General features: G+C 32.0%; 47 protein-coding genes and 7 tRNA genes. 36 read left to right on the top strand and 18 right to left on the bottom strand.

What is annotated here, in order from left to right:
• Nucleotides 1–107: 107 nt before the first annotated feature.
• Nucleotides 108–659 (bottom strand): hypothetical protein, encoded by a 552-nt coding sequence (locus tag ACI313_RS03355; RefSeq protein WP_320608994.1) that lies wholly within the window; start codon nucleotides 657–659, stop codon nucleotides 108–110.
• Between the two features lie 161 nt (nucleotides 660–820).
• On the opposite strand from ACI313_RS03355, the gene ACI313_RS03350 reads away from it, so the two are divergent.
• Genes ACI313_RS03350 through nagB form a run of 3 tightly spaced genes read left to right on the top strand, consistent with a single transcriptional unit; the run spans nucleotide 821 to nucleotide 3,177 of the window.
• Complete coding sequence (locus ACI313_RS03350; RefSeq protein WP_320608993.1) at nucleotides 821–1,996, top strand: SIS domain-containing protein; 1,176 nt, start codon at nucleotides 821–823, stop codon at nucleotides 1,994–1,996.
• 8 nt (nucleotides 1,997–2,004) lie between these two features.
• Nucleotides 2,005–2,436: a PTS galactosamine/N-acetylgalactosamine transporter subunit IIA gene (agaF, locus tag ACI313_RS03345; protein ID WP_320608992.1), complete on the top strand. Its 432-nt coding sequence runs from the start codon at nucleotides 2,005–2,007 to the stop codon at nucleotides 2,434–2,436.
• Nucleotides 2,437–2,445: 9 nt separating this feature from the next.
• Nucleotides 2,446–3,177, top strand: a complete 732-nt coding sequence (nagB, locus tag ACI313_RS03340) for a glucosamine-6-phosphate deaminase (protein WP_320608991.1) — start codon at nucleotides 2,446–2,448, stop codon at nucleotides 3,175–3,177.
• Between the two features lie 24 nt (nucleotides 3,178–3,201).
• On the opposite strand, the gene ACI313_RS03335 is transcribed toward nagB, so the two are convergent.
• Nucleotides 3,202–4,362 carry a helix-turn-helix domain-containing protein gene (locus tag ACI313_RS03335; protein ID WP_320608990.1) on the bottom strand — a complete coding sequence of 387 codons (1,161 nt, stop codon included), beginning with the start codon at nucleotides 4,360–4,362 and terminating at the stop codon, nucleotides 3,202–3,204.
• A gap of 361 nt (nucleotides 4,363–4,723) precedes the next feature.
• Here ACI313_RS03335 and agaB point away from each other — a divergent pair, with 361 nt between their 5' ends.
• From agaB to ACI313_RS03315, 4 genes are all read left to right on the top strand, one after another.
• Nucleotides 4,724–5,200: a PTS galactosamine transporter subunit IIB gene (gene agaB, locus ACI313_RS03330; protein WP_320608989.1), complete on the top strand. Its 477-nt coding sequence runs from the start codon at nucleotides 4,724–4,726 to the stop codon at nucleotides 5,198–5,200.
• 51 nt (nucleotides 5,201–5,251) lie between these two features.
• A complete protein-coding gene (locus tag ACI313_RS03325) occupies nucleotides 5,252–6,043 on the top strand; it encodes a PTS mannose/fructose/sorbose/N-acetylgalactosamine transporter subunit IIC (protein ID WP_320608988.1) in 792 nt (263 codons plus the stop codon).
• On the top strand, nucleotides 6,033–6,905 hold the full coding sequence (locus tag ACI313_RS03320) for a PTS system mannose/fructose/sorbose family transporter subunit IID (protein WP_320608987.1): 873 nt from the start codon (nucleotides 6,033–6,035) through the stop codon (nucleotides 6,903–6,905). Before ACI313_RS03325 ends, ACI313_RS03320 begins: the two co-directional genes overlap by 11 nt.
• 82 nt (nucleotides 6,906–6,987) lie before the next feature.
• Nucleotides 6,988–8,154, top strand: a complete 1,167-nt coding sequence (locus tag ACI313_RS03315; protein ID WP_320104472.1) for a helix-turn-helix domain-containing protein — start codon at nucleotides 6,988–6,990, stop codon at nucleotides 8,152–8,154.
• Between the two features lie 14 nt (nucleotides 8,155–8,168).
• On the opposite strand, the gene ACI313_RS03310 is transcribed toward ACI313_RS03315, so the two are convergent.
• From ACI313_RS03310 to ACI313_RS03300, 3 genes are read right to left on the bottom strand one after another with little or no spacing between them, the layout of a single operon-like run.
• On the bottom strand, nucleotides 8,169–8,588 hold the full coding sequence (locus ACI313_RS03310; RefSeq protein WP_320608986.1) for a PPC domain-containing DNA-binding protein: 420 nt from the start codon (nucleotides 8,586–8,588) through the stop codon (nucleotides 8,169–8,171).
• A 2-nt stretch (nucleotides 8,589–8,590) separates the two neighbouring features.
• On the bottom strand, nucleotides 8,591–9,550 hold the full coding sequence (locus ACI313_RS03305) for a Gfo/Idh/MocA family protein (protein WP_320608985.1): 960 nt from the start codon (nucleotides 9,548–9,550) through the stop codon (nucleotides 8,591–8,593).
• Complete coding sequence (locus ACI313_RS03300) at nucleotides 9,547–10,290, bottom strand: FadR/GntR family transcriptional regulator (protein ID WP_320608984.1); 744 nt, start codon at nucleotides 10,288–10,290, stop codon at nucleotides 9,547–9,549. Before ACI313_RS03300 ends, ACI313_RS03305 begins: the two co-directional genes overlap by 4 nt.
• A 73-nt stretch (nucleotides 10,291–10,363) precedes the next feature.
• Here ACI313_RS03300 and ACI313_RS03295 point away from each other — a divergent pair, with 73 nt between their 5' ends.
• From ACI313_RS03295 to ACI313_RS03250, 10 genes are all read left to right on the top strand, one after another.
• Nucleotides 10,364–11,092 carry a nitroreductase family protein gene (locus ACI313_RS03295; protein WP_439755263.1) on the top strand — a complete coding sequence of 243 codons (729 nt, stop codon included), beginning with the start codon at nucleotides 10,364–10,366 and terminating at the stop codon, nucleotides 11,090–11,092.
• Nucleotides 11,093–11,095: 3 nt separating this feature from the next.
• The gene (locus ACI313_RS03290; protein WP_439755262.1) at nucleotides 11,096–11,527 is read left to right on the top strand and encodes a DUF3284 domain-containing protein; all 432 of its coding nucleotides are present in this window, start codon (nucleotides 11,096–11,098) and stop codon (nucleotides 11,525–11,527) included.
• A 33-nt stretch (nucleotides 11,528–11,560) separates the two neighbouring features.
• Nucleotides 11,561–11,926 carry a Fur family transcriptional regulator gene (locus ACI313_RS03285; RefSeq protein ID WP_320104471.1) on the top strand — a complete coding sequence of 122 codons (366 nt, stop codon included), beginning with the start codon at nucleotides 11,561–11,563 and terminating at the stop codon, nucleotides 11,924–11,926.
• A 16-nt stretch (nucleotides 11,927–11,942) separates the two neighbouring features.
• Nucleotides 11,943–12,602, top strand: coding sequence for a rubrerythrin (gene rbr, locus ACI313_RS03280; protein WP_320608981.1), 660 nt, complete (start codon nucleotides 11,943–11,945; stop codon nucleotides 12,600–12,602).
• A gap of 134 nt (nucleotides 12,603–12,736) precedes the next feature.
• Nucleotides 12,737–12,901 (top strand): hypothetical protein, encoded by a 165-nt coding sequence (locus ACI313_RS03275; protein WP_320608980.1) that lies wholly within the window; start codon nucleotides 12,737–12,739, stop codon nucleotides 12,899–12,901.
• A 145-nt stretch (nucleotides 12,902–13,046) separates the two neighbouring features.
• Nucleotides 13,047–13,886 (top strand): BglG family transcription antiterminator LicT, encoded by an 840-nt coding sequence (licT, locus tag ACI313_RS03270; RefSeq protein WP_439755261.1) that lies wholly within the window; start codon nucleotides 13,047–13,049, stop codon nucleotides 13,884–13,886.
• Nucleotides 13,887–13,927: 41 nt separating this feature from the next.
• Nucleotides 13,928–15,778, top strand: coding sequence for a beta-glucoside-specific PTS transporter subunit IIABC (locus ACI313_RS03265; RefSeq protein ID WP_439755260.1), 1,851 nt, complete (start codon nucleotides 13,928–13,930; stop codon nucleotides 15,776–15,778).
• A 14-nt stretch (nucleotides 15,779–15,792) separates the two neighbouring features.
• The gene (locus tag ACI313_RS03260; RefSeq protein WP_320608978.1) at nucleotides 15,793–16,629 is read left to right on the top strand and encodes a PHP domain-containing protein; all 837 of its coding nucleotides are present in this window, start codon (nucleotides 15,793–15,795) and stop codon (nucleotides 16,627–16,629) included.
• A complete protein-coding gene (locus ACI313_RS03255) occupies nucleotides 16,613–17,368 on the top strand; it encodes a tyrosine-protein phosphatase (protein WP_439755259.1) in 756 nt (251 codons plus the stop codon). Before ACI313_RS03260 ends, ACI313_RS03255 begins: the two co-directional genes overlap by 17 nt.
• 9 nt (nucleotides 17,369–17,377) lie before the next feature.
• On the top strand, nucleotides 17,378–18,043 hold the full coding sequence (locus ACI313_RS03250; protein ID WP_320608976.1) for an MgtC/SapB family protein: 666 nt from the start codon (nucleotides 17,378–17,380) through the stop codon (nucleotides 18,041–18,043).
• Between the two features lie 918 nt (nucleotides 18,044–18,961).
• On the opposite strand, the gene ACI313_RS03245 is transcribed toward ACI313_RS03250, so the two are convergent.
• The 10 genes from ACI313_RS03245 to ACI313_RS03200 all read right to left on the bottom strand — a co-directional run bounded on the left by ACI313_RS03245 (nucleotide 18,962) and on the right by ACI313_RS03200 (nucleotide 21,525).
• Nucleotides 18,962–19,037, bottom strand: a tRNA-Phe gene (locus ACI313_RS03245).
• A gap of 8 nt (nucleotides 19,038–19,045) precedes the next feature.
• Nucleotides 19,046–19,122 (bottom strand) — tRNA-Met (locus ACI313_RS03240).
• A 10-nt stretch (nucleotides 19,123–19,132) separates the two neighbouring features.
• Nucleotides 19,133–19,223 (bottom strand) — tRNA-Ser (locus ACI313_RS03235).
• A gap of 16 nt (nucleotides 19,224–19,239) precedes the next feature.
• Nucleotides 19,240–19,316: transfer RNA gene (locus tag ACI313_RS03230), tRNA-Ile, on the bottom strand.
• Between the two features lie 9 nt (nucleotides 19,317–19,325).
• Nucleotides 19,326–19,402, bottom strand: a tRNA-Met gene (locus ACI313_RS03225).
• A 3-nt stretch (nucleotides 19,403–19,405) separates the two neighbouring features.
• Nucleotides 19,406–19,482, bottom strand: a tRNA-Pro gene (locus ACI313_RS03220).
• Between the two features lie 4 nt (nucleotides 19,483–19,486).
• Nucleotides 19,487–19,563 (bottom strand) — tRNA-Arg (locus ACI313_RS03215).
• A 149-nt stretch (nucleotides 19,564–19,712) separates the two neighbouring features.
• Complete coding sequence (locus tag ACI313_RS03210) at nucleotides 19,713–20,303, bottom strand: ABC-2 transporter permease (RefSeq protein ID WP_320608884.1); 591 nt, start codon at nucleotides 20,301–20,303, stop codon at nucleotides 19,713–19,715.
• Nucleotides 20,300–21,151 (bottom strand): ABC transporter ATP-binding protein, encoded by an 852-nt coding sequence (locus tag ACI313_RS03205; RefSeq protein ID WP_439755258.1) that lies wholly within the window; start codon nucleotides 21,149–21,151, stop codon nucleotides 20,300–20,302. Before ACI313_RS03205 ends, ACI313_RS03210 begins: the two co-directional genes overlap by 4 nt.
• Nucleotides 21,148–21,525, bottom strand: coding sequence for a GntR family transcriptional regulator (locus ACI313_RS03200; RefSeq protein ID WP_320608882.1), 378 nt, complete (start codon nucleotides 21,523–21,525; stop codon nucleotides 21,148–21,150). The genes ACI313_RS03205 and ACI313_RS03200 overlap by 4 nt, the downstream gene beginning before the upstream one ends.
• A 105-nt stretch (nucleotides 21,526–21,630) precedes the next feature.
• Here ACI313_RS03200 and ACI313_RS03195 point away from each other — a divergent pair, with 105 nt between their 5' ends.
• The 12 genes from ACI313_RS03195 to ACI313_RS03140 all read left to right on the top strand — a co-directional run bounded on the left by ACI313_RS03195 (nucleotide 21,631) and on the right by ACI313_RS03140 (nucleotide 31,906).
• A complete protein-coding gene (locus ACI313_RS03195) occupies nucleotides 21,631–22,317 on the top strand; it encodes an N-acetylmannosamine-6-phosphate 2-epimerase (RefSeq protein ID WP_439755257.1) in 687 nt (228 codons plus the stop codon).
• 91 nt (nucleotides 22,318–22,408) lie between these two features.
• Entirely contained in the window at nucleotides 22,409–23,794 is a 1,386-nt protein-coding gene (locus tag ACI313_RS03190) for a TldD/PmbA family protein (protein ID WP_439755256.1), read from the top strand.
• Nucleotides 23,787–25,106, top strand: coding sequence for a TldD/PmbA family protein (locus tag ACI313_RS03185; protein WP_320608879.1), 1,320 nt, complete (start codon nucleotides 23,787–23,789; stop codon nucleotides 25,104–25,106). Before ACI313_RS03190 ends, ACI313_RS03185 begins: the two co-directional genes overlap by 8 nt.
• Nucleotides 25,107–25,110: 4 nt before the next feature.
• A complete protein-coding gene (locus ACI313_RS03180; RefSeq protein ID WP_320608878.1) occupies nucleotides 25,111–25,890 on the top strand; it encodes an enhanced serine sensitivity protein SseB C-terminal domain-containing protein in 780 nt (259 codons plus the stop codon).
• Nucleotides 25,877–27,190 carry a CCA tRNA nucleotidyltransferase gene (locus tag ACI313_RS03175; protein ID WP_320608877.1) on the top strand — a complete coding sequence of 438 codons (1,314 nt, stop codon included), beginning with the start codon at nucleotides 25,877–25,879 and terminating at the stop codon, nucleotides 27,188–27,190. Before ACI313_RS03180 ends, ACI313_RS03175 begins: the two co-directional genes overlap by 14 nt.
• Nucleotides 27,181–27,996, top strand: coding sequence for a DNA recombination protein RmuC (rmuC, locus tag ACI313_RS03170; RefSeq protein ID WP_320608876.1), 816 nt, complete (start codon nucleotides 27,181–27,183; stop codon nucleotides 27,994–27,996). Before ACI313_RS03175 ends, rmuC begins: the two co-directional genes overlap by 10 nt.
• Nucleotides 27,996–28,526 (top strand): macro domain-containing protein, encoded by a 531-nt coding sequence (locus ACI313_RS03165; RefSeq protein WP_320608875.1) that lies wholly within the window; start codon nucleotides 27,996–27,998, stop codon nucleotides 28,524–28,526. Before rmuC ends, ACI313_RS03165 begins: the two co-directional genes overlap by 1 nt.
• Nucleotides 28,510–29,034 carry a tRNA (mnm(5)s(2)U34)-methyltransferase gene (locus ACI313_RS03160; protein WP_439755255.1) on the top strand — a complete coding sequence of 175 codons (525 nt, stop codon included), beginning with the start codon at nucleotides 28,510–28,512 and terminating at the stop codon, nucleotides 29,032–29,034. Before ACI313_RS03165 ends, ACI313_RS03160 begins: the two co-directional genes overlap by 17 nt.
• Before the next feature lie 67 nt (nucleotides 29,035–29,101).
• Nucleotides 29,102–30,085 carry a Fic family protein gene (locus ACI313_RS03155; protein ID WP_439755254.1) on the top strand — a complete coding sequence of 328 codons (984 nt, stop codon included), beginning with the start codon at nucleotides 29,102–29,104 and terminating at the stop codon, nucleotides 30,083–30,085.
• Nucleotides 30,086–30,157: 72 nt separating this feature from the next.
• A complete protein-coding gene (locus ACI313_RS03150; protein ID WP_320608873.1) occupies nucleotides 30,158–30,703 on the top strand; it encodes a glucose-6-phosphate isomerase family protein in 546 nt (181 codons plus the stop codon).
• Nucleotides 30,704–30,843: 140 nt separating this feature from the next.
• Nucleotides 30,844–31,128, top strand: a complete 285-nt coding sequence (locus tag ACI313_RS03145; protein WP_439755253.1) for a hypothetical protein — start codon at nucleotides 30,844–30,846, stop codon at nucleotides 31,126–31,128.
• A complete protein-coding gene (locus ACI313_RS03140; RefSeq protein WP_439755252.1) occupies nucleotides 31,112–31,906 on the top strand; it encodes an HAD family hydrolase in 795 nt (264 codons plus the stop codon). Before ACI313_RS03145 ends, ACI313_RS03140 begins: the two co-directional genes overlap by 17 nt.
• A gap of 19 nt (nucleotides 31,907–31,925) precedes the next feature.
• On the opposite strand, the gene ACI313_RS03135 is transcribed toward ACI313_RS03140, so the two are convergent.
• The 3 genes from ACI313_RS03135 to ACI313_RS03125 all read right to left on the bottom strand — a co-directional run bounded on the left by ACI313_RS03135 (nucleotide 31,926) and on the right by ACI313_RS03125 (nucleotide 35,230).
• A complete protein-coding gene (locus ACI313_RS03135; protein WP_439755251.1) occupies nucleotides 31,926–33,548 on the bottom strand; it encodes a DUF885 family protein in 1,623 nt (540 codons plus the stop codon).
• A gap of 35 nt (nucleotides 33,549–33,583) precedes the next feature.
• The gene (locus ACI313_RS03130; RefSeq protein ID WP_320608869.1) at nucleotides 33,584–34,744 is read right to left on the bottom strand and encodes a hemolysin family protein; all 1,161 of its coding nucleotides are present in this window, start codon (nucleotides 34,742–34,744) and stop codon (nucleotides 33,584–33,586) included.
• A gap of 99 nt (nucleotides 34,745–34,843) precedes the next feature.
• Entirely contained in the window at nucleotides 34,844–35,230 is a 387-nt protein-coding gene (locus ACI313_RS03125) for a CBS domain-containing protein (protein ID WP_320608868.1), read from the bottom strand.
• Nucleotides 35,231–35,394: 164 nt separating this feature from the next.
• Between ACI313_RS03125 and ACI313_RS03120 the strand changes: the two genes are divergently transcribed.
• Genes ACI313_RS03120 through pyrF form a run of 7 tightly spaced genes read left to right on the top strand, consistent with a single transcriptional unit; the run spans nucleotide 35,395 to nucleotide 44,170 of the window.
• Nucleotides 35,395–36,297: an aspartate carbamoyltransferase catalytic subunit gene (locus ACI313_RS03120; protein ID WP_439755250.1), complete on the top strand. Its 903-nt coding sequence runs from the start codon at nucleotides 35,395–35,397 to the stop codon at nucleotides 36,295–36,297.
• Entirely contained in the window at nucleotides 36,288–37,553 is a 1,266-nt protein-coding gene (locus tag ACI313_RS03115; RefSeq protein ID WP_439755249.1) for a dihydroorotase, read from the top strand. The genes ACI313_RS03120 and ACI313_RS03115 overlap by 10 nt, the downstream gene beginning before the upstream one ends.
• A 4-nt stretch (nucleotides 37,554–37,557) precedes the next feature.
• Nucleotides 37,558–38,649 carry a glutamine-hydrolyzing carbamoyl-phosphate synthase small subunit gene (carA, locus tag ACI313_RS03110; RefSeq protein ID WP_439755248.1) on the top strand — a complete coding sequence of 364 codons (1,092 nt, stop codon included), beginning with the start codon at nucleotides 37,558–37,560 and terminating at the stop codon, nucleotides 38,647–38,649.
• On the top strand, nucleotides 38,633–41,839 hold the full coding sequence (carB, locus tag ACI313_RS03105; RefSeq protein ID WP_439755247.1) for a carbamoyl-phosphate synthase large subunit: 3,207 nt from the start codon (nucleotides 38,633–38,635) through the stop codon (nucleotides 41,837–41,839). Before carA ends, carB begins: the two co-directional genes overlap by 17 nt.
• Nucleotides 41,840–41,841: 2 nt before the next feature.
• Entirely contained in the window at nucleotides 41,842–42,567 is a 726-nt protein-coding gene (locus ACI313_RS03100; protein ID WP_439755246.1) for a dihydroorotate dehydrogenase electron transfer subunit, read from the top strand.
• The gene (locus ACI313_RS03095) at nucleotides 42,567–43,475 is read left to right on the top strand and encodes a dihydroorotate dehydrogenase (RefSeq protein ID WP_320608512.1); all 909 of its coding nucleotides are present in this window, start codon (nucleotides 42,567–42,569) and stop codon (nucleotides 43,473–43,475) included. The genes ACI313_RS03100 and ACI313_RS03095 overlap by 1 nt, the downstream gene beginning before the upstream one ends.
• Nucleotides 43,475–44,170: an orotidine-5'-phosphate decarboxylase gene (pyrF, locus tag ACI313_RS03090; protein ID WP_320608513.1), complete on the top strand. Its 696-nt coding sequence runs from the start codon at nucleotides 43,475–43,477 to the stop codon at nucleotides 44,168–44,170. The genes ACI313_RS03095 and pyrF overlap by 1 nt, the downstream gene beginning before the upstream one ends.
• The last annotated feature ends 82 nt before the right edge of the window (nucleotides 44,171–44,252 follow it).

Raw genomic sequence — 44,252 nt, 5'->3', positions numbered from 1 at the left:
ACAATAATATCAGAATTTAAAAAGACTGTCGACCACTTTGTCAACAGTCTGAAAGAATGGAGTTAATTCCATTCTTTTTTTGTGCAAAAAAATAAGCTCAATTGAGCTTATTTTTGTTTTTTCTTACGAATAATTAAGGAAATGTACTTATATGCCATAAAGATTGCGAAGGCAGCAGCTAAATAACTAAATACGATAATAGCTGTTTTTCCTTTTACGTTATCAGAAATAAATGTATTCACAATCAATAGAATTCCTAGTGCAGCATATAAACCAAAGCGAATCAATAAATCTTGGTTAGAAGCTTCAATCATTTGATCCACTGGTTTAACACGATCTTTTTTATCGAAGTTTGTGGATTTAGGTAATTGTTTTAGGAAAGAACGGAATTTATATTCTAAAAAGATTCCGATTACAACGGTGATTCCTAATGATAAAAAGATATTTAATTCGAATAAAATGTACAACAATACAAAGGCGATAATACATAGAACAAATCGTGATTGATATGTTTTAAATGTATTTAATTGATCTTGACGGATTTTATAGGCTAATTTATTTCTTTTGTCATAATAAATGGTATTTCCAAATTTATCCGTATACATATTCGGACCAGATAAAATTGTATTTGAAAAACTGGCTTTATTATTTTGTTTCATATAATCTCTCACTTTCTTATAAATGATAACACAAGTAACTTTATTATAGCGAATTTTTTGTTCATTAATTAATCATCGTTTTGCACAATTTAGTATGGTTATTGTTTTTCGCTTTTTAAAAAATATAATACAAATTGAAAAGACCTGTAGAGGAGGATATTATGTTATTTAATAAAACAGAAGAAACTTGGAAAGAGTTAAACGGGTACTGGACAGCAAAAGAAATTTTACAACAACCAGCTACTTGGACAAAAACAATTGCACAAGTAAAAAATGAAAAAGATGCGATCAAAGCATTTATCGAAAGAACTACTAAAAATGAAGACTACGACATCATTTTAACTGGAGCAGGTACAAGTGAATTCGTAGGAAATTCAATCTATGCTTATTTATCAAAGAAAAATAACTATAAAGTTAAATCATATGCTACAACAGACATCGTTGCCGATCCTGAAAGCTATTTATCATCAACAAAACCAACTTTATTGATTAGCTACGGACGTTCTGGTAACTCTCCTGAATCTGTTGCTGCTGTTGAAGTTGCGAATACTGTATGTGGAGAAAACATCAACCACTTATTTGTAACTTGTAATGCAAATGGTGCTTTATCTAAATATGCTGTAGGTAAAGATAACTGCTATGCAATTAATTTAACACCAGAAACACATGACCAAAGTTTTGCCATGACTTCATCTTATTCAAATATGTATTTAGCTACTTTATTAGCTTTCAATATTGATAACTTAGATGAATTCAGCAAACAAGTAGAAGTTATTATTGAAAAAACACAAGCTTTCTTAGATTCAACTTGGACTAAAGCAAGTGATATCGTTGATGAATTTGATTTCAAACGTATCGTTTATTTAGGAAGCAACAACAATAAAGGGGTTGCTCAAGAATCTGCATTAAAAATGTGTGAATTAAATGGTGGTACAATCGATACTGTATTTGATACTCCAATGGGATTCAGACATGGACCTAAATCAGTAATCAACCCAGAAACTTTATGTGTTGTTTATATGTCAGATGATCCATATACTCGTCAATATGAATATGACATCATCAAAGAAATGAGCCCAGAACGTAAAGGAAACAAAATCTTAGTTGTTTCATCTAAAGATGATGACATCAAAGAATATGCGGATTACTTTATTTCATTTGACAATGGTGAAGATTTAGAAAATGTATTATTAGGTCTTGAATACATCACTGTTGCTCAAACAATTTCATTATTTAAATCATTAAAATCTGGATACACTCCTGATAATCCTTGTCCATCTGGAGAAGTAAACCGTGTTGTTAAGGGTGTAATTATTTACCCATATACTAAAAAATAGGAGGAACTATGGTAGGAATTATCGTTACAGGACATGGTCGTTTTGCCACTGGTTTAACGAGCTCAATTAACTTAATTGCTGGTCCACAAGAAAACTATGTTGCTGTGGATTTTGAACAAGAAGTAGATCAATTACAAGCTGATTTAACAGCTGCTATTGAATCATTAAAAGATTGCGAAGGAATTATTGTTTTCTCTGATTTAGCTGGTGGTTCACCATTTAAAACAGCTGTATTAATTGCACAATCATATCAAAATGTAGAAGTAATTGCAGGTACAAATCTTCCAATGTTAGCAGAAGTTGTAATGGCTAGACAATTTGGTATGGATACTGAAACATTAGTAAACACTGCTTTAAATACAGGAAAAGATCAAATCACTCGTTTTGAAATGTCTCAAATCGAAGTTGAAGAAAACGATGATTTTTCAGATGGAATCTAGGTGGAATATATGTTAAAAGTAGTACGTGCACGCGACTATAAAGATATGTCAAGAAAGGCTGCCAATATTATTTCAGCTCAAATCATTTTAAAAAATGATTGTGTATTAGGATTGGCAACAGGATCAACTCCTATTGGAATTTATGATACTTTAGCTCATTGGTGTGACAAAGGAGACTTAGATTTTTCACAAGTTAAAACAGTAAACTTGGATGAATATGTTGGTCTTGATGGAACACATGATCAAAGTTATCGTTATTTCATGAATAAAAATTTATTCAATCGTGTAAATATTGATATCAACAACACAAATGTACCAAATGGTAAAGCTGAAAATGCTGAAGAAGAATGTGAAAGATATCATAATGTGATTGAATCAATGGGTGGAATTGATCTTCAATTATTAGGAATCGGAAACAATGGACACATTGGATTCAATGAACCAAGTGATGTATTTGAAGAAAAAGTACATAAAGTAGAATTAACAGAAAGTACAATTCAAGCAAACTCACGTTTATTTGATTCAATTGATGATGTTCCTAGATACGCTTATACAATGGGAATTGGTGAAATCATGAGTGCTAAGAGAATTTTAATCGTAGCTTCAGGTAAAGCTAAGGCTCCAATTGTAAAAGAATTAATTGAAGGATCTGTGACTCCACAAGTTCCTGCATCTATTTTAAAATTCCATGATGATGTAATTTTAATTGCAGATGAAGAAGCTTTAAGTTTAGTTAAATAAGAAAAGACAGCGCAAGCTGTCTTTTTATAATATTTTATTGGCATATTCACTTGGATTAATGCCAAATTTTTGTTTAAATCGACGTGAAAAATAATGAATGCTTGAAAAACCTAAAATAGATGCAATCTCAGAAATCGTGTATTTACTTTCTTTGATTAATAATTTACTTTTTTCAAGTTTTAAATTGCTTATATATTCCTTAGGTGCAACATTTAAGTTATTACGAAATAAAGTTTGTAGTGTACTACGACTTAGGGCAAAGTAATCACATATTTCTTCAACGTTTAAAGAAGTATAAATATTTTGATTGATATGAAGTAATATTTCATTCATTAATTCGTTTTCAAATCTTTGTTGCATTGGTGTGCTGGCAACTTTATTTTCTTTTTGAGTTGCAGAAATTAAAATGGAATTAATAACTTTTTCTAATGAAAAAATCATATCATTTTCATCATATGGTGATTTTGAATCATCAGCCTGTACAAACTTTTCTAGAGCACTACGTGCTTCTCTTGAAATCTTAAATACTCTTTCTGTAATCTTTGCTTTGTCGTCTTCTGAAATATCCATCGAAACAATAAAAGTTAAATACGAACAAACGCCTTCTTTAGTGCTTTGTGTGTGAAATTGTTCAGGAGCGTATACAATTAATTCATTGGAATGAACTTCAAAGTCATTTCCTTCAATATTTGTATATAATGTACCCGAATCAACATAAGTGATTTCCCAGTGCTGATCTTTTTCACCAATAAAAGTATAGTTTGAACTACGTATGTTGTAGTAATAGGCTACGAGTTCATTAATACGAAGAGTTGGTTTTATTTTTTTATGGCAATAAATATTTTTAAAGAATTTATTAATAATTGAAGTGGATTGAGAAAATGCCATTTCAATTTTTGCTTGGTTTCCTAATGGTATAAAATTAAAAAAGGTACCTTTATTAATTTTAATCGTACGATGAATGACAAATTCTTCAAATTGATCTGGATCCAGTACATTTGATACAACTAACATACAAATTCCTTCACATGTTTTAACGTATACATCATCATCTGCGACAAACATATAGGTAAAAGAATCATTTTGAATCGTTAAAATGTGATTTTCATCGTATGATTGATCAGAAGAATCTCCGTAAACATCTCCATATTTTAAAAATTCAACGCTTGAAGTCTTATTAAACATAGTATTTTCCCTTTCTTTGTTGTATTTTTTGTTAATTATAATCCAATTTTTGCATTTTTAATATAAAAACGATGTAAAAAATCAAATTTTTTTTAGATTATTTAAAATGCAAGGGTAAATAATTGTTCATTTTTCTTTATTTTTGTGATAAAATCTTCAAATGTGTTTGTTTATAGTGTATTTGTTAGCTTTTGAAACCGTAATTTTTTAATTTTTTTGCTGAATTAAAGCGTTTACATTTCGATTTTTTATTAAAAAAAACAAAACGGAGCTCAAAAACTGTAAATATTTTTTAAGTAAAAAAAACTATAATACAAGCATAGAGGACAAAAGAGTGCGTCCTAAGAAGGGAGAGTTTTTTATGCCAAACATCGTTTTAACAAGAATTGACAATCGTTTAATTCATGGACAAGTTGCTACTCAATGGTGTGGATCTGTTGGAGCTAACTTATTATTAGTTGCCAATGATGCAGTATCTACTGATAAATTGCGTCAAGGGTTAATGAATATGGCTGCTCCAGGTTATGCTCAAACGAGATATTTCTCAATTGACAAAACAATCCAAATTATTGGTAAAGCAAGTCCTAAACAAATGATCGCCATTATTTGTGAAACACCACAAGACGTATTAAGACTTGTGGAAGGTGGAGTTCCTATTAAAAAAGTAAACATCGGGAACATGCACATGTCAGAAGGTAAACGTCAAGTTGCTACAAGTGTTGCTGTAGATGACGATGATGTTGCTACTTTCAAAAAATTGCAAGAATTGGGTGTTGAACTTGAAATTCGTCGAGTTCCTCAATATGCTGCAGAAGATTTAGATAAATTATTTAAATAATCTAAATCAAAAAAATCAAACTAGAGAACAAGAATTGGAGAAGAAAAAAATATGAATGTTATTGAAATTGTTTTATTAGCAATCGTCACTTTTATTTTCGCTATCGACCAATTCTCATTAACTGAAATTATGTATCGTCCAATCGTTGCTTGTCCTATTATTGGATTAATCCTTGGAGATGTTCAAACAGGATTAGTAATTGGTGGTACTTATGAATTAATGATGATTGGTAACATGCCAGTTGGTGGGGCTCAGCCTCCTAACGCTGTATTAGGATCTATCGTAGCTATGATTTTCGCTGTTAAAGCTGATATGGATATCAACGCTGCTTTAGGTGCTTGTATGATTTTCGCTACTTTCGGTCAATATGTTGTAACATTAACATTTACTGTAATGTCAGGATTAATGGCTAAAGCTGATAAAGCTGCTGCTGAAGCTAACCCTAAAGGAATCACTGCTGTATTAAATACTTCAATGTTAATTTTAGGTTCATTATTCGCAGTAATCGCTATCATCGCTTATGTTGGTGGTGTTGCAATGTCAGGTGCTTTACAATCATTATCTGAAAATGCTTCTTGGTTCATGGGTGGTTTAAGTGCTGCCGGTGGTATGATGCGTTTCGTCGGATTCGCTATCTTATTAAAGATCATGTTAGCAAACGATATGTGGGGTTACTTATTAGCTGGTTTCGTAGTTGCATTAGTAATTGGAAACATCGATGCATTAGCATCAGCTACATTATTATTAGTTGCATTCCTAGGAGTATTCTTAGCATTGAATGACTTCAGAATGAGTGGAATGAACAAGAAAATTGAAGAAGGAGGAATGAGCGATGGAATCTAATCAAAACTTAAGATACGTAGATACTACCCCAGCTCCTCGTGTTAGCAAAAAAACTATTAACAAAATGGTTTGGCGTTCTTGCCAATTACAAGCTGCGTTCAACTACGAACGTATGCAATCAGCTGGATGGTTATGGGCAATGTTACCTGGACTTCAAGAAATCCACACTAACAAAGAAGACTTAGCTACTTCTATGACTCATAACATGGACTTCATTAATACTCACCCATTCGCTGTAACATTCGTTATGGGTATCGTATTATCAATGGAACAATTAAAAACTGATCCACAAACTATTCGTTCAGTACGTATTTCTGTTGCTGCTCCATTAGGAGGAATCGGAGATGCATTATTCTGGTATACATTAGTTCCTATTACTGCTGGTTTAACAGCTAATATGGCTATTGATGGTTCTATGATGGGACCAATCCTATACTTCATCGTATTATTCGGATGCGAAATGGCATTACGTTATGGATTATTATATTGGTCTTACAACTTGGGTATGAAAGCTGTCAGCATGATGACTGAATATGCTCAAGAATTTACTCACGCTGCTTCTATCTTAGGAGTATTCGTTGTTGGTGCATTAATTGCTAACTATGGTGGTGGTACTCAATTAGGTATCGTTATCGAAAACGGTGAAAGCCCAATCGTTATTCAAAACTACTTGAATATGATCTTACCTTGCTTATTACCATTATTATTAACTTTATTAATGTATTTCTTAATTAAGAAAAAAGGTTGGACACCTGTTAAATGTATCGGTCTAATCTTAGTAATTGGTATTGTTGGAGCAATCTTCGGTATCTGGGCTGGTGGATATACACCATTAGTACCAGTTCCTTGGACTGTAGCCTAAGATCAATTGCATAAAATACTCTCTTATTTGAGGCTCGATTATTCGAGCCTCTTTTGTTATTATAAGAATGAAAGAGGACAACGTGTTTAAGAAGACATCAAGTGTGGATTTCTTGAAATATGGAGAAGTGTATACGGATCACACGCATAGTAAAGAATCCCATAAAAACAATTACATATTAAACGCAACAAGTGATTCTATTACTTATTTTTTAAGGGCAACAGATGATGTGTATTTAAAATCAATTGAGGGCATTTCGTTATTGATTATTACCGATGATATCAATAATGAATCTTATGATGAATTTGTGGTGCATCGTATTATTAAAATCAATAAGGGAAATTATTTTAATGTAATTCCATTAGGAGAATGTTCTAAAGTCGAATTGGCATTTCTAAAGGGATGTCGAATTGAAAATATATTCTTAGAAAAAGAATATTCTTATCATCGTATTTTGCCAGAAATTAATATTAAAGAATTAATTGCGTATTATTACAACGTGAGAAATAGTCACTATCAATTTGCAGGGGAATCTTTGCGCTATTGGGAAATTACTTATGTAGATTCAGGTGTTCTTCATACGTTTGTAGATGGAATTGAATACGTATTACATGCCAATGAGTTAATGATTTATGGACCAAATCAATTCCATGATCAAAATACCCATGATAATTCATGTTCTTATTTATCAATTATTGTTGATATGGACTTAAAAAAAGAAGAAGACCACTTAAAATTAATTAATAAAGTTTTCCCAGTTAGTCGTTCTATGAAAGCATCTCTTGATCATTTTGTAGAAGGAAGTTCAACTAAAAGTAATGTATTATTATTTTCTTCATTAAATCGCATCATTTCTTCGCTTTTATTATCAGAAACCGATAAAAAAGTCGCAAGTACACCAATGCAACAGAACTTTGAAAATGAACTAATAAATGAAATACTACTTTATATTAATGAAAATATTTTTAGTGATTTTAATAACGTAGAAGAATTGTGTCAACACTTTGGATTGTCTAGAAGCTCTCTTCAAAATCTTTTTAATAATAACTTACATATAGCTCCTAAACGCTATATCTTAAATATGAAATTGAATAAGAGTAAAGAATTAATAAGAGAAAGTAAGTATACAATATCAGAAATATCTAACTTATTAGGATTTTCAAGCATTCATTACTTTTCTCGTCGTTTTAAACAAGAATACGGCATTAGTCCTACTGAATATGCCAATAAAATATATAAGCCAGAATAAAATCTGGCTTATTTTTAAAATTTAAATAAATTTAATCCCACTTCTTCATTAAATACACGATCGACGGTTCCATCAATCACTGTAATAATCATTTCACAAGTAGCAGATACAATGGCTTTATTTAGATGTCCACCAAATACTTCTCCTTTATCGTTTCCAGCACTTAGATGAAGATGACAATAAAATTCATTATTCATTGTATTAATTGTTCCTGTTAGAGATACAATTTCATAGCTTCCTTCAAAATGATTCGCATAGTATTGTTTTTCATCACATTTAAATACACCAACAGTAAAATCATTGATAGCTCCTAAAGCTTGAATAGAAGCAAGTTTTATATTTTCTTTTAATGCGATTTCCTTTACTTGTTCTAGTATTTCTTCGTTTTTGTCTATACGAACAACAATAGTATTTTCAAATCTTTTATATTCCATAATTATTTCTCCTCTGGATAATAGAAATCCCAAGACTTTCTGATTTCTGTCATTAATTTCATAACATCACGAGTATAATCCAAGCACATTGAAGAACCATTTAAAATAGCTTGTTCCATGTCGTTCACTTCATATACTAATGCATCACTAGTATCTCCACATTGAATAACTTCCTTATGACCATCACTAGTATAAGTAATCGTAGCTTCTTGTCCACGTGGATATTCATAGATTTCAATATAACCTTGATCATAAGCTAATGTAGCACGTTTTGGTTGTTTGGCATGAAGTGTTAAGGCAATGGTAGCCATTTGTCCATCTGGATTCATTAATAAAATACCAGCTTGTTCATCGACACCACTAGGAGCCATTTTAACTTGAGAAAGTACTTGATCTGGACAACTTGACATAAAGTAACGACATAAAGATAGGGCATATACACCAATGTCCAATAAAGCTCCACCTGCTAAGTTAGGATTAAAGAAACGATTATTCATATCATATTCTTTATAGCTACCAAAGTTCATTTGAATCATTTTTAATTCACCTAACTGAACCTCTTTTAGTTTTTTATAAATTGGCATGTGGAAAATGGTCATAGCCTCCGCAAGAATCACATTATGTTCATTCGCTAAGCGAATAGCTTCTTCTAATTCATCTGAATTTAAAGTAATAGCTTTTTCACATAGAACATGCTTACCATTAGCTAAAGCTTTTCTTAAATATTGAATATGCGTATTGTGGGGAGTAGAAATATAAATGATATCAACATTTTCATCTTCAAACACATCATCAATACAATCATATACTTTTTCTATATTATACTTATTCGCAAATGCGATTGCTTTATCATGCGTACGATTCGCAACACTATATAAATTTCTTCCTTGTTTTTGTAGAGCCTGTGCTAATTGATTCGCAATTACACCACAACCTAAAGTTGCCCAATTTAATGTTTTCATTTTTTCCTCCTTATTGACTCAATGTCTAATGCGTTTTCAACTTGATAAATATGAGCTTGCATCATTTCATAAGCTTTTTGTTCGTCTTGTTGCTCGATAGCTAAGACAATGTTTTTATGAAATTCACAAGACTTTAAAAAATGTTGAGAATCACGGGTATTCTCTTTAGAAAAATAATGTTGTTCCATAGTGACACTACGAATGGCTTCAATGATTTGTACCAAAAAGTTATTGTGACTACTTGCGGCAATGCTTAAATGAACTTTTCCATCGTAATCCATCATTTCTTCTTCACTAATTTGATGCGCATAGTATTGTTTTGTTGCTTGTTCATGTTGATTTAAAACATCATGTAAGTTTTCTAAATCACTTTTAGTTCGATTACGAGCGGCTAATTTAGCTCCATCGGCTTCTAATAAAGAACGCGCTTCAAAAACTTCATCTACCATAAATCGATCACAGAAACCATATTTAGTAATGATAGTCGATAAAATATGCGAATCTTTATTGCTTACGTAGGTTCCAGATCCTTGACGAACTTCTAAAATACCCAGAGTTGATAAAATCGTAATGGCCTCACGTAAAGGAACCCGTGAAATTCCAAGGTTTTCAGATAACTGTCGTTCATTAAGAATTTTATCTCCTGGTTTTAAATTATTTTCTTTTATTTCTTCTAGAAAATAATTTAAGGCAATATCTCTAGCACTTTGTTCCATACTTCCTCCAATTGGTATAACCATTTTGATTATACCAATTATATCATAATTGATTCTGTATTCAATAAGAATTAAAATAAATCTAGGAGGAATTAATATGAATCAAACAATTGAACAACTATATAATCGTAAAAGCGTACGAGTTTTTACAGATCAAAAAATAAGTAAAGAAATTGAAGAAGAAATTTTAGAAGCTGCTTTTCAAGCACCTACAGCAGGTAACCAACAATTGTATACCATTCTAAAAATCAGTGATGAAAACATTAAAAAAGAACTATGTGAAACTTGTGATCATCAATCATTTATTGCCCAAGGACAATTGGTTTTAGTATTTTTAGCGGATTGTAAAAAATGGTACGATGCGTACAATTACGGAAACTGTAATCCTAGAAAACCAGGAGTAGGAGATTTACTTTTAGCTGTTGATGATGCTCTAATTGCAGCTCAAAACGCAGTAGTGGCAGCAGAAAGCTATGGCATTGGTTCTTGTTACATTGGAGACGTAATGGAAAACTATGAACGACAAAGAGAATTATTGAATTTACCGGAATATGTTTTCCCAGCCGCTTTATTAGTATTTGGATATCCAACCCAACAACAAAAAGATAGAGTAAAACCACTTCGCCAAAATAAAAAATACATTGTACAAGAAAACACATACCAGGAATTAAAGGAAGAAGAATTAAAGGATATGTTATCGAATAAATGTGATCCAACTTTATATGATTCTTGGATTCAAGCTTTCTGTACAAGAAAATATAACTCAGAGTTTTCAAAAGAAATGACAAGATCTGTACAAAAGTACTTAGATCAATTTGAGGGATAAACTATGGAATACAGTAAAATAATGAAAGTAACACCAAAAGAATTATTTGATGCCTTTGAATTATCAATTATTGAAGATATTCATCAAGCTACAAATAAAAAGGTTCATAAAATTCAAACGGGTACGCAATATAGTAAAAAAGGGAAACACGATACTATTCATGTAAAAGTTGAATCATTTGTTCCAGGTAAAGAATATAAAGCGAATATTTCAAATTCTAAAGAAATTGTGAAAATGGCATATGTTGTAGAAGACCTTAATGATGGTACGTGTAATGTAACATATACAGAAGATTATTTTGATATTAAGAATGAAGAAAATAAGAAGGGAAGAATTTCGTCTTTTCGTTTTAAACAAGCGGCTTCGAAACAATTTAAAACAATTGAAAAATATATTTTAAGTCATAGGGTTGACAAAGAGGAACAAAATAAATAAAATAGAATTGGAATAATTCTAAAGGAGGCTAATATGACTAAATACGCTAAAATGATACTCGATTTAATCAATTTATCTAATTGTCATTTAACCGCTGAAGAGATTTATTTCAAGATGAAAGAACAGAACAGTAAGATTGTCTTAGCTACTGTTTACAACAATCTTTCGAGTTTATATGATCAAGGACTCATTCATAAAGTGAAGGTCGATGGACAACCAGATCGTTATGACAAAATCATTCGCCACGATCATTTGATTTGTAAGAAATGTGGAAAAATTACGGATTTGTTTTTAACGGATTTAACGTCATCACTTCAAAATCAATTGGATGTACCAGTTGAGTCATATGATTTAAATATAAGCTATGTATGTGAAGATTGTCGCCATGAAAGAAATTAAAACGGAGGAAATAAATATGTCAAAATGGGTATGTAAAGTATGTGGATATGTATATGAAGGAGATGTTTTACCAGAAGATTATGTATGTCCTTTATGTAAGAAACCAGCTTCAGTTTTTGAAAAAGTAGAAGAAGCTAAATCTAATCCTTATGCAGGAACACAAACAGAAAAGAACTTAGAAACTGCTTTTGCAGGTGAATCACAAGCACGCAATAAATATACTTTCTTTGCTTCAGTTGCGAAAAAAGAAGGTTTCGAACAAATTAGTGCTTTATTCCAAAAAACAGCTGATAATGAAAAAGAACACGCTAAAATGTGGTTCAAAGAATTAAATGGAATTGGATCAACTGCCGATAACTTATTGTCAGCTGCTGAAGGTGAAAACTACGAATGGACTGATATGTATGATGGATTTGCCAAAACAGCTGAAGAAGAAGGATTCCCTGAATTGGCTAAAAAATTCAGAATGGTAGCTGCTATTGAAAAACACCATGAAGAACGTTATAGAGCGTTATTAAAGAATGTGGAAATGGCAGAAGTATTTGCGAAAAGTGAAGTAAAAGTTTGGGAATGCCGTAACTGTGGTCACATTGTAGTGGGAACACAAGCTCCAGAAGTTTGTCCGGTATGTGATCATCCACAAGCTTATTTTGAAATTCATGCTGAAAATTATTAATTTAATTGACAAAGTGTATTGTTCAAAAGCAACAATACACTTTTTTTTTATGTGTTCAAAACAACTAAAACAACGATATTTCAAGTCTTGTTTTTAATTAAATTTGGCATAATATTAGAAATCGAGGTGGCACTATGAATTATTATATTGACGGACAACAAACCGGGCAAAGAACATTTTGGGCGGCAGTGAATACGCTAGCAGGAGAATTTCAAAAGGAATTATTATTGGAAGGAAAGAAAGTAAGAATTGCGCAAAGTTTATATTGGATTGAAGTAAATAACGTAAATTATGTGTAAACCCTTTCAAAGTTTCTTGATTTTAAAAAATGGGTATGATAGTATCTAAATGTAATTTATGGATTGTTAGAGTTGACCGTGACTACACAAAACCTGTTTACAGTTTTTTTCTGTGAGCAGGTTTTTTTATTTTTTAGGAGGAAGCATGCTGATTAAAAAAATCCTGAATAACAACGCCGTCATCACATTAAACGATCGTAAAGAAGAGATTGTTGTAATGGGGAAAGCCATTGCTTATGGAAAAAAAGCAGGCGATGACGTTGATGTATCTAAGATTCAAAAATGTTTTGAAGTGTGTTTAAAGCCAAATCAAAAGAAAATGATGAATATGTTGAAAGATATTCCTATTGAATACATGGAAATATCGGATCAAGTCATTCAAAAAGCTCGTAAAGAACTAAATACGGAAATTGATGATTTGTTGTATATCACATTAACAGATCATATTCATTCAAGTATTGAACGATTTAAAGATGGAATTCCATTAAAAAATCAATTAATACATGAAATTAAGCATTTTTATAAAGATGAATATGAACTAGGTTTATGGACATTGGAATTAATTAAAGAGAAATACGACATTGAAATGCCAGAAGACGAAGCTGGCTTTATTGCGATGCATATTGTAAGCAGTGAAGTTGGAAAAGATATGGGAGATGTCTATGAAATTACTAATTTAATTCAAGAAGTATTAAGTATTGTGAAATTGTATTTTCAAGTTGAATTAGATGAAAATTCATTGTCTTATTATCGCTTTGTGACACATTTAAAATACTTTGGGAAACGTATTTTTACTAAGGCAACCCAAAATAATGATCCTTTAAATCAAGATTTATTGGAAATTATGAAGGAAAAATACATTCAATCTTATCTTTGTTCTTTAAAAATTAAAACTTTTATTGAAGAGAGATATAACTATGTATTAGAAAGTGAAGAGTGTTTGTTTTTAACAATTCATATTGCTAAGGTCATCCAAGAAAAATAAATATGAATTGCTTAAATAAAAAAAATAAAAGGAGAAAAAAGATGAAGTATGAAAATTTAGCTCGTGAGATTTTGAGCGCAGTCGGTGGAAAGAAAAACATCGCATCATTAACACATTGTATGACACGTTTACGTTTTACGTTCAATGACAATGCCAAAGTGGATGAACAAAAATTAGAAAACATTGAAGGAGTTGTTTCTTTAGTAAAATCAGGGGGACAATATCAAGTTGTAATCGGTACACACGTACACGATGTATATTTAGATGTTTGTGAATTAGCGGGAATTAAAGAAGATGAACCAATTGAAGAAAAAAAGAAAAAAGGATTTGTTTCTAGTTTAATCGGAGCTATCACAGGATGTATCGGACCAATTATCCCAGTATTAGTTGGATGTGGATTGGGTCGTTGTATTTTAATGATTATCAGTATGCTTGGATTGGCAAATGCTGAAACAAGTTATACATACTATATTTTTAATTTTGTATTTGATGCTGGATATTATTTCTTACCAGTATTTACAGCGGTTGCTGCTGCCAAACACTTTAAATGTAATCCATTTATTGCAGCTGTATTAGGAGCTGCTTTAGTACATCCAAACTGGACAGCTACTACAAGTCCTATTATTCAAGAAGTAGGAAAAATGTTTAGTGTAATCCCAGTATTTGGAATTTCATATACATCAAGTTTCTTACCTGCTATCTTAGTAACTTGGGCAATGAGTAAAGTAGAACATGGATTAAATAAAGTAACACCACAAGTTGTGAAAAACTTAGTTGTTCCACTAGGAACTTTATTAATCATGATTCCAATTGAATTCACTATTTTAGCTCCATTGATGGGAATTATCTCAATCTATTTAGGAAAAGCATTATTATGGTGCTACAATACATTAGGAATGTTTGGATTGGCTATTCTATGCTTCGTATATCCATGGGTTGTTACTTGTGGAATGCATGCGCCATTAGCTGTTGCCGGAATGCAATTATTAGCTGCCAATGGATATGATCCAATTTCAAGAACCTTAACACTTACTGCGAATATGGCACAAGGAGCTGCTTGTATTGCGGTTGGAATTAAAACAAAAAATAGAGACTTAAAAGAAACTTCATTTTCTTCTGCTGTTACAGCTTTAATCGGTGGAATCACAGAACCAGCTATTTATGGAGTTACTTTAAAATTAAAGAAACCAATGATTGCGGTATCGATTGGATCAATGGTAGCTGGATTATATGCTGGATTCTGTGGATTAAAAGCTTATGCCTTCATGTCACCAAGCTTAGTTAACTTTGCGATGTGGGCTGGACCAGATGGAAGTTCTAATTTAATTAATGCGTTTGTGACAATTGCAATTTCAATGGTAGTCACTTTCATTATGACATTGGTATTAGGATGGGAAGAGCCAGAAGAAAAAACACAAATTCAAAAGAAATCATCAAATGTTGTTAATACTGTTTCAGCACCTGTAACAGGAAAAGTTGTAGCGTTAAAAGATGTAAACGACAAAGCATTTTCATCTGAAGCATTAGGAAAAGGTGTTGCGATTATTCCAGAAGAAGGAAAAGTGTATGCACCAGAAGATGGAATTGTTTCTGCTTTATTTGATACAAAACACGCAATTGGAATCACAACAAAAGATGGTGTTGAAGTTTTAATTCACATTGGGATTGATACAGTTAACTTAGCTGGTAAAGGATTTACTTCTCATGTAGCACAAAACCAACAAGTTAAAAAAGGTGATTGTTTAGTTGAATTTGATTTAGATGAAATCAAAAAAGAAAACTATGATACAACAACTATGGTTGTAATCACAAACACTTCAAATTACTTAGAAGTCATTCCAACAAAAGAAGGAAAAGTTCAAACAGGTGATGCATTACTTACAGTAATGTAAAGATAGGAGTACTTATGATATACGCAGATTTACATGTACACACAAATTATAGCGATGGAACACAGACAATCGAAGAAGTAATGTCACTAGCGAAAGAAAAAGGAATTAAAGCAGTGGCAATCACAGACCATGATACGGTATTTCACTGGGATCAAGTAAAAGAAATTAGTGAACAATTTGGTATTACACCCATTCGTGGAGTGGAAATGAGTTGTTACGACTTTGATGTGTATAAAAAAGTTCATATTGTGGGATTGTTTCTAAATGATCATCCAGAACATGTGAATCAATTATGTCAAGAAACACTTTTAAAACGCGATGCATATCATCATGAATTAATTGAAGAACTAAATAAAAAAGGATTAGACATTACATATGAGGACGCAAAGAAATTTGCGCCTCATAATATTGTCTTTAAAATGCATTTATTCTTAGCCATTGTTTCTAAATACCCAGAATATGCTACTAAAGCGAAATATCGTGAATTATTCGCATCTAAAACAACCAAAGAAACGGACATGAAAATGGGATATATCGAAGTACAACAAGGAATTCAAGCTATTTTAAAAGACGGTGGAATTCCAATTCTTGCCCATCCATGTGAATACGATAATTACGATGAAATTGAAAAATATGTAGGCTATGGTTTAAAAGGAATTGAGATTTCTCATTCGAGCATGAAAGAACAAGACTATGTTTTGACAAAACAATATGCCAAGAACTATAATTTACTACAATCTGGTGGAAGTGATTTCCATGATAAGAAATTATCAATCATGGGACAACACGGTTTGACTAAAGAACAATTTGAACAATTATGTAAGGAAAGTCATCATGAAATTAAATATTAATAACTTTAGAGATATTTCTGGATATACAAACACAGAAGGAAAAACAATGAAACCAAATATGATTTTTAGAGGAGCTTCTCTTGATAAAATCACAGACGAACAAGCAAAATATATGGAAGATACATTAAATATTCGACATATTTTAGATTATCGTGATCAACAAGAAGCAAATTCTAAAAAAGATTATCCTTTTGAAAAAGCTGAATACGAAAGAATTTCAGCTTTAATCACTTCAAATAATGAAGCACAAGGATTTGATTTTGGAGAATTATTAAAAAAAGAAATGACGCCATCTCATCTAACCTATATGACAAACTATTTATTAGATGGATATTCACACATGCCATTTAATAATCCTGCTTATCATCGTTTATTTGATTTATTATTGGAAAACGATGGATGTGTATATTTCCATTGTTCAGCAGGAAAAGATCGTACCGGAATTGCAGGCTTCTTAATTATGATTGCTTTAAAAATGACAGAAGAAGATGCGATTCAAGAATACTTAAAATCAAATGCATCATTAAAAGACTTTGTAGAAGGTTTTTATGCTTCAATGAATGTTCCTGATGAATATCGTAAATACGGAGATGAATTGTTGTATGTGAATGAAAAGAATATTCAATGCACAATTAAAGCCATTAAAGAAAAATACAGTTCATATGATGAATTCTTAGAAAAAGAATATGGACTTGATGAAAATAAAAGAAATCAATTAATTTCAATTTATTGTGAATAAGGAAGTACAATGAGCATTTTAGAAAATTGGCCCCATGGAATTATTGTCTTTCGTATTTTAATTGCCACAATTTGTGGTGCTTTAATTGGATCTGAAAGAACAAGTCGAAATAAAGGAGCAGGATTAAGAACCCATGCGATTTTATCATTAGGAGCTTGTCTAATAATGTGCTTATCAAAATATGGATTTACTGATTTAGCAACAAACGGAGATCCAGCTCGATTGGCTGCCCAAATTGTCAGTGGAATCGGATTTTTAGGAGCCGGTGTTATTTATGTACGACATGGATCTGTTTCAGGTCTTACCACAGCAGCTGGAATTTGGACGACATCTGCTATTGGTATGTGTATAGGAGCTGGTTTATATGATGTTGGAATCTTAGCCACTTGTATGATTTTATTTATTCAAATGTTGTTTCATAAAGGGAAGATTGTAAAGATGGCTCACTCATCGATTATGATTCAAATTGAAACTAAAAATCAAAAGGAATTACTACAAGATCTACAAAGTGTATTTGATTCAATGGATGTGCAAATTCAAGACTATAAAATTGTGAAAACACAATCTGATTCAATTTTATTTGAATTTGAAGGATTAGCACCACGTAAATTTAATAAAGAAACATTATTTTCAAAAATATTAGATAAAGACTATGTAATTTCATTGGAAAGTTAGGGATTCGTAAAAACGAATCCTATTTTTTTATCTGATTTATGAATAGAAGAATACATTAAGTATAAACATTATTTTACCAAACACATCGTAAATGCAATGATATTAGCTTTTCTAGTTTCAATCATTGGATTTTGATAAGTGGTTTCTATTTTTTTCATAAAAATGTTCTTCTGCTTTAACAAATATATTTAAGTTCTTACACTGATAATGAAAATTCTTTAGTAATAATATCTGTTATGAGAAAATCTTTTTTTATAAGTTTCCTTAAGAATTATTTTATGATACAGATATAATCATTTTTTTACTCATTTATTGTTTATTACTCTTATTAAACCTCCATACAATAGAACTGGAACAACAAATAGCATATGTTAAATTTGTTAAAAAGTCAGGTTCATTTATATGGATCATAACCCAAAAAGTCAAAGGAATACTTACTATAAACAATATGATATTCTTCACTTTATTAGAAAAAGATTTTTTGGTTAGCCAACACATAAGTGCAACTATAACAATAATGACACCAATAATGTAGGCTAGCGTTTCAAATATACCATAAATCATAATATTTTAATTAATCAGGTAGCGAGCATTTGATAAGTAGTTTCTTGGGCAAAAATTGATACAGTTCCTAAGTTATTAAAGATTCCTACACACGTACAAAAAGTTAATAAAGATGTAAAGATTTTTTTCATAAATTTGTTCTTCCTTTATCACTACATATTTAATATACATCAAAGCATCTTTGAATAAATTAACTGACAATTATGTTTTTATTAAGAAATCTTAAAGATAATTAACGTTTATTAATTTAAACCATTTAATACAAAAAAATGAACCTCTATTGAGGTTCGATTAAAATTATTTTTAAATACAAAAAAGCCTTTAGGCTAACCTAAAGGCAATCTCTGATATAAGTGGTGGTCCCAGCCGGAATTGAACCAGCGACACACGGATTTTCAGTCCGTTGCTCTACCAACTGAGCTATGAGACCATAAAAAATGGTTGCGGGAGAAGGATTTGAACCAACGACCTCCGGGTTATGAGCCCGACGAGCTACCAGACTGCTCTATCCCGCGATATAAAAGATGGCGGAGAAGCTGGGATTCGAACCCAGGCGCCGCTTGCACGACCTACCGGTTTTCAAGACCGGACCCTTCAGCCACTTGGGTACTTCTCCATGTGTGTTAAAATTTTGGTGGACCCTGCAGGACTCGAACCTGCGACCGATCGGTTATGAGCCGACTGCTCTGACCAACTGCGCTAAGGGTCCAAACAAGGTTGGTGGCTGGAGTGAGACTCGAACTCACGACCTTCCGGGTATGAACCGGATGCTCTAGCCAACTAAGCTACCCAGCCAGATGGTCGGGATGACAGGATTTGAACCTGCGACCCCTTGATCCCAAATCAAGTGCACTACCAAGCTGTGCTACATCCCGATGATGGCGCGCCCTGCAGGAATCGAACCCACAACCTTTTGATCCGTAGTCAAACGCTCTATCCAGTTGAGCTAAGGGCGCATCAATTAGTGCCTAAATAATATACCATGAGGTAAACATCTTTGCAAGCATAAATTTAAATTTTTTTTTATTTTTTTTAAAACTTTTTTAAATTAGTGCTTCCTTCATGATTATAGCACAAAAGAATACTAAAAAGCTATAAAAGCTTTCTAGTATTCTTTATTTTTAATGACATTAAAACTTGTTTTATATAATCCTATGAAAACAAGTACCATCACAATACTAATCACAATAATACTTAAATTAAATTGAATTAAAGGAACAATCGAAAAAATAACACAAATACAAATTGTTAATAAAATAGTCGCAATCTTACTCTTCTCGGCATCGTATTTTAAACGAAATGGAATCTGGAAACAAACCATTGTATATACAATAGGTAAACAACACAAAGAAACGAAGATAAAATCCATTGTGAATTTATTTTGAATCATCATTGCTACACTACAACCCACTACACCAATCAACCATCCTGTTACACAACAAATCAAACACAACAAGAATTTCTCTTGTACGTATTGTTTCTTTGTTGATGGAAGGGAAAATAGAAAAGGCATTCCATTATCAAATTGATCATAGCTAATGGTTCCGATGGCATTCGTTGATAAAATAAAAGCTAAATACATAACAGCTGTATAGGGAGACAATACATATAAATAAGCACTCACAAATAAAAGAAAAATACTATACAGTGCTTGTCCTTTCATAATTTCTAAATCTTTTATAAATAAACCTTTCATAGTCTTTCTCCTTTTATCATCATGGAAATAAAATCATCAAGGGTGTTGTTTTCAATCACAATCGATGGATAATTCTCAACATAGAATTGTTTTTGATTCGTTAATAAAGAATAACCATAGGCTTCTTTTTTACAACGTAAAATATAACTTGTATCTATTTTATGAAATTGATCTTCACTTACTTTTAATATGGCATAATCACTTAATAAAACATCCATGTCTTCATGAAGTAAAATACGACCATTATCAATCATATAAATCGTATCGCATAGATTTTCAATATCACTGGAAATATGGGTACTAATTAAAATCGCATTATCTTCATCTTTTGACATAAATTCTCTTAATAAATCCAAGATTTCATCACGACTTACTACATCTAATCCTAAAGTAGGTTCATCTAATAATAGAAGCTTGGCATTATGACTCAAAGCACAAATGACTTTAATTTTAGATTTCATCCCAAATGAAAATTCTTTAATTTTTTTATCTTCAGGAAGATGATATTCTTTTACTTTCTTTTGGAAATAATTCTCATCAAATTGAGGATACGTATTCTTCATAATATTTTTAATTTGTTTAATTGATAAATACGAACTATAAAAAGAATCTGATAATACAACACCAATTTGACAACGATCCAATGAAGTTAATTCATCTTTATTCTTATCAAAAAGAAAAATAGAACCACTATCAATGGAAATAATATTTAATATAGATTTATATAAAGTACTTTTACCCGATCCGTTTTTACCAATTAAACCCGTAATCATTCCCTTAGGAACATGCAAGGAACAATTTAATTCAAAATCAGGATAAGATTTCACAACGTTATTTATTTTAATCATCTTTCTTCCTCCAAAATAAGTGCAACTAAATCACATAATTCTTCTTTTGATATGCCATTTTGTAGTGCACTAGAAAAAACTTGTTCTAACTCTTTTTGTGTCTTCGTTAATTGTTCTTCTTTCATTAATGAACAATTAATTTCCTTAACATAACTACCTTTTCCATGAACCGTTTGAATAAAACCAGTTTGTTCTAAGTTGTCATAGGCTTTTTTAACTGTTAAAGCACTGATTTTTAATTCATTGGCTAAGCCACGAACCGATGGTAAGGCATCATTTTCATTTAATTCATGACTGATAATTTGATTTTTTATTTGATTCACGATTTGTTCATAAATAGGAATCATACTTGAATGGTTAATAATAATTTTCATAGGTACCTCTATAAACAGTATATAACAGTATATAACACATAACAATATCAAAATCTTATTTTTTAAAATAAAAAAGATGATAAAATAAAGAAGGAGGTATCATTTATGAGTGATTTAGATCAAGTAAAAGGGAATTTAATTGTATCTTGCCAAGCTTTACCAGATGAACCGCTTCATTCATCATTTATCATGGGAAGAATGGCTCTAGCAGCCTATCAAGGAGGAGCCAAAGGAATTCGTGCCAATACGGTTGCGGATATTGAAGAAATTAAAAAGAATGTTGATTTACCAGTTATTGGAATCATCAAAGAAGTGTATGGAGATTCACCGGTATACATTACGCCAACAATGAAAGAAGTTGACGCTTTAATGGAAATCAAACCAGATATCATTGCCGTTGATGCGACTTGTCGTATTCACCCCGATGGAAAAACAATTGATGAATTCTTTAAAGATATTAAAGTTAAATATCCAAATCAATTATTAATGGCCGATTGTGCAACACCAGAAGAAATGGTTCATGCCGATGAATTGGGATTTGATTTCATTGGAACAACTTTAGTTGGTTATACAGAACAATCAAAGGGAATGAAAATTGAAAACGATGACTTCAAAATTATTCGTGATTTATTAGCGGTTTGTAAACATAAAGTCATTGCCGAAGGAAATATTGATACACCAGAAAAAGTAAGACGTGTATTAGATTTGGGATGTTATAGTTGTGTAGTTGGATCTATTATTACTCGTCCACAAGTTATCACAAAACGCTTTGTTGATGCGATTAAAAAATAAATAATATGAAGATGCTTCAAAATGAAAGGAAGCATCTTTTTTTAAAAGAAATTTATATGAATAGTGTATAATAAAGAAAGGAGTCAAAAAAATGTTAGAAAAAAATCAATTGGAAACATTGCTTTCTCTTTGCCTTGATAGTAAAGCTGATTTTGCGGAAATCTTTGAAGAAGAAACAACATCGGAATCCATTAATTTATTAAACGGAATTGTGGAAGACGTTGATCTAACGAATCGAAAAGGAATTGGAATTCGCATTTATTGTGGATGTCAATCCGTATATGGATATACCAATGATTTAGAAATGGAATCTTTAATTGAATTCACAAAATCTTTAAAAGAAGCATTTGGAAACGAACAAAAAAATTGTCAAATTACTTTAAAAGAAGAAACAATCGAAAATAAACATAAAATAGAAATCAATCCCTTTGATGTTGAACTAAAAGATAAAGTGAAATTACTTAAAAAAGCCAATCGCTATGCACATTGTGATGGACGTATTTTTAAGGTGCAATGTAACTTGTTAAGCGTATGTCAACACGTTCAAATCTCTAATACTAAAGGAAAACTCGTACAAGATACCCGAATTCGTACGCGCCTTCCAATTAGTGTTTATGCCAAGGAAAACGACAAAATGCAATCCGGTTTTGAAGGACCTGGAGCAAGTAGTGGATTGGAATACTTCAGTGATGAATTCATCAAAGAAAAAGCTAGAGAAGCGAGTCGAGTTGCCTTAGTCAACTTAGAAGCGAAAGATTGCCCATCTGGAAAGATGCCAGTCATTATTGATAATGGATTTGGAGGCGTTATTTTCCATGAAGCATGTGGACATGCCCTTGAAGCTAGCGCTGTAAGTAAAAATCAAAGTGTTTTTGCGAATAAATTAAATACCCAAATCGCAAGTAGTAAAGTAACCGCTATTGATGATGGTACCATTCCTAATGGATGGGGATCTCAAAACGTAGATGATGAAGGAAATCCGCAACAAAAGCGTGTTCTTATTAAAGATGGAATTCTTGTATCGTATATGGTTGATCAATTAAATGGACGAAGAATGAATATGGAATCAACAGGATCTTCAAGAAGACAATCTTATAAATATGAACCAACATCACGTATGTCAAATACCTATATCGCAGCTGGAGACGATGACTTTGAAGAAATGTTTGAAGGCATTGAAAAAGGATTGTATGCCAAAAAAATGGGTGGAGGAAGTGTCAATCCTCAAACGGGAGAATTTAATTTTGCGGTAAATGAAGGATATTTAATTGAAAATGGTAAAATCACATATCCAGTTAAAGGAGCTACTTTAATTGGAAGTGGAGCTGAAATATTAATGAACATTGACCGTGTGGGGAAAAATCTAGCCCGTGCTCAAGGAATGTGTGGAGCAAGTTCAGGAAATGTTCCAACCGATGTCGGACAACCCGCTATTCGTGTTTCTTCTATTACGGTAGGAGGTACATGCAATGAATAAACAAAAATGGATTTTAAAAGCACAAGAATTAGGAATTCAAGAATTTGAAATCTATCAGAATTTATCTTATGAAAAAGAAGTGACTTGGTTTAATGGCACAATGGATAAATTTGAAACAAGTAAAGTATTGGGAACCTATATTCGTGGAATTATTGATGGCAATATGTCCAATATGTATCTAGAACAAGTCGATGATGACAATTGTGATTACATTCTTCATCAATTAATCAATCAAATATCGATTATTAACTCTAAAGAAAAAGATACAATACGACAAGCTGAGAATATTGAACCCATAAAAAAAGACACACAATGGCTTACACCATCAATGGATGATGTCTACAAAATCATGGAACAACTAGAAAAGAAGACACTTGAATACGATGAAAGAGTTATTCAAGTCGCTCATGAATCTTGGAATGAAGCCAAAGAAACCATTTCAATTACTAACTCCAAAGGAATTGATTTAGTTGATGAAGACCAGCTTCAATACTTAGCTATGTCTGTTGTCGTGCAACAAGGACAAGAAATTAAAGACTATACCGAAATTGAAATCTTACCTGATTTATCACAATTTAAAATGGACGAATTTATTTCAAGAACGGTTGATAAAGCGCTATTGAAATTAAATTCAAAATCATATCCATCTATGACATCACCCGTGATATTCACAAGTGATGCGATGCGTTCTTTATTTTCTAGTTTTATGGGATTGTTTAGTGGCGATTTAATTCATAAAGGACTATCTTGTTTAAAAGGAAAAGAAAATACCCAAATCTTTTCGAAAGACATTACCATTATCGATAACCCAAGAAATTTAGATGCCCTTTGTGTAAGAAGCTTCGATGATGAAGGATGCCCAACAAGTAAAAAAACACTTGTGGACCAAGGTGTCTTTAAATTAGCGCTACAAAGTACGAAATCCGCCAATCGTTTAGGACTAGAAAGCACAGGAAATGGCTTCCGTTCTGGAAGTGACATTGCGGTTCAACCTTTGAATTGTTGTATTATGCCTCAAGATCATTCTTTTGAACAAATGTGTGAACAAATGAATGAAGGACTCGTCATTGAAAGTGTAACGGGACTTCATGCTGGAATTGATTTTGTGAGTACGAATTTTAGTCTACAAGCAAGTGGATATTCAATAAAAAATGGAAAAAGAAATCAAAGTATATCATTAATTACAGTTGCCGGTAATTTCATGGAATTAATGAATGATGTAGAAATGATAGGAAATGACTTGGATTGGAAGTATCATACCATTGCTTGTCCAAGTATATATTTTAAAAAATGTGCAATAAGTGGAGAATAAAAATATGGCAGAATTTAATAATGAAAAACTAAGAGACGTTTTAAGAGATTATCGTCAAAACCCAACCCAAGAAAATGTAAATCGTATGGGAACTACGTTACAAACAGCGAGTATCTTAATTCCTTCAATTTGGGATAAAGAACCAAAAGTAGGACCAAATGGACAAATGTTGTTTCAAGAAAACACCCAATTTCAGTTCGCAATTCTACAATTAAAAAACGAACAAAAATTTATTGTTGCCTTTACATCTTATTATGACTATAAACACTGGGACACAGAAAAACGCTTTAAACCAATGGTTTTACCTTTAACTCGTTTTATGAAATTAATTAAAAATGTACCAGATGATATTAAAGGTATTTTTATCGATCCAACGGATGTCAAAATCCCATTGGATATGAATTTCTTACATCAAGTAGAGGCAAGAGAAACAGCCCAACATACTTCGATGAAGAAAAGAGAATTTAAAGCGAATGAAACATTAAAAATTAAAGAAGCTGAACAGGCAAAGGAATTAAAACAATCAATGATTCGTTTTGCGCAAAACGAACCATCTATTCGTGCTATTTACTTGAAAGAAAGATTAGTAGAAAAAGAAGGAACGCATTGGTTAATTGTGGTCGATATGGAACAAGAAAATCCACAAATGTTCCAGGCATTGGGTTCTTTTATTCATCCATATGATGAAAATAAAGAAATGGAATTTATGTTTGCGTCCCATCCTATTAGTCAAAAAATCATCGAAAATTCAAAGCCAGTTTATAGTAAAAATGAAATGGCCTAACTATATTTTAGAAATACTTGAAACCCTGAACCAAAAAGGGTTTCAAGCTTATTTAGTGGGAGGATGCGTTCGTGATCAAGTATTAAATATTGAATGCCATGATTACGACATAACTACCGATGCCACTCCCCAACAAGTATTAGATTTATTTCATTCCAGTGCAAGTTGTGGTATGAAACATGGAACTATCATCGTTCAAAAAGAAACAGATGTAGAAATCACAACTTTTCGTAAAGAATCAAATTATACCGATCATAGACACCCTGATTCGGTTACCTTTGTACAAGACCTTTCACAAGACTTAAAGCGAAGAGACTTTACCGTGAATGCTTTGGCATATAATCCCCAAACAGGAATAATTGATTTATTTCATGGTCTAGAAGATTGTCAAAATAAAATTATTCGTACGATTTCAGATCCCAATGAATCCTTTAATGAAGATGCCTTACGTATGTTAAGGGCTTTTCGTTTTTGCGCAAAACTTCATTTTGAAATGGACGAACATACATTCCAAGCTATCAATCATCATGCCCAAGATATTCAATATATTTCCAAAGAAAGAATTCATGAAGAATTGACGGAAATACTTTATTATGACCCTTTTCAAATTGAAAAAATGGTGGACTTATTGTATCCTATTATTCCTGAATTAAAGGAAAGTCAGCAATGCACACAAAATTCCATTTATCACTTTACCAATGTCCTTCATCATTCTTTATTAGCTATTTCATATTTACCAGAATTTGATGAAACATTGGCCTATACTTTATTGTTCCATGACCTAGGAAAACCGAAAGCGAAAACAACGAAAAATGGAATAGATCATTTCAAAAAACATCCTCTTTATTCAATGGAAATTGCGAAACGTCTTTGTGAAGAATTAAAGATGACTTCTTATCAAAAAGAAGTGATTCCTACTCTTGTTTATTATCACGATGATGGATTTAAAAAAGGAATGGATTCCATTTATTATTTTCGCATTGAATTAGGATGGAATGAAAAAATGATGGATGATTTAATCACAATACGACGATGTGATTTACTAGCGCATTCTAAAAAAGGACAAGAAACATTAAAACAATTAGATGAATTTGTATTGTTGTATGAACAAGTAAAGAAGTCATCTATTTTTAATGTGAAGGAATTAGATATTAATGGAAATGATATTATTTCGAATACCAATTTAAAAGGAAAACAAATCAAAGAAGCACTAAATGCTTGTTTAAAATATTGTTTTTATCATCCTGAACAAAATAAAAAAGAATTATTATTAGAGTATATTGGAGAACTATGGAGTTAATTATTATTATTTTATTGATTGTATTGATACTATGTGTATTATTTCTTATTTTTGAAATTAAAAATAAAGAAAACCAAATGAATCAATCAAATCACTATATTCAAAATATGGAACAAGACCTTAAGAAAATGAATCAAGTCATGACGAATGTCAAACAAAGAGGAAACTGGGGAGAATATCAGTTATCGTATTTATTGGGCATATATGCCGCTGATAATGAAGAAGTCTATAAAATGCAGTATATCCTAGACAACAATAAAATAGTAGATGCAGCTTTGTTTTTACCAGGAACTGAAAAAGTATTGTGTATTGATTCTAAATTTCCTATGGAAAATTATTTAAAAATGAATGAAGATAAAGAAAACCAAGAGTATTATTTTCGTTTATTTAAAAATAATATAAAAAAACACATTGATGATGTTTCAACGAAATACATCACACCCTATACAGCCAATCAAGCTATTTTATTTATTCCGAGTGAAGCTATTTATCAATTTATTTGTTCTAAGAGCTCTGATTTATTTCAATATGCTTTAAATCAACACGTATTATTAGCTTCACCGACAACGCTAATTGGAATTATTTATACATTGATTTCCTCTACTAAAGATTTTTATCGTCAAAGTCATGTCGAAGAAATTGAACAAGATTTAGAGGCGCTTCTACAAGATGTGGATCGTTTACTTCTTCGTTGTGATAAAGCACAGAAAAATTTAAATAATCTACAAGAACAATATCAAATGATTTATACTTCCAGTCAAAAAATTGGAAAACGAATTCAGAAAATCACGAAAGGAGAATTATGATGATCACAACACTTAAAGGAGATATTTCCAGGCTTGATTTTGATGTCATTGTCAATCCAGCAGGAAAAGACTTAATGCCTGTAGAAGGTGTATGTTCACAAATCTTTGCTCGTGCTGGACAAGGACTCATTGATGAATGTCAATCTTTAAAAGGTTGTGATGTTGCCATGGCAAAATTAACGAAAGCCTATGATCTTCCTTGTCAGGCCATTATTCATGTTGTAGTTCCTACTTTTGTGAATATGGAAGGAGAAAAAGAAATATTGGAAGCTTGTTTCTGGAATGCTTGTGCCCAAGCCTATAGCTATGCCCGTGAACATGAATTAGAACAATTAATGGTGGCTTTTCCAGTATTAGGAAGTGATCGTGGCTATGATAAAAGACAAGCATGTGAAATTGGTGTCAGAACCATTCGTAAGTTATTTAGAGAATATCCGGATACAAAGTGCATTGATGTTGTCTTTGTTTGTGATGACCAAGAAGTATATAGCTATATGAAAGAGGAATTGAAACATGCGATCATTCGTTGATTTATCTCATGATTTTTTAAAACCTGTCCTCCATTATCAAGCTATTTGTGTGGATGCGACATTAGGAAATGGTTTAGACAGTCGTTTCTTTTTATCACAGAAAGTAAAGAAAGTCATTGCCTTTGAAGTACAACAAGAAGCTATAGATAAAAGTAATATTCAAGATACTCATTTTGAGGTTCATTTAATGGGACATGAACACATGGATGAAGTCATTCATCAAGAAGTTGATGCGATGATTTTTAACTTTGGATATTGTCCCGGACTAGATGAAAGTATTCATACGAATGTGAATACAAGCTTAGAAGCTGTAAAAAAGGGTTTGGCTTTATTAAAGAAAAAAGGAAGAATGGCATTAGTTTTTTATCCTCATGATCAAGGACAACAAGAAGCACAAGAAATAGAAAGTTATTTAATGTCTTTGAATTCGAATCAATATATGATCCTAAAAACAAAGTTAATGAATCGTAAGAGTCCTTACTTAGTGGGAATTGAAAAAATTCGTTAGTTATTTGTGATATAATAAGTACGCAAGATAGTACGTAAGATAGTACGCAAGATGAAGGAGAATTTTTATGGATGCATATAAACCGCCTTTCACAATCACAAATAAAATTTTATCTTTGGTGTCGTCGATTTCAGAAAAACTAGGCCGTATTGTTACGATAAATGAACTTGAATCTAAACCACATTTAAGAAAAAATAATAAAATAAAATCCATTCATTCTTCTCTAAAGATTGAAGCGAATTCTTTAACACTAAATCAAGTTTATGATGTAATTGATGGAAAAGCTGTTTTAGGAGAACAAAAAGAAATACAAGAAGTAAAAAATGCGTATGAGGCCTATGAGCATATAGGCGAAATCAATCCATTTAATATCCAAGACCTAAAAAAGTTTCATGGTATTATGACCAAGTATTTAGTAAAAGAATCAGGTCGATTTCGTTCCGGTGAAGAAGGTGTTTTTAGTGGGGATAAATGTATTTTTATGGCACCTCCTGCCCAATTTGTACCACAACTTATGGATGATTTGTTTGGTTGGATGAACGATGTAAAAGGTGAACTTCATCCTTTGATTTTAAGTAGTGTATTTCATTATGAATTTGTTTTTATTCATCCTTTTTCCGATGGCAATGGACGAATGGCTAGACTATGGCAAACAGCTATTTTGAAAGAATGGAAGCCAATATTTGAATTTATTCCTATTGAAAGTCAAATAGAAAAATTCCAGGAAGGTTATTATGATGCGATTTCTAAATGTTATAAAACGGGGGAATCTACAATTTTTATTACTTTTATGTTGGAACAGATTGATCAAATATTAGATGAAATTATGAAGCAAGTAAATCAAGACGATAATCAACCTGTGTATAAACTTCTTAGTGTAATGGAATGTGGCATCTCGTATTCTACGCAAATGCTTATGAAAAAAATGGGTTTAAAATCAAGAGAAGGATTTAGAAGAAACTATCTTCGCCCCGCCATTGAATTAAAGTTAATCAAAATGACGATTCCAGATAAACCAAATAGTAAAAATCAAAGATATATTAAAGTGTAAGCAGCAAGTCTGCTTATTTTTTATTTGCACGCTTTCATTAAATGATATAACATTAAAAAAGAGGACAAAAATATGGAGATTAAAGAAGCTAGTTTATTTCATGAATTTAAAGGCGATATTCAAGGAAAAGTTGAATGTTCAAAAAAACTGTATAAAGACGCGAAAAGTTTTTATAAAACAGTGGATGAATCATTAAGTGATGATACGATTATGTATGAAGTTAGTGTTGTGAATTCGGACTATAAAACAGAAGGACACTTAAATTGGGGAATTAGTTTATTACATCCTGTTTTAGTAAATGGTGAATGTAACATGACAAGAGGACACTTTCACGAAGACTTAAATTGTGAAGAATATTATTGGTGTGCTAGTGGAAGTGGGCTATTAATGTTGATGGATGAAAATGGAAAAACGTGGTGTGAACAAATGAAAGAAGGAAGTCTTCATCGTATTGATGGAGCCCATGCACATCGTTTAATTAATACATCCAATGAAGACCTAAAAGTCATCTGTGTTTGGAATGCCAATGCAGGACATGACTATAGTCGTGTGGAACAACATCCATTTCAATATCGTTTATTTAAAAGAAACGATGAAATTTGTGTTGAAGAAATATAATTTTTTTTGAATACGAAAAAAGAAGCGCTTACAGATTCGAATTCAAAATAAAAAACTTTGTTTTTTGGATAAAAATCAAAAAAATAAAGTAATTTTACACTCTTTCATGCATAATGACGATGCAAGAAGGAGTGATAAATATGTTGTACGCAACCCACTATGAACCAGAAGAATTTGTAGAATTAATCTACAAAAAGAATCTAAAAGTATTTGAAAGAGTTTATGTACTTGAGACGAGTATTGCGGGTGTTGTATACATGTGTCGAGACGATGAAAATTTATATTATATGGATCGTTTCATTCCTACATCACAAAAGAAAGATGCACTTAAGAAACAAGATGCTTATAAATTACATCAAGAACTCTATGCCAAAATTAATTTAGATGAAAAAATGAGAAGGAAGAACTATGAGTATTATTTATAAAGGAAGAGAAATTAAATACATTGCCAGTGATTTAGATGGAACTTTATTGTTTGATGAAGGACATGAATTAGAACAGGAAGTATATGATGTTATTGAAAAAATAATTGATAAAGATGTTTTATTTATTGTAGCCAGTGGTAGAACCTATACGAATGAATTAGAAATCATGGAACCATTAAAAGATAAAATATCATTTATCGCATCCAATGGAGTGACTTGTTACCACAAAGGAAAACAATTATTTGATAATGTGATTGATAAAGAACACGCATTAAAAATATTTGAATTAGTCAATGAAAAACAATTAGGTCATTTATTTGTATCTTGTAACAGTCAATTGTATTCCGCCTCGAAAGATGAAAAGTTTATTCATCATATGAATGAAGACCTTCATTTATATATGAAATTAGTTGATGATTTAAATGAAATTAATCAACCAATTGATAAAATATCCATCTTTAACGAAGACGGATACCAAAGTGTTCTACCAACTTTAAAAGATGGACTACCAGATATTAAAGTGGTATCCAGTGGAAATCAATGGATTGATTTTTTACCTTTTGGAGTCAATAAAGGAAACGCTCTAAAACATTTATTAAATGAAGTAGGACTTCAATTAGAAGATGGAATGGCTTTTGGAGATCAAGACAATGACATTGAAATGGTTAAAGAAGCGGGTATAGGATTTGGAATGAAAACAGGAACGTCTTCATTAAAAGCATCGGCAGATGAAATCGTAGATAGTGCTATTGAAAAATTAAAGGAAATTGTCGCTTAAACAATTTCCTCTTTTTTTTTTACATATGTTTCTTTAATACATCAAAATATACATTTCCATATTTTAATAAATTATTGTGGAAATCCATATCGGACATCTTTTGGTCTTTTAAATTAAGAATTTGTAGATATCCATAATAATAAGATAAGAAAGTCGTTGGATTATCGGCTACTTGATTATAAATAGTACTCATATCCATTCCATATTGAGAATTTAATTCATCAAGAGTTAAACCATTGTAGTTGATTTCAATATCAAGTAAAGCCGTTAAATAGAAATTCATTTCCGATTCTAATTTATATAAAGTTGTATTTAAATCCAAATAATTCAAAGCATAGATTTGAGCATAGGTCGCATATCCTTCTGCTAAACCAGAATTATCAAATAAAAATTGAATTGGATATTCTAAGTTTTCCGCATTGTATTGAGCTTGATACATATGACCCGTAATTCCTTCATGAGCTAGAGTTGTATATAATTCAATATCTGTAGTATCTTTTCCATAGTCTCTTTGATTATATCGAATTTGATATGGAAGCGTATTATCTAAACTAGGAATCACAAAATAAGCTACTATTCCATCGGTACTTTGATCATCGTCTAATGGAGTTAGTTCATAGTTCATGTCTTTTACTTCAGGGAAATAGCTTTTATAGTTTTCATTTAAAAAAGTTAATATTTCTTCAGCTGAATTAAAAGAAGTTGAAATTGGATCTGTTTCAATTTCAGTATAAGTATAGTTATACAATACGTCTGTTAAAGCATCTTGTAACTGTTCTTGAATATCTTCAATCGAAGTTGTTGTACCTGTTGCTTTTTCAACCAATAATTCATAGTATTCCAAACCATTTTCTGTATTATATAAACCCGTAACAGGTTGAACTTTATCTTTTAAAGATACAATCGTATCTAATAAAGATTGATAAGAAGGGAATACATATTGTTGTATAGAATCATGAATTTGTGTTTTATATGATTCTTTATTATCAATTGAAAGGGCATCGACTTCTTTTATAAGTTCTTTAGTTATACTTGAATTATCTTTGGAAGCAAGTGTTTCTTGAATAGAACTTGTTACGGTATCATAATCAAAACGAAGCATATTTTGATTGGCTTGTTCTTTGATATAAGAAATCACTTCATCCATGTATCTAGGCGTATCTTGAATTAGAATTAATAAATCTTGAATGTCTTTTTCATTTCGTAATACATATTCGCTAAAGAATGTGATTAAATTTTCATGAATACCACCCATACTACTTAAAACATTTGTGCTATACATGAACTTTTCATCATTCATTTTTAATTCCCAATTTAATTCTTTTTCTAATTCATCATAAATTACTTTTTGAGTAGTATCTAAGTCATTATATTTAAAAGATTTTAAATCATCGAGTGTTTGTTCAACTTGTTTTGTTGTATCTTCATTTACGTGTCCTAATGAAATTTCAACATTATTAGTATCAATGCCATAGTTTTCGGGATTTTCTAGGTATTGATGCATTGTTGTATAGTCACTTTCCATTTCGTTAATGAAATAATCATTGCAGAAGTCAATAAATTGTTTATTTGGACCTTCAACTTTTGTTGTACATCCACTTAATAAACAAAGCGATAAAATAATAGATAGTAGTTTTTTCATAGTCATCTCCTTTTTTTTTAAAAAAAACGGGTGACTTAAATGTCATCCGTTATTTCCTTTTTATAAACAATCATTTGATCAATATGATGACGAACCATGTTTTTGACATGTACATGAATTTGTTTAAGATCAATATCAAATCCTGTTCCATCTTCAGGAATTTTTCCATAACAATCCAATATATAGCCACCAATGGTTTCAAATTCATCAACTGGTAAAGTAATATTTAAAGCTTCACAAACTTCTTCTAAATCAGCGGTTCCTTTAATTAAAAATTTATTAGGCGCTAATTTTTGAATATCTTCTGGTTCAATCGAATCATCTTCTTCATTCATTTCCCCTAAGATTGTTTCAATGATGTCGTGTAACGTAACAATTCCATTCATTCCTCCATATTCATCTAATACAATCGCAAAATATGTTTTTTTCTGCTGCATTTGACGGAATAAGTCATCGGTTTTCATGTTCTCAGGAACAAAGAATGGTTTGTCCACAGCTTTCTTTAAAATGGTATCCATGGATGGTTTAGATAAACGAAAATAATCGCGTGTATCTAAGACCCCAATGATATCGTCTTCATCTTGTTGGTAGACAGGATAGAAAGTATGACGGTTATTTAAAATAATAGTATGCCATTCTTTAATATCGTCTTCTAAACTAAGGGCAATGACTTCGGAGCGATGAGTACAGATTTCATCAACATTGGTATCATCGAATTCAAATATATTTTCAATGTATTCTTTTTGTGGTTCTTCAAGATTTCCACTTTCACTTGAGGCACTAATAAGCTCACGAATATCTTCTTCACTGATTTCTTGTGGTTTTACGACTTTGATTTTTAAGAAAAAAGTAAAAATTGATAAGAAAGGATAAATTTTAAAGAAGGATTGGACCATCTTTAATTGAAATTTATCAGATCTTGATAAAGTCCATATTTTTACTAATTTTTCAAAGATTAAAAAATACACATAACCATAAATAAATAAAAATAAAACAAAATATAGTTTATTTAAATATGGCTTTAATAAAATGAGTGAAACCATAAGCATTCCGATAATCAACATTAATTGATACCAGGAAATGGTTGTTAGTATGGAATCGGTTTTCTCATTTTTAGAATCATATTCAAATAGGGTATAAACCATCGCAAAATAAAAAGACAACAAAAATAGTAAAACTAGAATCCACGGGCTCATATGCGAACTCCTGTTTCTATGGGAATCGAATCATCATTTGTCATGTAATATATTCTCCTTTATTTATATATACAAATGTATCATTTATCATTCAATTAATCAATTTTCAAGAAAAGCTTCCATAATGGCTTTACGAGTAATGATACCAATAAAAATATTACGATCATCTACAACCGGAACATAGTTTTGTTTTAAAGATTGTTGTAGAACATCGGGAATGGAAGTTGAAATGGAAACCGCTGGCATAAAGTCTTTTCGAATAATTGTTTTTAATGGTTTATCCATATCAACGTTTTCTTGTGTCACATACCATAAAAAATCACCTTCGGTAACAGAACCAATATAAGCTCCTTCTTTATCAATGACAGGAATGGCGGTGTAACCTGTTTTTTTCATTTCTTCTAGTCCTTGTTTAATGGTTAAAGAACTATTTAAATAGAAGACATCTCCTTTCTTTTTTAGAAAAAAGAAAATGTTATCTTTCATGTAAAATCACCTCAATATTATTGTATATAAATTTAAAAATAAATTGTCAAATAATTATGGTAAATTAAATTATAAGTGGCATTGAAAAATGTATATCTTGTGATAAAATAGTCTAAGAAAATTTGGAGATATCCAAAATTTTGTATAGTTAGGAGGATTCTTTAATGAATAAACATTCGTTACTGTCCATGAAAGATTTATCTACTGACGATATTTTTAGTATTCTTAATGATGCTAGACTTTTTAATAATTCCTATAAAGATTGGCAATTTCCTTTTAAAAAGGCATTGGTTGCTAATCTTTTTTTTGAGCCTAGTACACGTACTCATTTTTCCTTTGCGAGTGCGCAACATCAATTGGGATGTCAAGTAGAAGACTTTAATGCAGAAACATCTAGTGTACAAAAAGGGGAAACCTTATATGATACAGTAAAAACATTTGAAGCAATTGGATATGACTGTCTAGTCATTCGTCATCCTAAAGATGAATATTTTAAATACTTAGAAGGAATTAATATTCCTATTATTAATGCCGGGGATGGAGCTGGAAACCATCCAACTCAATGTTTACTTGACCTATTAACAATCTATGATGAATTTGGAACATTTGAAAACTTAAATGTAGTCATTGTTGGAGACATTTTACACTCACGTGTAGCCGCAAGTGATAAAGACGCTCTAAATCGTTTAGGCGCAAATGTTTACTTTGCAGGACCAGAAGAATGGCAAAGAGAAGGGTATCCAACTATGGATTTTGATGAAGCCATTGAATGGGCTGATGTTGTTATGATGCTTCGAATTCAAAAAGAAAGAGGAGCGGCTCCAAATGGTGGAATCGATTATTTAAGTCGCTATGGATTAAATAAAGAACGCTATAGTCGTATGAAAGAACATGCCATTATTATGCATCCAGCTCCATTTAATAGAGGCGTAGAAATCGATGGGGATTTAGTGGAAAGCGAAAAATCTCGTATCTTTAAACAGATGTCAAATGGAGTATTGGTTCGTAAAGCGGTTATGAAACGTGCCTTTGGTTTAGAACCATTTGAGGAGGAAACATGCAAGTAATTCGTAATGGATTGGTCTTAATTGAAGATGAATTAAAGCCATGTGATATTTTATTTGACGAAAACGAAATTATCGATATCCAAGAACACATTGAAGGAGATTACCCTGAAATTGATGCCAAAGGATGTGCCGTACTACCTGGATTTGTTGATGTACATGTACATTTACGTGAACCAGGACACACTGAAAAAGAAACCATTGAAACGGGAACAAAAGCAGCAGCACATGGAGGATTCACAAGTATTTTCTGTATGCCAAATGTAATCCCTTTTCCTGATAATACCGAAACAATGAAAGATTATTTACATTTGATTGATGAAAAGGCTGTTGTTCGTACATATCCATATGCATGTATTACTAAACAAGAAGCTTCTAAAGAAGTTGTTGATATGAAATCTTTATCGCAAATGGGAATTCATTGGTTTAGTGATGATGGGGTAGGAGTAAGTACAAGAGAAGTCATGAAACAAGCCATGGAACAAGCTAAAGATTGTGATGCTATGATTGTAGCTCATACCGAAGATATGGCGTATCGTAAACCAGGAGCGAGTGTTCATGAAAGTGAAGTAACAGCTCAAAAAGGTTGGTTAGGCATTCCAAGTGCATGTGAAAGTGCACAATTAATTCGTGATTTAGGAATTGTAGAAGAAGTTGGATGTAAATATCATGCTTGTCATATTTCGGCTTCAGAAAGTGTTGAAGCTTTAAGACAAGCTAAACAAAAAGGATTGGATGTAACAGGTGAAGTTACGGTGCATCATTTATTATTAGAAGATAAAGATGTACAAGGTCCAAATTGGAAAATGAATCCACCTCTTCGTTCTCATGCCGATCGTATGGCTTTAATTGAGGGATTGGAAAATGGGTCTTTGGATTTTATTGCCAATGACCATGCTCCTCATACACAAGAAGAAAAAAATAAACCAATGGATAAGTGTCCATTTGGAATTGTATCATTAGAAACTTGTTTTTCATTGTTATATACACAATTTGTTGTGCGCGAAAAACGTTGGACATTGGCTCAATTAGTTAATTATATGAGTAAAAAACCAGCTGAGCGTTTTGGATTAGAAAAAGCAGGACAAATCAAAAAAGGATACCAACCGGATTTTGTGATTGTGGATTTAAATGAAGAATATGTAATTGATGCTTCGCAATTTGAGTCTATGGGAAAAAATACACCATTTAATGGATGGCAAGTATTTGGTAAAATAAAACAAACAATTGTAAAAGCTCAAACAGTTTGGAAAGGATAAGAATATGGAAAGATTATTAGTTTTAGAAGATGGTAGTGTTTATCGCGGAACAGCTTTTGGAAGTGATAATTTTAAAATTGGAGAATTGGTATTTAATACTTCAATGACAGGTTATCAAGAAATTTTAACGGATAATTCCTATTGTGGACAAATCGTTATGATGACATATCCATTAATTGGAAACTATGGAATTAACCGTGATGACAACGAAAGTATGGTTCCATGTGTATTTGGATTCGTTATTCGTGATTACTGTGAACATCCAAGTAATTTCAGATGCCTTGAAACATTAGATGAATACTTAAAAAATAAAAATATCCCAGGAATTTATGGAGTGGATACACGTGCAATTACTAAAAAAATCCGTACAGCAGGTACTTTAAAGGCAACTTTAGCCAATGTGGATGCGGATATTGATGCGGTAGTAGCGGGATTAAAAGCAGCGGATTTTATGCACAATCAAGTAGAACTTGTAAGTACCAATCGCATTTTCCCAATTCCAAATCGTGGTAAAAAAGTTGTTTTAATGGACTTTGGAGCTAAACTTGGAATTGTACGTGAATTATCAAAACGTGGATGTGACTTAATTATTGTTCCATATAATACAAGTGCAGACGAAATTATGAAATTCCACCCAGATGGAGTCATGTTATCAAATGGGCCAGGAGATCCAGAAGATGTACAAGTCGCTATTGAAACGATTCGTGAATTAATTCCTCAAACCGTTGTATTTGGAATTTGTTTAGGACATCAATTGATTTCATTGGCATGTGGAGCTAAAACATATAAATTAAAATTTGGACACCGTGGAGCCAATCATCCTGTTGTGAACTTGGCAACAGGACAAGTGGAAATCACAAGTCAAAACCATGGATTTGCCGTTGATATCGATAGTTTAAAAGACACTCGTTTAGAAATGACACACCAAGCTTTAAATGATAAGAGTTGTGAAGGTGTTCGTCACAAAGATTATCCTTGTTTCTCTGTGCAATATCACCCAGAAGCAAGCGCTGGACCAGAAGATAGTCGTTATTTATTTGATCAATTTATTGAATTAATGGAAAAGGAGACTAACAAAAATGCCGAAGAGAAATGATATACATAAAATTTTAGTCATCGGTTCGGGTCCTATCATTATTGGACAAGCCGCAGAATTTGATTATGCCGGAAGCCAAGCTTGTCAATCATTAAGAGAAGAAGGATACGAAGTTGTATTAATCAACTCAAACCCTGCAACCATTATGACCGATACATCGATTGCTGATCGCGTATATATTGAACCATTAACACTTGATTTCGCTAAACGCGTTATCTATAAAGAAAGACCGGATGCGATTTTAGGATCCCTTGGAGGACAAACGGGATTAAACTTAGTCGTTGAATTACACAACGATGGAATCTTAGATGAATTTGGTGTGGAAATTCTAGGAACAGATTTAGATGCCATTAACCGTGCTGAAGACCGTGAATTATTCCGTGCTTTAATGCAAGAAATCAATGAACCAGTACCTGAAAGTGAAATTGTTCATACCGTTGAACAAGCCATTGCCTTTGCGAATAAACAAGGATATCCATTAGTTGTTCGTCCTGCTTATACATTAGGAGGAACAGGTGGAGGATTCGTCGATAATGAAGATGAATTAAAAGAAATCTGTGAAGCGGGATTAAAAATTTCTCCTGTTCATCAATGTTTAATTGAACAAAGTATTGCCGGATTCAAAGAAATTGAATACGAAGTAATGCGTGATGCTAAAAACAATGCCATCGTAGTATGTAACATGGAAAACATTGACCCTGTTGGAATTCATACCGGAGATAGTATTGTTGTTGCACCAGTACAAACTTTAACAGACCAAGAAAATCAAATGTTACGTAACGCATCTTTAAAAATCATTCGTGCTTTAAAGATTTGTGGTGGATGTAACGTACAATTAGCTTTAAATCCAAAGAGTTTTAAATACTATGTAATTGAAGTAAACCCTCGTGTTTCTCGTTCTTCTGCTTTGGCAAGTAAGGCAACAGGATATCCAATTGCCAAAATCAGTGCGAAATTAGCGGTTGGATTGGGATTAGATGAAATTATTAACCCAGTTACTAAATCAAGTTATGCTTGTTTTGAACCGGCTTTAGACTACATTGTTACGAAATTTGCTCGTTTCCCATTTGATAAATTCCCTAATGCGTCTCGTAAATTAGGAACACAAATGAAGGCAACTGGTGAAGTCATGTCAATTGGTCGTACTTTTGAAGAATCGTTCTTAAAAGCAGTTCGTTCATTGGAAATGAAAGTGGATCATTTGTATAAAAAAGATTTTGATGGAATGTCAAAAGATGAATTATATGAAAAAATCAAACGAAATGATGATGAAAGAATCTTTGCGATTGCTCAGTGGATACGAGATGGATATGATTTAGAATCTATTCATAATTTAACGAAAATTGATTATTTCTTCTTATGGCATATTCAAAATATCATTGATTTAGAAAAAGAATGTAAAGATCACAAAGGTGATATTGACGTTTTACGTAAAATTAAAAAAGCTGGTTTCTCGGATAGTTATATTTCCAAAGTATGGAATATGAACGAAAGTGATTTATATAATTTAAGAAAAGAAAATGGTATTGTACCAGTATTTAAAATGGTAGATACATGTGCTTGTGAATTTAGTAGTGCAACGCCTTATTTCTATTCTACATATGAACAAGAAAATGAATTTATTTGTTCGGATCGTAAAAAAATCATTGTATTAGGATCAGGGCCAATTCGTATTGGACAAGGGGTAGAATTTGATTATGCCACTGTTCATTGTGTTGAAACACTTCGTAAAGAGGGATATGAAGCAATCGTTATCAACAATAACCCAGAAACTGTTTCAACAGATTTCTCAATTAGTGATAAATTATACTTTGAACCATTGACAACGGAAGATGTAATGCACATAGTAGAATTAGAAAAACCATTGGGTGTCATTGTACAATTTGGTGGACAAACAGCTATTAACTTAGCGGATTCATTAGAAAAACATGGGGTTAAGATTTTAGGAACTTCACTTGAATCCATTGACTGGGCAGAAGACCGTCATGAATTTGAAAAGATGTTGAAGAAACTAGATATTCCACAACCAGAAGGAGAAACAGCCGTAACTGTTGATGAAGCCTTAGTCATTGCCAATCGTATTGGATATCCAGTATTAGTTCGTCCTTCTTATGTATTAGGAGGAAGAGCCATGGAAATTGTTCATGATGACGATGAACTTCGTGTTTATATGGCAACTGCTGTAAAAGAAATCAGTCATGATGCTCCTATCTTAATTGACCGTTATGTTGTAGGTAAGGAATTAGAAATCGATGCCATTGCCGATGGTGAAAACGTATATATTCCAGGGGTAATGGAACACATCGAACGTGCGGGTATTCACTCAGGAGACTCTATTAGTGTGTATCCAACACAAAGAATTGATGAAAAGACAAAACAAACAATTATTGATTATGCGACACGAATTGGAAAAGGATTTAAATTCGTTGGTCTATACAATATCCAATTCATCGTTGATAAAAACAATCGTGTTTATGTACTAGAAGTTAATCCACGTAGTTCTCGTACAGTACCATTCTTATCTAAGATTACTGGAGTTCCAATGAGCTACATTGCTACAAAATGTGTTTTAGGACAAAGCATTGTAGATCAAGGATTAACACCTGGATATCATCCAGAAGATAAAGGACATGTATATGTTAAAGCACCAGTGTTCTCATTCTCTAAATTACACAAAGTAGATACTGTTTTAGGACCAGAAATGAAGTCAACAGGAGAAGCTTTAGGATGTGATGTAAGTTTAGAAAAAGCATTGTACAAAGCTTTAATTGCTTCAGGTGTAAATATTCCAATGCATGGTTCGGTATTGTTCACAATTTCCGATGAAACAAAGAAAGAAGCTTATGAATTAGCGAAACGTTTCTATGCGATTGGATATGGTATCTATGCTACAGAGGGAACGGCTAATTACTTACAAGAACGTGGTTTATATGTTCACAAAGTTAATAAAATCGATGATGAACAAAATGATTCAGTATTAGATATTATCCGTAAAGGACAAGTTAACTTTGTTATCAACACAATGACAAATAAAGATCGTAAAGTAAATGACGATGGATACATGATTCGAAGAGTTTCAGCTGAAAACAATATTAGTTGTATGACTTCATTAGATACAGCCGAAGCTTTACTTCAAGTATTAGAGTCATTGTCATTCTCAACAATTAGTATGAATGAAATGGGAAAATAAATATGTTAGAAGATGCACGTATTATACAAAATGTAGAGATTGCCAAAGATGTCTACAAAATGGAATTGGAAACAAACATCTGTAAAGAAGCCAAAGCAGGGCAGTTTATTGAAATTACTGTTCCTGGTTTCTTCTTAAGAAGACCAATTTCAATTCATGAAATCAAAGAACATTCAATTGTAATCATTTATAAAGTTCTTGGCCAAGGAACAAAAGAAATGACTACATTAGATGGAACACTTAATATCTTCGGGCCTCTTGGAAATGGTTTTCCAATTGAAGAAAAAGAAGAAGTTTTATGCATTGGAGGAGGAGTTGGTTTACCTCCTTTGTATGAAACAGCGAAACAGTATCTACAACAAGGAACGAAAGTACAAGTTGTAGTTGGTGCCAATGATGAAGCATCACTATTCTTGATTGATGAATTCAAAGAATTGGGTTGTGATGTATATATGGCAACAATGGATGGTTCTAAAGGAAGCAAAGGAACTGTATTAGAAGCAATTAAAGACAATCACATTGAAACGGATTCTATTTTAGCTTGTGGACCTCTTCCAATGTTGAAAGCACTAAATGAAAAATACACAAAAGGATATATTTCTCTAGAAGCTCGTATGGCATGTGGTATGGGAGCTTGTATGGGATGTGTTGTAAAAGATCAAGAAGGACATTCTTTACGTGTTTGTAAAGATGGACCTGTTTTTGAAATCGGAAAGGTGGCACTATAATGGATATTTCAGTTAAACTACCTGGATTGAATTTAAAAAATCCCGTTATTCCTGCAAGTGGATGCTTTGGATTTGGTAAAGAATTTGCCGAAATCTATGATTTATCACTTCTAGGAGGAATTGCGATTAAAAGTGCAACACCTCAAGAACGCTTTGGAAATCCAACACCAAGAATTGCGGAAACACCAAGTGGAATGTTGAATGCCATTGGTCTTCAAAACAAAGGTGTAGATTCAATCATTGAAAATGAACTTCCGTTCTTATCAAAATACGATACAGAAATCATTGCCAATGTTGCCGGAGCCAGTGAAGAAGATTACGTGGAAGTTATTAAAAAATTAAATGACCAACCTGTAATCAAAGCCTATGAATTAAATATTTCTTGTCCGAATGTTAAACATGGAGGAATTGGTTTAGGAACAAATCCTGAATTAGCGGCTCATGTGACAAGAATGTGTAAAGAAGTTGCCACTAAACCAGTTTATGTAAAATTATCACCCAATGTTACCGATATTGTAGCCATTGCCAAAGCTGTAGAAGAAGCAGGTGCCGATGGATTGGTGTTAATTAATACTTTAATGGGAATGCGCATTAATTTAAAAACAGGAAAACCATTGTTAGCTAATGTTACCGGAGGACTATCAGGTCCTGCCATTAAACCGGTAGCCATTCGTATGGTCTATCAAGTAGCCCAGGCGGTATCGATTCCAATCATTGGAGTCGGTGGAATTACTTGTGCTGAAGATGTACTAGAATTCTTAAATGCGGGCGCAAGTGCTGTAGAAGTTGGTGCCCAAAACTTTGTGGATCCAATGGTATGTCCTAAAATTATCGAAGATCTTCCAAAGGTTTTAGAACAATATGGATATTCTTCAATTCAAGAAGCAATAGGAAGGAGCTTTAAATAATGTCAAAAACAATCGTTGCCCTTGATTTTTCTTCTAAAGAAGAAGTAGTAAATTTTTTAAGTCAATTTGATGAACCAATTTATGTAAAAATCGGTATGGAATTAACATATGCATGTGGATTAGATATCGTTAAAACTGTTAAAGATATGGGACATAACATTTTCCTAGATTTAAAATTACACGATATTCCTAACACTGTTAAAGGTGGAATGAAAAACTTAGCTAAATTAGGTGTAGATATTACTAATGTTCACGCTGCTGGTGGAATTGCCATGATGAAAGCAGCTAAAGAAGGTTTAATGGAAGGAGCACAAGGTGGAAAAACACCTTTATGTATTGCCGTAACACAATTAACTTCTACTTCAAAAGAAGCTATGAACGAAGAATTAGGAATTGAAGGAGAAGTTATTGACTGTGTAGTTAAATACGCATTAAATGCTAAAGCTGCTGGATTAGATGGTGTTGTTTGTTCCGTACACGAAGCAAAAGCTATCAAAGAAGCATGTGGACCTGATTTCTTAACAGTAACTCCAGGTATCCGTCTAGCAACTGATTCAGTAGATGATCAAAAACGTGTTGCCACTCCAGCTTATGCCAAAGAACAAGGTTGTGATTACATCGTAGTTGGTCGTTCTATTACTAAATCAAAGAATCCTAAAGAAACTTATGATTTAATTGAAGAAATGATGAAATAATATTCTAAAGTGAACCTCAATGAGGTTCATTTTTTTTGTCTACATAAAACCCCCAGATATTCTGGGGGTCAGGAAAAGCTTT

Origin of the sequence: Floccifex sp. (assembly GCF_051873495.1) — a bacterium.
Taxonomy (GTDB): Bacteria; Bacillota_I; Bacilli_A; order Erysipelotrichales; family Erysipelotrichaceae; genus Floccifex.
Note: the sequence above shows the minus strand (reverse complement) of the source record. Positions and strands in the feature narration are given on the sequence as shown.

Bases quoted from the DNA above. Each gene is read 5' to 3' on its own strand.
- ACI313_RS03210 (WP_320608884.1), bottom strand. From the start codon at position 20,303: ATGAAAGGTTTATTTATAAAAGATTTAGAAATTATGAAAGGACAAGCA.
- ACI313_RS03155 (WP_439755254.1), top strand. From the start codon at position 29,102: ATGGATGCATATAAACCGCCTTTCACAATCACAAATAAAATTTTATCT.
- ACI313_RS03190 (WP_439755256.1), top strand. From the start codon at position 22,409: ATGTTAGAAAAAAATCAATTGGAAACATTGCTTTCTCTTTGCCTTGAT.
- ACI313_RS03100 (WP_439755246.1), top strand. From the start codon at position 41,842: ATGTTAGAAGATGCACGTATTATACAAAATGTAGAGATTGCCAAAGAT.
- ACI313_RS03125 (WP_320608868.1), bottom strand. From the start codon at position 35,230: ATGAAAGATAACATTTTCTTTTTTCTAAAAAAGAAAGGAGATGTCTTC.
- ACI313_RS03295 (WP_439755263.1), top strand. From the start codon at position 10,364: ATGAATCAAACAATTGAACAACTATATAATCGTAAAAGCGTACGAGTT.
- ACI313_RS03160 (WP_439755255.1), top strand. From the start codon at position 28,510: ATGCGATCATTCGTTGATTTATCTCATGATTTTTTAAAACCTGTCCTC.
- rbr (WP_320608981.1), top strand. From the start codon at position 11,943: ATGTCAAAATGGGTATGTAAAGTATGTGGATATGTATATGAAGGAGAT.
- rmuC (WP_320608876.1), top strand. From the start codon at position 27,181: ATGGAGTTAATTATTATTATTTTATTGATTGTATTGATACTATGTGTA.
- ACI313_RS03290 (WP_439755262.1), top strand. From the start codon at position 11,096: ATGGAATACAGTAAAATAATGAAAGTAACACCAAAAGAATTATTTGAT.
- ACI313_RS03260 (WP_320608978.1), top strand. From the start codon at position 15,793: ATGATATACGCAGATTTACATGTACACACAAATTATAGCGATGGAACA.
- ACI313_RS03285 (WP_320104471.1), top strand. From the start codon at position 11,561: ATGACTAAATACGCTAAAATGATACTCGATTTAATCAATTTATCTAAT.
- ACI313_RS03130 (WP_320608869.1), bottom strand. From the start codon at position 34,744: ATGAGCCCGTGGATTCTAGTTTTACTATTTTTGTTGTCTTTTTATTTT.
- ACI313_RS03140 (WP_439755252.1), top strand. From the start codon at position 31,112: ATGAGTATTATTTATAAAGGAAGAGAAATTAAATACATTGCCAGTGAT.
- ACI313_RS03175 (WP_320608877.1), top strand. From the start codon at position 25,877: ATGAAATGGCCTAACTATATTTTAGAAATACTTGAAACCCTGAACCAA.
- ACI313_RS03150 (WP_320608873.1), top strand. From the start codon at position 30,158: ATGGAGATTAAAGAAGCTAGTTTATTTCATGAATTTAAAGGCGATATT.
- ACI313_RS03350 (WP_320608993.1), top strand. From the start codon at position 821: ATGTTATTTAATAAAACAGAAGAAACTTGGAAAGAGTTAAACGGGTAC.
- ACI313_RS03275 (WP_320608980.1), top strand. From the start codon at position 12,737: ATGAATTATTATATTGACGGACAACAAACCGGGCAAAGAACATTTTGG.
- agaB (WP_320608989.1), top strand. From the start codon at position 4,724: ATGCCAAACATCGTTTTAACAAGAATTGACAATCGTTTAATTCATGGA.
- ACI313_RS03320 (WP_320608987.1), top strand. From the start codon at position 6,033: ATGGAATCTAATCAAAACTTAAGATACGTAGATACTACCCCAGCTCCT.
- agaF (WP_320608992.1), top strand. From the start codon at position 2,005: ATGGTAGGAATTATCGTTACAGGACATGGTCGTTTTGCCACTGGTTTA.
- ACI313_RS03135 (WP_439755251.1), bottom strand. From the start codon at position 33,548: ATGAAAAAACTACTATCTATTATTTTATCGCTTTGTTTATTAAGTGGA.
- ACI313_RS03355 (WP_320608994.1), bottom strand. From the start codon at position 659: ATGAAACAAAATAATAAAGCCAGTTTTTCAAATACAATTTTATCTGGT.
- ACI313_RS03305 (WP_320608985.1), bottom strand. From the start codon at position 9,550: ATGAAAACATTAAATTGGGCAACTTTAGGTTGTGGTGTAATTGCGAAT.
- ACI313_RS03145 (WP_439755253.1), top strand. From the start codon at position 30,844: ATGTTGTACGCAACCCACTATGAACCAGAAGAATTTGTAGAATTAATC.
- ACI313_RS03265 (WP_439755260.1), top strand. From the start codon at position 13,928: ATGAAGTATGAAAATTTAGCTCGTGAGATTTTGAGCGCAGTCGGTGGA.
- ACI313_RS03165 (WP_320608875.1), top strand. From the start codon at position 27,996: ATGATCACAACACTTAAAGGAGATATTTCCAGGCTTGATTTTGATGTC.
- ACI313_RS03255 (WP_439755259.1), top strand. From the start codon at position 16,613: ATGAAATTAAATATTAATAACTTTAGAGATATTTCTGGATATACAAAC.
- ACI313_RS03195 (WP_439755257.1), top strand. From the start codon at position 21,631: ATGAGTGATTTAGATCAAGTAAAAGGGAATTTAATTGTATCTTGCCAA.
- ACI313_RS03185 (WP_320608879.1), top strand. From the start codon at position 23,787: ATGAATAAACAAAAATGGATTTTAAAAGCACAAGAATTAGGAATTCAA.
- carB (WP_439755247.1), top strand. From the start codon at position 38,633: ATGCCGAAGAGAAATGATATACATAAAATTTTAGTCATCGGTTCGGGT.
- pyrF (WP_320608513.1), top strand. From the start codon at position 43,475: ATGTCAAAAACAATCGTTGCCCTTGATTTTTCTTCTAAAGAAGAAGTA.
- carA (WP_439755248.1), top strand. From the start codon at position 37,558: ATGGAAAGATTATTAGTTTTAGAAGATGGTAGTGTTTATCGCGGAACA.
- ACI313_RS03200 (WP_320608882.1), bottom strand. From the start codon at position 21,525: ATGAAAATTATTATTAACCATTCAAGTATGATTCCTATTTATGAACAA.
- ACI313_RS03095 (WP_320608512.1), top strand. From the start codon at position 42,567: ATGGATATTTCAGTTAAACTACCTGGATTGAATTTAAAAAATCCCGTT.
- licT (WP_439755261.1), top strand. From the start codon at position 13,047: ATGCTGATTAAAAAAATCCTGAATAACAACGCCGTCATCACATTAAAC.
- ACI313_RS03310 (WP_320608986.1), bottom strand. From the start codon at position 8,588: ATGGAATATAAAAGATTTGAAAATACTATTGTTGTTCGTATAGACAAA.
- ACI313_RS03115 (WP_439755249.1), top strand. From the start codon at position 36,288: ATGCAAGTAATTCGTAATGGATTGGTCTTAATTGAAGATGAATTAAAG.
- ACI313_RS03120 (WP_439755250.1), top strand. From the start codon at position 35,395: ATGAATAAACATTCGTTACTGTCCATGAAAGATTTATCTACTGACGAT.
- ACI313_RS03300 (WP_320608984.1), bottom strand. From the start codon at position 10,290: ATGGTTATACCAATTGGAGGAAGTATGGAACAAAGTGCTAGAGATATT.
- ACI313_RS03250 (WP_320608976.1), top strand. From the start codon at position 17,378: ATGAGCATTTTAGAAAATTGGCCCCATGGAATTATTGTCTTTCGTATT.
- ACI313_RS03180 (WP_320608878.1), top strand. From the start codon at position 25,111: ATGGCAGAATTTAATAATGAAAAACTAAGAGACGTTTTAAGAGATTAT.
- nagB (WP_320608991.1), top strand. From the start codon at position 2,446: ATGTTAAAAGTAGTACGTGCACGCGACTATAAAGATATGTCAAGAAAG.
- ACI313_RS03335 (WP_320608990.1), bottom strand. From the start codon at position 4,362: ATGTTTAATAAGACTTCAAGCGTTGAATTTTTAAAATATGGAGATGTT.
- ACI313_RS03205 (WP_439755258.1), bottom strand. From the start codon at position 21,151: ATGATTAAAATAAATAACGTTGTGAAATCTTATCCTGATTTTGAATTA.
- ACI313_RS03325 (WP_320608988.1), top strand. From the start codon at position 5,252: ATGAATGTTATTGAAATTGTTTTATTAGCAATCGTCACTTTTATTTTC.